Origin of the sequence: Flavobacterium sp. ZT3R18 (assembly GCF_007097385.1) — a bacterium.
Classification (GTDB): domain Bacteria; phylum Bacteroidota; class Bacteroidia; order Flavobacteriales; family Flavobacteriaceae; genus Flavobacterium.
The window spans coordinates 1-40,520 of the sequence record NZ_VJZS01000031.1 but is presented as its reverse complement, the minus strand read 5'-3'; the positions used below and the strand labels follow the sequence as shown (position 1 = coordinate 40,520).

Below are 40,520 nucleotides of genomic sequence, written 5' to 3'. Positions count from 1 at the left end.
ATATAATTATAGAAAGGAATTAGAAACATTAGGCTACAGCAAATCGATAGTCAACAATTACCCAAAATATGTGAAATCTTTTTTAGAATTTAATCCAGAATTACTGGAAAACATCAATGAAGAACACATAAAAAGCTACTCCAATTATCTGCAAAATAGACCTAATAAAAGGCGAGAAGGAAATCTAAGCGAGAGTTATATCCACAGCCAGCAACTGGCCATAAAAGGATTTTTTGATTATATGGAAAGAATAGACCAAATCAAACAAAATCCATTTACTTTAAAACTGAAAAGCCCCAAGCATCAGCAACGAATTGTACTCACACAATCGGAAATCCAAACACTCTACAAAACGGCTCAAACACTGGAAGAAACCATCATTTTGCACCTTTGTTATGGTTGTGGACTCAGAAGAGCTGAAGTAATAAATTTGGATACAAAAGACATTGATTTAGAGAAAAAATTACTCTACGTCAGGAAAGGGAAAAACAAAAAAAGGCGGGTAATGCCGCTCACTGAAACCATCATAAAAGATTTTAAGAAGTATCAAGATTTTAGTATTAAGAATCAAGACGAAGTAGCTTTTTTGACAAACAAATTAGGAAATCGAATGAGTGGATGTATTATTTACAGAACCTTTAAAACACTTTTAAAAAGAACCAAAAATATAGAACCAAACAACTATTGTTTACATAGTTTACGACATTCTATTGCAACGCATTTACTTGAAAATGATATGAGTGTAGAAATGGTCAGAGATTTTTTAGGACACTCACAATTAAGTACAACACAAATTTATACACGAATAAATCAATTAAATATGCGATGAAATTAGAAACTTATCTAGAGCAAAATCTACAGAAATCAACAGTAAAAAACTACTTATATGAAATCAATAAATTTACTTTATTAAACAGAAATACAGAACATTACAATTATAAAAACGTAATGGAATATGTGGAAACAATACGGAAAAACTATGAACCTGCTTCCATAATTAGAATGCTATCAGCCTTGAAAAAATACTATGATTATTTAGTAAACACAGGAATCAGAAAAGACAATCCAGCCAGAGCGATACAACTGCGGGACATCAAGAAAAAGCCTATCCAATTGCAAGATTTATTTACCGATAATGAACTGCAAAAACTGCTGGAGCCAAGAAAAGAAAGGTATAAATTACTGGAAAAAAGAAACCAAATTATAATGGGTTTATTGGTTCATCAAGCCTTGAAAATAGGCGAAATTATCCAAATCAAAACAACAGATATTTTCCTGGAGAAAGCACAAATAAGCATCACTGGAACAGCCCAAACCAACAACAGAATTTTGCCTTTAAAAGCGGAACAAATCCTTTTGTTTTATAACTATTTAGAGAATAGAAATCATACTTCAAATTACTTTTTATTGAATAAATTGAATAGTCCAATAACTGGAGAAGACATCAATTATTTAATCTCAACGTATCAAAATCAGTTTACTAAAAAACTCACTTCCATAACGATTAGACAAAGTGTAATCACGAATCTTTTAACCAAAGGAAACGACCTGAGAATGATTCAGGAATTCGCCGGACACAAATATCTGGACACAACAGAAAAATACAAACAAACCGGAATAAAGGCGTTACAAAATGCCATCGAAAAACATCATCCAATACAGTAAGCAAAAAAAAGAAATAGGAACATCCCGCAGAAAAAGCGGGATTGAGTTTTTTGTCCCGCCCAACCCAACGCACCCCAACGCGCATGCAGTTTGGGACTTTTGCCAACGCTCCTACAGCACATTGCAAGTTGTGGCAGAAAAAGCCACAATTGCAATAAGCTGTTGCCAACGCTCGAAAGCCCCAAACTGCCCCAAGCTATGTTACATAATAAGTCATTATAGTGCAGAAAAAGCACTATAAACTTATTATGTAAAATAGCCCCTCCCCAACGCACCACCCCCGAAGAAGCCACCGCTACTGCCGACGCACTAGGAAAGTCCAGTTTATTAATGGCTTTGCACAAAAAAATCTTCACAAAATTACACCCAGTCGCAAAAAAGCGCCTGGCCTTAAATCTTTGCTTGTTTTTTTGCACAAAGCCATTAAAAAAAAAGAAATCGGAAGTAATTATTTGTTCAATCGCCACAAGGCTATGCTCATTTTTTCAGAAGAAAACCCCCAAGAGATTTACGTTTAAAAACAGCTTTTCGGTTCGGGTTTTCTTCTAAAAAAATCGAGCGCAAGATTGAAGATAATCAGCCGAATTATGGCATAATCGGAATGTTCGGGCATTTTTGGAAATAGAATCGATAAGAAAACGGAATCTTTTTTTTTCAATTGAAAAATAAAAATCCGCAAATCCAATCGAACTTTTTTTTTCAATTGAAAAAGACTATTTTTGAAATGAAAATGTACGTTCTTTTGATAGATTGAGTAGGGGTTTTGAGCAAAACTAGGCTCTCGCGCGAGGCAAATATTGAGCAGGAATCTACTGGTACGGTTTTCAAGGTCAGGAAAAGGACAATGAGCTGAAAGGCGAAGGGAATTCGTTGAATTATACATTTAGGATGCATGACCCGAGAATTGGTAGGTTCTTTGCAACTGACCCTTTGACTGGGAAATATCCTTGGAATTCTCCATATGCTTTTAGTGAGAATAATGTTATTGCTTATGTTGAGCTTGAAGGTTTAGAAAAAGCGAAACCTAAATACATAACGGACAGCCCTATGGATGCTTTGAATAATTTAGTCAAAAAGGGATTAGGTATTGATGCGAATGATTATAGGCCTGAGGATGCAAGAAATGGCGACGAAGCTAATAAGCTCTTAGCTAAGAAAAAAGAAGCATTGAACAGAACTGTTACAGCTACGAATGTTATAAAAAAAGCAACGTATGTTACAGCTGGAATAGCAGCAAGCCCATTTGTAATAGGAGGGCTAGCAGAAGCTGGGGCAGGCACAGTAATTGGAGAAGGAGGAACATTTTTATGGTCACAAGCGGCTAGACTTTGGGCAAATGAAATAGCAGGTTATAGAGGTTTATACACTGCGGCTAGAACTAATCCATGGACAACCGCAGGTATAGCAGGATATGGGATTGTCAACAATTCTGTTTCTCAGTATTTTGCTAACGGTCAAGTCTGGGGAGATGTTAATATGGTAGAAGCAGCTACTTCTTCTATCCCAGGTTATCTGCCTACTATCATAGGAGAAACAGTAACTTTTACATCAAATAGTCCGCAATTTAAAGCACCTGCTAGCTTGAGTCAAGGAGCTGCTCAAATTGGAGGTGGAATATTTAGTAACTATTTTGGAAATAAAACTGATAATTATCTGGATGGTGGTAATGCAGGTGATTGGTTAGTAAGTGAATTTTTTAAATTTCAAGTAGAGACTGCCTCAAATGCGGCTCCATCTTTATTAGAGAAAAAAGAGTAGATATGAAGGTTTTTATAAAAATAATACAAAGAATATTTGCTATTTTACTTTTATCTTTTTTTTTGTATTTTATAACATCTGTAATTGTAGGACATATTGTTCGGGATGATATTGAATTTAATGGTAGAATTTCAGTTGGTAAATATATCTTACATCGCCACTGGGCAAAAGGGCAAACAAATTATTTGAGTTTCAACATAAACAATGTAAGGTATAAAGGAATTAATAGTGGAAAAGAACCTCCACAAAGATTTTCTAAAAATATTGGTAAGTTTTATAAGATTCGTTATTCTGAAAAATTCAAAGGTTCTATGGAAGCTTTTTTTGATGAGCAAGTTACAGATAGTACTGAAATATTGAAAGCTGGTTTTACAATGAAAGATATTTTAAGTAATGAAAATGATACGATAAATATTCGTGAAGGTTCTTTTAAAGAAGAAGTTTTGACTATATTAGGAATTAACTAGTTTCGAACTTTTTGATGGGCGGGCAATAATAGACTTATTTATAAAAAGAATTGTTTTAAAAATAAAAAAACCTAATACTGGATATGATTCTGGTATTAGGTTTTTTTTTTTTTCATACACTCCTAATAGAGCTTTCGGACACATAACAGGCATCTGGATTCTGCTTATCATGTATTTTCAGCCCCCGCTGGCGCGAGTATTAAGTAATACAGGCGCTAGCGCGATGCGTCCCGCTCGTGCACACAAGCCGAGTATTTACAACAATAATAAAAACAAAAAAGCAATCCGTAAAAAGGTTGCTTTTGTTGTTTTAAGAAAGTTGTTTTTGAATATCTTTTTGAAAGACAAAAGTTCTTAGCATGGCTTTAATGCTGTTAATGTCTTCTTGGCTTAAGAACTGTGTTTTATGAAAAAGCTGTAAAAGTTCCCCCGCTGGCGCAAGCGTCCCGCTTGTGCGCACAAACAAAATAAATAAAGGTTATAATAAAAAAACAGGCGTAATTGCCTGTTTTTTTATTGCTTAAAATTGCCTTAAACAGCAATTATGGTAAGTGAAATTAATTGTATAAATTGTCTTAAAAGACAAAAAATAAATTTAAAAGCTCACTTTACCATCTAATAAATCTTTCATTCTTTTTTTGGTAAGCATTGAATTAATGATTTTAATCAAGGCATTTTTTTCGTCTTCGTCGAGTTGGTTAATGAGCATTAGTTGTTCGTTAAACTCGTGGTTCTGTAACTCTACTACGCTATTTTCACTATCATTTAAAAGACTATCAGCCGAAACTGCAAATACTTTCATTAAACGCTGTATAATATCGATAGACGGTAAAAGATGTCCGTTTTCCATTTTAGATAAATGGGTAACGTGAATGTGTATTTTAGCTTCTAAAAAAATTGAGCCTGAAGACTTTAAAGAAATGAAATTGGATTATAGTGTTAAGATGGACAAGATGGAGGCTAAATTAGGAGGTCTTAATCATGATGATGTTAAGATAAAGCCTTTATAGATAAGGGTATTGATACTCTCTTAAAGCTTGATTATATTTACGAGAACGCGGAAATGGAGTTGAAACGGGAAGTCATCAGTCCGATGTTTCCTGAGAAACTGTATTTTGAAAATAATTCACTTCGAACTCGACTGGTCGATGAAATTGTCAAGCGTATTCATATGATAGAGAGGAGTTCAGGTTGTAATAAAAAAGGACAAAATAGAAATAAATCTACTTTGTCCTCTCAAGTCGGGGTGGCAGTCCCGATAGTTATCGGGAGAACCTGCGGCCTTCCCGCCAAAAAGCGGGACGCGATAACCGAGCTATCGAATATTGTTTCATTTTTAATTTTTTCACACAAAAAAAGCCGAACATTTCTGTTCGGCTTTTTGTCGCCCTGCCTGTACAAATTTCGAACTTATTCATTCAAGACTTAAAGACATTGGCGTCAATCATCATCTGATTGCGGGTGCAAATATAGGAATGTTTTTTAGATAAAAAAGCTTTAAAAACTATTTTTTTTCCTTCATGTGCCAGTATGATAAGTAGTCTACACATATTCAGCATCTTGAAGGTAAAAAAATATTTCTTAAAAGGATAATTTAATCATTGATATAAAAATTTCTCTCAATATATCCATAAAATAATACCATTTCACTTACTACTGGTACAACTTTGAAACCATTTTTTAGACGGTATAAAAAAATTAGTAATATATTCCTAGAATGAATATACTAATTACCTTGACAGTCCTCTCCTCTTTTTTTCCTTTCTTTTGTTTTTCAATTGATATGGTAAATAATCAGCTGCTTGTTCAGACTGCATTAAATTATCAATTATCTTATCTAATTTTGGCAACATTGTAAAGTATTGCTTCTCTCCCAGCATAAGCACATCCAATACTTTTACCAAATCAGGAATAGTTAGTGTACCTCTTTGTTTTTCCATTTTGTTAATCAACGATTCTTTAGAAGGAAGATTTTCATAAATCTGACTTCTTTTTTCTTCACCAGCAACCTTTAATCCGCAACGCTCCTGAATAGCTTTTGCACTATATTGTTTCCCCAAGCTACTGCCATTAAAAACGTTTTTTGTCGTACGGTCTATATAGGTTATGCCGTAAAGCAAACCTTCTGCGCTTTTTCTAAAAACAGTATGAATACCTTCTTTTTCCAATTGTCTTACCAGCTCGGTTATTGGCATTGCTTTCTCTCTTAACAGTGCCACATCAATAGCAAGTTTCACTCTTGATTTATCGGACATACTTCTAACTTCATTGCTCTTAAATTTTTCTCCTAAGAATTTCAAAGTCGGTTTAGTATAAAAACTACTCGCTTTAATTGGAACACCTATTGGTTTGCCTTGTTCGTTCAAAATATGATAAACCAATCCCTTTGCTAAAAATATTTTTGAATTCTCACTACCTCGGTCAGCCATGACATTGTATTGATTCAATACTGCATTAAGTTCTGCAAGGCCGTCATACTTGTAATGGTTCAGAACTACATTTAGAACATTGAATATGGCTTTCTTTGATTCAATCCTTCCATACTGAACTCTGCCCATTGAAATAGGCTCTAAACTAAATTGCTCTTTCTTTTTTCGTCCTTCTGCTTTTACTAGTCCAAAGAATTCTTCAATCTCTTTTCTTGCGGGTTCTGATTTTCTTATACCTAAATTGTGTAGCTCAATTCGCTTTCCATCCCTCTCGATATTTATGGAGACCATGTGCAAATGTGGATGTCCTGCATCATGATGTTGATATACTAAATAAGGTTGTTCTCCGAAGCCTATTTTCTCCATATAGGCATCAGCAATAGCTATCAGTTTTTCTTTGGAATGATTTTCAGATGGGTCAAAATTTAAAGAAATATGCAGCGTATTACATTTTACATTTTCGTTCAATTCAAGCCTTTTTAGGAAAAGGTTTAACTTCATCGTGTCACTCATTTTATCGACATCTACAGGATAGTTCCCTGCTGCGATACAGTCTGCTACACCAGCTTTTACTTTGTTCTCATTATAGTGAAAAACACTACGAATTGAATGGCTTGATTTTATGATTGCAACCATTTGTTCGTGATTTTAAAGATATGTTTTTCAATCTCATCTATCTTATTTTTAAAGATTTTTTTCTCCAGTTCGTAGCGTATAATCCAATCCCTGAATTCAGGAATTTGTTGCAGAGTATGTAGTTTTTTAACTGCCTGATTCAGATTATTTCCTATGGCGTTTAACTCTTTGCGAAGCACTATTGTTTCTTCCATAAAATCGTCCAATGACTGATTTCTGTAAGTCGTAGTAATGGGTTTGTCGAATAGATGCTTACGAACATAGTCGCTTAGCTTACGGCAAGTGCTGGCTTTACACTTTTTCTCAATTTTTGCATATTCCTCGGGCGTCAGTCGCAGTCCTATTATGCGTGTCTTGTTTGAATTTTCTCTTTTCATCATCTCTCATTTTCATTGTTTTCTAACTCTTTTTATCCTTTCAATGTCACTGCCCACGAGTTCCGAGTGTGGGGCAGCAAGATCTGGTTGTTTAACAACCATACATCTTGCTGAGTGCAGGAACGTTGCATTCTTTTAGCTTTTTTAACATCTTCAATACTTCCAATCTTTCAGAGACTACCAAAAAGGTAGCAGTCATCAAAAATCGTAAATAAGTTGTGGGTGATTTCTATAATTTGCGCCTTAAATGTTTTTTGGGAGCTTTTGAAGGATTCATAATCCAGTCGTTAAAATCGTTGTGGTTTTTGTAAAGGGTACTTTCGTCTTTGTATTGGGGACTCATTGAAAGTGCACGCTGAGTACAATTTATTCCTGTTGTATCCCTGTCAAGATAAAGCCGAATATGTTTGTGATTTTCCATAAATGGGCGTGCTCTTTCAAAGAATGAAACTGAATTTAAAACAACAAAATCCTGACCGTTTTCGGGAAGGTTTTTGGTTGTAGCTTTAAAGGATAGAAAGTCTATAAAACCTTCAAAAATTAGAGCTTCTTCACAACCATTATCTATGATGGTAATGTCTTTTGGCGAGCTGCTAGTTTTGAAATACGGATTACGAATTTCGTAGCCACCTGAATCATTTTTAAATCCAATCCCAAAATAGGTTTTGTTATTGAGTTCATAACGAACTTCCTTGCAAAATTTTTCGGCAATTTCAATGGGTATTTTTCTTTGTTCGAGGTATCTTAAAAGTGCTGGAGAAGTAAGCGGGAAATCCCCTAGTATTTTGATTTTATTTTCTGTAGCGATACTTTTATTTGAATGCAAAAAAGTTGGCTGTTGAAGAGAAAAATTAGTACTGAGCTTTTGTAACAATTCACTAACGGTACAGCCATGATACAATATGCCAAAATCAATTATGTTACCTCCTTTACCTAAACCGTGGTCAAACCATAAATTAAGCTTTCGGTTGACTTTAAAAGAGGGTTCGTGTTCATCCCTCAAAGGTGAACAATACCAATAATCTACATTTATAATTTTAACAGGATTGTATCCTAATTGAGACAGATAATTGGTCATGTCAATTTTTTTGGCTTCCTCAGTTGAGAGCCTTTCTTTTCTGAAATCCATATTCACACATTTTTCAAGTTCATTATTCAGTCAACTACGAAGTTAATCAAGAAAAAATGGTTTTGCTATCATGGACATATTATGTCCATGATAGTTTTATGGCCTGGAATCCACATCCACACATTTTCAAGTTCATTGTTCAGTCAGATGCTAAGTTAATCAAGAAAAAAATGTTTTCGCTATGATAGGTAAATTTTACCTATCATAGCATCTGCAATAGACTCTCCATCAGCTTTATTAAAAATATTAACAAGTTTGCCATAAGATTGAAATTCTAATTGAAAAGTTTCTTCATATAAAGGTTCTAATACATAATCATCGTTTTTCATTAATTCATCAAATTCTATTCGTTGCAATGTTTTTTCATTTTTATCGTAGAACAAGCAAGATTTAAATATATTTTCTCTTTCTCCAACAATAGATAGGTATTCATCGGAACTTTTATTTGAAAGAATTTTATGTATTTTTACATATTCAGCTACGACCTCTTTTCTAATGTCTTTTTTATCAGTGACCTTCTCTTTTTCAAGATTTACCGAGTTAAGCCAACTTGCAAAATTAAAAGGAACATCAGCTTCAAAAGTGGTGCGCCATTCGTAAACAGCTAACCCTTTTAGTTGCGAAGGTTTTTTAGAAACATAACTACCATCATAACCAACCTGACTTTGTTGATCCCATTTATCCATCCACTGCTCACTACTTTGACTAAGTTCAATTCCATTATTAGCATTAAGTTGGGTAGTGTAAAAATTTTCTTTAAAATTATTTTTTAAATAATAATATAATTTTATATTAAGAATACCTTTTGTATCAAAAATTTTTTTTCCATATTTTGGATACATCAAAACTTTTATTTCATGTGTTCCGCTAGTTAACAGAAGATGATTTAAATCTATATTTCCCGTATATCCTCCTCTTTTTGTCGTTCCATTTTCAATAAATTTAGTTAAAAAAACATCGTCAATGAATATTTCAAAACTACAATCCATACTTGTTAAGTAAAGTTGATATCTTCTTTGTTCTGTTATTGTTGTGTCTTTTTTTATAGGATATTCCAAATCTGTTTTACTATTATTTATTGCTTCGGATCTTGCTTTCCAAAAAGATTCTTTTTCCTTTATTTTTTCTTTTGTTTCCTGTGATAAATTAGATTGACAAGAAAACAAAGCAAATAAACATAATACTGCAACTGTTATTTTCATTCTTTAGATTACAGTTAATTTTTCTCCTTTTCCTTTTCTTTGAAAACGAAAATCTAAGTAAACGTTTTCATCAGGATTTTTTTTGTTTTTAAGTCTAATAATTCCTTCTCCATTTGCTTTATTTAAAAACATTACAAGTTTACCATAGCCTTGGTATTCTAGTTGAAAGGTTTCTTCAAAAAGAGGCTCTAATTCATAATCATTATCCTTTATTATTTTTACAAATTCGTTGCTTCTTAGCTCTTTTTCATTTTCTCTATAATGAAGTGTTGCCATAACAAGTTCTTCTCTTTCTCTTATTAAAGAAAGATATCCTGTAACATCTTTTTTTGATATTATTTCATGAATTTTTTGATATTCTTTTAGCAGTTCAGTCCTGATGTCTTTTTTCTCATCATCTTGTTCTTTTTTTAAATTAACAGAATTTCTCCATCCAATTTTATCAAAATTTACCTGAGCATCAAAAGTACTTCGCCATTCATAAATAGGTAAGCCTTTTAATGGAAGAGGTTTTTTAGGTTCATAATGAGCTTCAACATAATCTGCATTACCTAATTCTCCTTTATCATCAACCCATTGTTCAGTAGATTGATCTAAATCCATTCCACTTGCACCATTCATATTTAAATTATATTCTTTGGTCTGTAAATCTCTATTTTTAAAATAAGAGAAAGTTAATCCCACATAGCCTCCTTCACCAAAAACGGGTTCATTATATTTAGGATACATACGAATTTTTATTTCGTGAGTTCCACTTGTAAGTAACAATTGATTAATGTCGAAGTTAGTGCTAACTCCTCCTCCTTTTTTTGTAGATTCTCCCATTTTTTTATACAATAAAACATCGTCTACAAAAGCTTCAAACTGGCAGTTGTTGCTTCTTAAATAAATTCTATTTGTTCTTTGTTCTGTTAGTGAAGTATCTTTTTTTAGGGGATATTCCTTAGTATTTTTATTTTTGTAAATTGTTTGAGTTCTTTCTTTCCAAAAAGTTTCTTTTTCTTCTATTTTTTCTTTTGTTTCCTGTGATAAATTAGATTGACAAGAAAACAAAGCAAATAAACATAATACTACAACTATTATTTTCATTCTTTAGATTACAGTTAATTTTCCTCCTTTTCCTTTTCTTTGAAAACGAAAATCTAAGTAAACGTTTTCATTAGGATTTTTTTTGTTTTTAAGTCTAATAATTCCTTCTCCATCAGCTTTATTTAAAAACATTACAAGTTTACCATAGCCTTGGTATTCTAGTTGAAAGGTTTCTTCAAAAAGAGGCTCTACTTCATAATCATCATTTTTTAATAATTTTGTAAAATCATCATATCTTATTTCCTTTTCGTTTTCTCTATAATGTAAAGACGAAGTAACAAGTTCTTCACTTTCTTTAATTAATGCAAAATAGCTTGTAATATCTTTTTTAGCAATCATTTCATGAATTTTTTGATACTCTTTTAACAACTCAGTTCTAATGTCTTTTTTTTCATCATCTTGCTCTTTTTTAAGGTTTAAAGAATTTCTCCAGCCAACCTTATCAAAATTCACTTGCGAATCAAACGTACTTCGCCATTCATAAACTGGCAATCCTTTCAGAGGGAGTGGTGTTTTGGGTTCATAATGCGCTTCAATATAATCTGAGGTACCAACTTCTCCTTTATCACTAACCCATTGCTCATTAGATTGGTTCAGATCTATACCATCTGCTCCTCGCATCCCTAAATTGTACTCCATTGTACTTAAATCCCTGTTTTTAAAATAAGAAAATGTTAATCCCATACCGCCCCCTTCTCCAAAAACTGACTTACCATACTGCGGATACAAACGCACTTTTATTTCGTGGGTTCCGCTTGTTAGTAACAATTGATTGATATCTTGATCTCCATTAATCCCACCTCCATTTTTAGTAGATTCTCCCATCATTTTATACAATAAAACATCATCTACAAAAACTTCAAATTGACAATGATTACTTCTTAAATAAATTCTATTCGTTCTTTGTTCTGTTAGTGAGGCATCTTTTTTTATAGGATATTCCATAGTGTTTTTATTTTTGTAAATTGTTTGAGTTCTTACTTTCCAAAAAGTTTCTTTTTCTTTTATTTTTTCTTTGGTTTCCTGTGATAAATTAGAGTGGCAAGAAAACAGAGTAAATAAACAAAGTGATATAATTGATAATTTCATTTTTTTTCTGTATTAGATTATGTATATGGGATCAAATTTTACGATATCTGATTTTAAAAAAGGTTCTTTGTCATTACCTAGTTTTAGTGTTCTTTTATATCTATTAACCACTATCTCCGCTTCCAACTTAATTATTAAACCTGAAAAACCAAGTTCTGGTTTTGCAAACACACCTTTTGCATCAGAGTCAATTACTATTTTAGCCACAAAATAAGCATCGAGCATAGCATTAGCTATTAATTCAACTACTACCTCTGTACCCCATACTTGGGATTTAACTTCAAAATTTATTTTTAAATTTATTTTAATGCCTACTTTAGCCCCTAAATCAAGATTTCCACCTTTAACACCTGTAAGACTGTTGAATTCCAAAGCCTTAAAGTCAAAACTAAAATTACCAAAAAATGTAGCTTCAAAAGTCATTCCACCATGCAAAGCACTCAATCCTATCTTTATTCCAGTAACCATAGCAGCTACTGCTGGATGCATGCGGCTTCCTAAAGCTAATAAGTCCACAATAAAATTAGCTCCCATCAATGGATCTGCCTTAAAATTTAGAGTGCCTACGGTCGCAACTTGCGACTCATATATCCCTACTCCTTTCTCTAGATACCAACTAATATTTGCATTAAGTGATGGAGATTGTATCTCGAACATAAAGGGCGTTTTAGATAAAGCTTTTCCTTTTGCATCACCTCCTAAAGTATCTTTTACTTTATCTGCCATTTCTTTGTACTTTATAAATACGTCTAGAACTTTTCGCAGTTTTTTTGCAAACTCAATTCCAAATTCCGAATTCCCCTTTCCCTCGTCCCATTCGGCACTTAATTTTAGTCCAAATTTAGAGAGCATTTCTGGACTATTTTGTAATCGAGCATTTTCTTTTCCAACAGACACAGCTTTAGATTGCGCACCTCTCATCTCGCGGGTTATTTCCTTTACCTTTTGTAAATCTTGTTGTCTTTTAGCTCTGTCCGCTTCACTTAGTTTGGCTTGATATTTTGATTCCTCATCAGATATTTTTTTACCATATTCTGGTAAATTTCCATGTGTATAGGCTACAGGATTAGAGAAATTAAAAGAAAATTCTAATGTCCATTTTATATCAGGATACGCCTTTACAATTACAGTTGCATTCTTGTCATTCGAAAAATACCTACAAGAATGAACATGAATAGAGTAACTCGTTGCCGAATCAATGCTTTTTTCTACACCAGCAATTTTGGTTAAATTCCATTTTGGCCATATATATTGCATTGGAGCAGGATTCAATATTGACAAACTCGAATGCACAGGAAAGGCTAAAGAAACTACCTCCTTTTTTAATGGTTTATCATACTCAGGAGAACTTACCATTATCTTCTTTTTGTGCTTGTCTTTTTCTCTAAAACAGGCTTTATTTTGATATTCCGTTATATCTATGGTTACATTTTTATTATGGCTTGGCGCAATGGTTTCGTAAACTATGGTTTGTGCATCATGTCCATTAAAAACAAAAGAAATATCGACTCTTCGTGCATCTATATATTCTCTTTTGTCTTTGTATTTTATATTGTCGCGACCCATTTTATCATCGGTTGCATTGATCTCGCCATGTCCTTTTGAGATGATTCTCTGAGCCTCTAAACCTCCATTGATGAACATTTTTTTTACGGCATCACTTCGTTTTTGTGATAGTATATTGTTGTAATTTTCTTTCCCAATCACACAAGCATACCCATCAATAGTAATGGTAGAATGCTCATGCTCTAACAAAAACTGCAAAACATTACTGATACTAGTGTTACCTTCAGAATTTATAATTGAACTGTCAATATCAAAAAAAATAGTTTTGGTAATAGCTTCTTTCAGGTGTATTACTTTTTGTAATTTTTTCCCTTTATCAAAAACAATAGTTTTGTCTATCGCAATAGTTTCAAACTTGCAGGGTTCATATCTTTCGGCTTTTTCATCTGGTTTGCCAACTTTTAAGGGTGTTAAATTTGTAGGCGGCTTGACCACACGAGACACAATTTTTTTCTTTATTTTCAAAAATTGAGCAAGTTCTGTATTGTGCTTGCTATCTACAATATAACTACTTGTTGAGGGGTCTTTTATCTTTACATAAAATTCTTCATCCTCTTTGATCCCTTTTATTTTTCCATACCAAGAAAAAGTATTCAACATGGCAAGATTGATTTCGCCATCTATAACATCTACGCTGGTGTAGGTAAAAATTAACGGATCTGTTTTTAGATTCTCATGTCTAAAAACATCTACAATTAAATTTTTATGACCGTTTAATCCTTCGGAATTTACACTCAAATAAACAGCTTCTCCATATGAAAAGACATGACTTTTACTCACATCGTCTCCATCGTTGGTAGTACACCATTTACTAGTTGTTATCTTGGGTTCACAATAGCCGCTTACAATCAAGCCCGTATCTTTGGATGTATTTCTATTTCCAGAGAGACTTGCCTCTACGTAATATTCAAATGGACCACATAAGGCTTTAGGTATACTAATTTTTTTTGGTGTACTTGCAGGCAGTGTTTTTTGTGAAATAATGATTTTCTTTTTACGGTCTTGCAACATCCAAGTTAAACTCTCTTTTTTGTCTGTTTCAGTTGTTCCATCATGCCATAAATCTACCTCAAAAAAAACATCTTGATCTGGAGAAATAACTACTTTTTTGTTAGGAATAGATAAGTTTCCTATAACTTTTCCTTTCCCTGTCCATTTTATTCTTTTTACACCTTTTGCCATTTTAAATTTTTATTCAAATTAATTATCATTAAAATCTATGCCTTTATGTTTAGCTTCTTTTTTATACATATCCCTAACATCCACCATTGGGTTGATTAGGTTGTGAACCATCGGATTAGCTTTTTTGAAATTTTGTTTGCTAGGCTCTGTCACTTGTCCGTGTTTTGTAATTTCAATACAATCAGGTGCACCCATCGGGCAAGTTCCTTTGCTGTCTTCTAGCAATGGTTTTCCTTTATTGGATAGAGTCATTTCTTCGAAAAATCCACCCCATTTGGTAATCACAGCTTGGCAGGGCAAATAATCATTACCGGCAGGTTGCATCTTGCATTTGCCAAAGGTGTTTTTCTCTAGCGTTTGCCCTATGTCTTTATCACTCGCAATTAGTTTTTTTGACCCATCTTTGTCATTGGCATAATGCTTTGTTTGCGATTTTACCTTTAATTTATCCACTTTTGGCTCTACGCTAAATTTGCATTTGCAGGTTGCGCCTTGTACTACAATGTGTTTTTCGCTCATAAATTTATTTTTATTTACCTCTTAAAATATCTCCAAACATCTTAAAAAAACTATCTTCTTTTTTTATTTCATCCACAAAAAGAGAGTTTGTTACTAGTGATTGATTCTCTTTTTCATTTAGATTAGACACCATAACAGTATATTTTTGTGGTATATCAAGTGCAATGGCACATTCTATAAATAAAGTTTGTATAGTGTAGTTATTGGGATTCAGGAAGTATTTTGCTCTATAACTGCCGACAACTTTTTGATCTGACAAAGAATGAATAGGCAAATCTAATTCGTATTCCAAATCTGTTTTCATCGGGGCATCGTCCAGTACTCCTTTTAGGTCGATATTCAGCAAATCGTTCTCATCAAGATATTCATCAATTTTTTGTTCAATATTAAATATTAAATCATCACTTTTCGCAATAAAAGGAAAATACGTATAACCTTCAAAAGTCAATTTTTTGGTATATTCTGTATGGATTCCATTAAAAAAAGACCTTATAAACCAATCGTTGGAAAGCACCGCAGCCAAAGTCTGATTACTTTTTAAATTTTTCGCATAATGGGCTAAATACTTCTCGGTCTCTTCTCCTGGGTAGGCTTCAAGAATTTCAGATTCTTTCGTTTCCCAGCGCTGCTTTATCGCTTCAAGATTATGAATGTCTATCCATTCCCCTTCTTGGTCGACCACCACCTCTAATGGATACAAAACACTGGATGTTTTTTCAGCCAACTCATCGGCTATTGTATCGGCTTCGACATCATTAATATATACTTTGGATAGCCTGTCAATTTCAAAAAAAGAATATCCATTTTTATCGGTTGCGACCCAGTTTACACTTACCTCATATTTTAGGGTATGGACTTGCTCGCCGTTCTCAACAGTATATATTACCCCATATTTGTTTTTCCCTCTTACGTGATGAAAAGGTACTCTAAAACCGCTGCCAAGTACTGCCTTTTTAAGAGGAACCTCTTCGGGTTCCCCATTTGCTTGTAGTTTGATCGGTTTTAAAAGTAAAAACTTCAAGTGACTAGGGAAATCAGCATTTATTACATCAGCATCTGCAATGCAATGATTGTTGTGATAGATTCGTAAAACCTGCCATTCCTTACCAAGTTCTTCGGCAACACTTTTGATTGTATCTCCTTTTTTTATAAAATATTTATCGTGATCTTCTTCGTCCCTATCGGGTATATAAAAACTAATTCCTGCCATAATTTACTCTTCTATTTTTTTAAATGGGATGTTGTTCAAAAGTACTCATGACTTATAAGTATGCTTAACTCCAAATTGCAAACGCATCGATTACCAGCATTAAACAAAAAAAGATGCCCTGTGTAATTTTCTAATTGATTAACTTAAGCAAGTTTTATTTTCTATAATTTAAGCTATAAATATAATCGTACGAATTTAAGAGACTTTTTACATCTGTGCAATACCCACTTCTAGTGATATTTAGTAAAATTTAATTAAAATCATAAGACCCTTGCGGAATAGTACTACGGACCAACTCCGTCTCTCACATCTTCGCAATTCTGATTGTGGTAATAACGGGGGTCTTCAAAATCGAGGATTCTGTGATCATTGGCGATACTCTGTAAGGTGTCGCCTTTTTCCTTGAGGTAGGTAGTAGGTTGTCCTGTATTCATAATTATTATATTAGAATTTATGATCTAGTGTTGCGTGTATTGCGATTGTTTCTTTAAAATGAATAAGATCATCAACTGCTATTTTTACACAGGTTTCTGATTCGATAAAATCTAACCCTTCTGTTTTATACTGCACATTATGCTCGAAGGTTGACGTTAGTTTTATTTTATCTTTCTCTAATAGGGCAGTAATAGGGAGTTGATTGTTTAAGATTTTTTCATTTACAGCTTCCATTAATTTATCTATATCAATAGTATCCGAAATCGATTTTAAACTATTATTGGTCTTATCATATCGTGTTTGCACATCATCCCAGTAGGTATGTGCAATTAGAGCCATACCCCAATCGGATTTATGGTTTTCGCAATCTTCTTGTTTTTGCAATGAAATACTTAACGCTTTTATGATGTTTAAATAAGCTGTATATTCTTCAATTTTTTCGACTGTATCTGTTTCACTCCAAAAACGTTGCTCTATATAATCGAAGTCAATACCATGACAATCTACAACATTCCGATTTTCATCCAGCGCTTTTAAACTCCGGTTTCGCCCATTTCTAATTTGTAACGATTCTTCTTCTATTAAAAGTGCTATTGGCAACAAAGTATTGGTCGTTTGTTCATACAATTGTTCAAATTTACAATCGGCAGGAGCTCCAAAGACTTCTCTGTTTAATTTATTTATAAGGATGTCATAGGTCTTATTCTCATATTTTTCTATAAAAACTTCAAATTCATCTTTATAGTTAAATTCAACCCCACCTATGCACATCGCGATCTCGTTTTCGATCAAATAATAATTGGACGTCATTCCCATATCAAGTTATTGTTTGGCTATTATTGATAATGTTCTCACATAGTCAAATAGGGAATCGACAGTCATCTTTACATGAGTTTGGGAGGATTTAAAACGGAGTCCTTTGGTAATGTATTTTATTTCATAGAGTCGTATATTGCAATTCTGACCTGTAAAATTTTCTATAAAAATCTTATAGGTACAAGATGTCTTGTATTCTAATTCTTTAATGCGAAAATGAGCTGTATTGGCAACCTCAAAATAGTTAGTTGTTAAAATCGATTCTGACATTCTTCTTTTTTAAGTAAAACTAATCTATTTTATTTTAACGCAAGCGTAATTTCTTACTTTATTTTCTTGGTAATATCTTAAAATAATTAATGGTGTTGTATTTTTGATTAAGACGTGTAAAGATATCTAACTACTACAGTCGTAATAGTGATAAAATACGCTTCTTCTGTAGCTGTCCCAAATATATTTAAGGACAAGGCACAGTAAATACAAAAAGCCTCGCATTTGCGAGGCTTTTTGTATTTAATCAATATGAATTAATGATTATTGATCCTTCAATAACTTCTCCAAATACTCAACTTTATCTTTTTCTGCTTGAACTAAACGCTCGTAAAGTTCTATCACTTTATCTAGCGGATTGAAAGTACAATTATGATTTACGGTTGGTCCACCATGAATTACGGAACCTTCATAATTATTTTGAATATTATTTAGTACAGTTTCATCACTATAGTTTTTAATTGCTTCTGCAGAAACGCCTAATATTTCGGCAATTGCTTGCAATTTTTCTTCGTCAACAGTTTCACTTGCTTCAATATTAGAAACAGACTGTTGGCTTACTCCAATAGCAATGGCAAGTGCTTCTTGTTTCATACCTCTAAGCTCTCTTATTCGGCTAATATTTCTGCCAATATGTTTTGGTTTTGTTACTGTGCTCATAGTTCAAAGATATTTAAAATTCTTTCAAAAAAAATGTTTTGGTAAAAAACAAGTATGTTTTGGTAAGATACAATTCCCAATAGTTCGGTACGGTGCTCTATCTCACTTACTTGCTGTGTATTAAACAAAAATACAAATTTTTCAGGGATGTTTCACTTAAAAAATAAAATTATGAATACAATTGATTTTCCACAGCAAAAAGAATTGGAGGCTGCAATCTCAGACCTTCGTGTTTTTATGGACATTACCGCAGTTTCCTTACATGAGGCAAATACAGCGGGTAGGTCAGGTTATATACTGACAATAATCTTGGAAGAAGATAGCGACCAGATAGCATGTGAAATGTGTGATTGGGCAGATAAAATTTTCGAAAGATATTTAGAAATCACTTACCGCATTATTAATATAAGAGATTTGATTGACTATATAAAACATGGTAATCTCTATTATATTAAATGGTATCTGGCAGGAGTGCGCTTATTTAAAAATGAGGAATTCGAGGTCAAGATAAAAGATGAAATACCAAAAGCAAAAGATCTTTTAGAAAAAGCAATAAAAAAAATTAATGGACATATCAGCAAGACTGAGGCATTGCAAAGAGGTGCACAACATTATATAGGAACAAACAACCATCAGCTAGCACTGTATACGATTCATCAAACAATTAGCCTTCTGTTTGGGATTTCAAGGGAATTGGTGATGGGAAAACTGCAATTAAATTCCAATATATTTAACCAACAGGAAGGCATAAAGGAATTTGCGCCATTATTTGCCAACCTTTTTGATCGTAATAACAATCAGGATATTCAGATTGCGGAATTGCTGCATAAAGCATACAGGGACTTTCCGTACTATGGTAAAATGAAAATCAAAAAAGAGTCGGTGACTATTGCACATAAAAAAATGCAACGAATGTATAAGGAAGTCAAAAAAGTATATAAAGAACAGTTATCTTATTGTGAGGAAAAACTAAGCACGTTTGAAGAGCCGTTAGTCAATGAAACAGCTACAGAAGTTGTTACTATTGATAACGAAAATAAAATCAGCGGTATAATTACTTCCTATATAAAAACAAGTGCAATCTACTGCTTCGGCAAGAGCGAAAGTATGCCGTCCCAAAACAGTGCCTTTTTCCACAAGGAAGAAAATAAAAATATGTCCACTCATTTTTATCTTCTTGTATTGGAAGAAGAACATAAGGAAAATGCAGTACATGACCTTGCTGATATCATCAAAAGCAAAACCAAAGGAAGATGTACTGCCACGCTACTTATTCATAATGTCACTGAATTAAAAACAAAACAGTCTGACCAGCAGTATTTTTTCTGGAAAGTGTTGCAAGATGGACAACTTCTGTATCAAAATAAAGAAGCATCACCCGCTTTAAATTTCGAAGAGCAACCAAAGCGAAACTTAAAATCTGCAAAGAATTATCTACGGAATAGAAATGTAATTGTCAATACGATATCCGAATGGCAGTCCGATTATGACTGGTCTCCCTATTCTCCACTAAAAGGTGTAATACTGCATCATGCTGTTGAGCAGACCTGCCTTGCACTGATTCGTTTGTTTTTAGGGTACACTCCTAATCATTTCTCGCTGTCATATCTTCTAGATATCTGCAAGCATTTTAGTCCTCAAACGGGCGAGTATTTTCCACGTCGTACAGAACAGGACATGCAACTGTTTAAGATTCTCAGTCAATCTACATGGACTTTACGCTATAGTGGAGATGACAATGTTGACTATCAAGACATGGATTTACTTCAAACAAGATGTAACGAGTTTATTGACCATGCTGATGTAATTGTCAGAAAAGAATTGGAGCGCATCCAAAGTCAGGATATAGTTTAAGTATTTAAGATTCACACATTAAAAATATAAGATATGTATCATAATATTTTAATTCAGAAAAACCACCCATTACAATTGCAGGTTGAAAAAGTAGTTGAAATCCTAATCGGGTTTATTGAGACAGACTCCATCTATTTCTCAGAGCACCTTGAAGAGAAAGTCAACTTAGGCATAATTACCATTATTATTAGTAAAAACAGTCCGCATTATTGGGATGATATTTACGAGTACTCGTGGAAAATTTTTGAAGCTTATCCTGAATTTTCATTTCGTGTTTATAATGCTGAATGGGTAAAGGAGGAACTCAGTGAAGGAAATACTTTTTTTGTTATGCACTGTAGTGAACATGAACTGGTTTATAGTTACGATGATAACAATAGTGTTGTACTTCTTAAAAAAATAAACGGCAAACGTCTTATAAAGAAAACGAAAGAAACATTTTATCTCCATTTTAAAGAGAGCGGGATTATTGGAAGAGATTTAAAATTTCATCTAAGATGTGAAAATTCAACAATGGCAGTTTACACAATGTATCAACAACTACGTTCACTTTTCATAAGTGTTTCTTGGTTTCTCACTGGAGAGTGGATAGTCGAGCATAGCCTTGAGATGCAGCTAAAACATCTGAGAATGTTTTCCAGCTCAGTAGGTAATGCATTTGACCCCGAAAAAGAAGAAGAATGGTTTATTTTGGAACAACTGGAAAACGCTCGTGGGGCAATCCAATGTAATGCGGAAATAGAACCAATCAGTGAGGAAACTTTAAAAGCTGTATCAGCAAAAGTGGATTATGTCGAAAAAGAAATTGCAAGATTGTTTCAACAGAGTATAGCTCGTTGCAAAGAAAAATTAGGCATACCTGATGACAATCAGGAGATTAGAATTCCTGTCGCGGAAATCAATTCGATACTTGACTTTCCAGATAACATTAATAAGACATTGGCAGAAATAAGTCTGATAATAAATGAAAATTGCAAAACAGATGCTATCTATTGTTTTGGGTATCGCAATTCGTCAAAGCCCAATAGTACAGGAGTTTTTATTAAAAACGAAAGCCAAAATGAATACAATCACTTCTATCTTATTGTTCTGACTGAAAAGCAAAAAAAGAAAGCTGTTAGAAAACTTAGTGAACTGATAAGAGATAAAACGAACAGTAATACAACAGTTACGCTGCTACTTCATAAAACGGCTTCCTTAAAAGAAATAGAAGCAAACCAGCATTATTTTTTTTATCAGACTTTGATACCCGAACGATTGGTTTATCAAAAGCAAGAGATTCTATCCTATGTAAACCTTGAAATTCGTCCACAACGTAATTTAGTCAATAGCCGTATCTACTTGGGATACCGTCAAAAGTCTGCATTCTTATTTTTGGAAGCCCATGCAGCCATAGGAAAGAAAGGCGAAACGATGGTGAGTATAGTCTTATTAAACCAAGCTGTCGAACATATCTGTCTTGGGCTTATAAATTCCATTTTGGGCTATTGCCCAAATCACTATTCTGTAGAATACCTGATTAATCTTTGCGATAATTTCACGACACTGACCTTAGAAATATTTCCACGCAATACCGAACATGAGAAAGAACTTTTTCAAATACTATGTTATCGCCCAAACTTGGTAAGATATAATGAGATTGATGCAGTATATTATCCAGATGTGCAAATATTATCAAAGCGTTGCAAGGAATTTCAAGTAAGAGCAAACGAACTTGGACGTCAGGAATTAGAGCGTATTGAAAAAATGAATATTAATAATTGAAGGCTATGGAAACAAATGAAATTAAAAACTTAGAGGATATTAGAGAATCAAGCGTTCGGTATTTCAAAACACTAAAGCCTGTTACAAATAAAACTGATATGTACACTGCTGAAATCAGAGTCTCAGATTATTGCGAACTTGCTTATGTCATTTCAAACATGCTGAAATTATGTATTCTGGCACTAGACCAAGAAGCGCCTGAAATTTCAAATACTGTCAAAAATACATCTATTAATGTTGGGGTCGTATTAGAAATCGTTGCTCAGTTGCTTCCTCTCGATGAAATTGAGTTCTTGGATGAAATGCATCAAATGCTTATTATAGATCCGCAGGACGTAAATAAACTAACTACTGAAAAAGAATAGCTATGGAAACGACTGAAATAAAAAACACACAGGAATTGCAGGAACTGGCAAGTACGCTTTTTAGAACATTAAACCTGCTAAACATGAAAAGGGCGCTTATACCGCCTCGTTCACTGTCTATGACTACAAACACTTAATGTTTATAATATCTGATCTGATGAAACTTTGCGTGAGTGCCATTGAAGATGGCTTTGATAGTGATGCCGTTGTATTTTCAAAAATCCATATTACACATATATTGGAAATTGCAATTGAGTTATTACCTATTGATGAAGCAGCGTTTTTGGACAGGTCAAGGGAACTGTTTCTTGAAGGAAGATAAAAATGATATTCCTGAAAACAAAAATTCTTAATACAGATCTTCATAAACTAGCGTCTCCTATGATGGACATATTATGTCCATGACTATAATTAAAATACATCTTACCTTTGTAAAAAGCAGGAAGTTATAGTATTTTGATAAGTAAATTTTACCTGTCATTTTAAAAAAATTGCTTCCTATCTTTGTGAAGAAGAGTGATTTAATGTAGAATTAGCAAAAGACCGTTAAAGCGGTCTTTTGCTATTTAAAAGAGGGAGGTGCAAGATGGGAAATGAAAAGATTGAAAAAATAACACCACAAAAGGCTATGGAATTATTAAAAAAGGATGGTATTGATGTAGATATTGAAGATGCAAAAAACATCTTGGATATTCTATATGAAATGGCTGAAATAGTGGTAGATACGTATTTAAATGAACATAAAAATGTAAATTTACCAACACAGAAGTGACAGGTAAATAGCTTTAACCAAAATTTAAAATCATGAAAGTAGCCGATTTATATATACGGGTAAGTACCGATGAACAGGCCGAAAAAGGATACTCGCAGCGCAGTCAGGAAGAACTCCTGCGCAAGTATTGCGATATCAATGCTATCTCAATTCGAAAAGTAATCTTTGAAGACCATTCCGCCAAGACTTTTATCAGACCTGAATGGAAAGCCTACTTAGCAGAACTTCGGGTAAAGAAAGGAAAAAGCGATTTAGTTTTGTTTCTAAAGTGGGACAGGTTCAGTCGAAATGCGGGGGATGCCTATCAGATGATAAACACTTTAAGAAAATTAGGTGTAGAACCGCAGGCAATAGAACAGCCTTTGGATTTATCCATACCTGAAAATAAAATGATGTTAGCTTTCTATTTGGCTGCTCCTGAGGTTGAGAATGACCGCAGGGCTTTAAATGTTATCCACGGTATGCGCAGAGCAAAAAAGGAAGGTCGCTATATGGGTTTAGCTCCAATTGGCTATGCAAATAAGATTGATGATCTCGGAAGGAAACACATAGCCATACAGGAACCACAGGCAGGTATATTACGTTGGTCGTTTGAAGAAATAGCAAAAGGGGTATATAATACGCAGCAAATCTATATAATGGCAAAAGCAAAAGGGTTTAAATCCACCCGAAGCCTTTTTTGGTTTGCAATCCGCAATCCTGTTTACTGCGGGAAGATATTTATTCCAAAATACAAAGATGATGAAAGTCGTTTTGTAAAGGGACAACATGAGCCATTAATACAAGAGGAACTTTATTATGAGGTGCAAGATGTATTGGACGGTAGAAAAAGAGGTCAATATGGGCTAAAGGTAGCTTCCAATGCTATGCTACCCTTAAGAGGGTTCCTTATATGTCCTAAATGTGCTAAAACATTAACAGGTAGTATATCAAAAGGGCATACAAAACATTATTCCTATTACCATTGCTTTTTAGGTTGTAATTTCAGACTTAGAGCCGATGCCATAAACGAACAGTTCGTTAACGAGCTTAAAAAATATATTCCACGTCCTGAAATGGTGGATATGTATAAAACCGCCATACAACAAGCTTGGAATAGTAAGACTGCTTATTTATACGATGACAGAAAGCAATTGGTAAAACAAATTAAGGAACTTGAAGAAAAATTGTCCTACATAAGAGAACTGTTGGCATCAAGAAAAATTGAGCCAGAGGATTTTAGGGATATGAAATCAGATTATAGCGAGAAGATGGAAAAAATGGAATCTAAATTAAGAGGGCTTAATCACGATGATTTAGACATTACGCAGATACTGAATGCAGGAATTGAAACACTTCTAGAACTGGATTTTATTTATGAGAACGCGGATATAGAGAGGAAACGGAGGATTATAAGTTCGATATTCCCCGAAAAATTTCATTTTGAAAATAGTTCACTTCGAACTGGTAGACTAAATGAAGCTGCCAGACACATCTACCTGATAGATAACGAGTTAATGGCAAATAAAAAAGGACAAAATAGAAATAAATCCATTTTGTCCTCTCAAGTCGGGGTGGCAGGATTCGAACCTGCGGCCTCCTGCTCCCAAAGCAGGCGCGATAACCGAGCTACGCTACACCCCGTAATTCGAGTGCAAAGATAAGGTTTAATTCTGTTTATCAAAATATTTTTCGAGAAATAAATAAAATTTATTTCGGCATCAGTTTTTTGGATTTATAAGGGTGTGAATTTTTTATAATAAAGGTTACATTTGCAATTCAAAAAACAAAAAATATGTCGAATACAATAGAAAAAATAAAATGCCTTATTATAGGTTCTGGTCCAGCGGGTTATACTGCGGCCATATATGCTGCTAGAGCGAATATGAATCCTGTTTTATACCAAGGAATGCAACCAGGAGGTCAATTGACTACCACCAATGAAGTAGAAAATTTTCCAGGGTATGTTGATGGAGTTACTGGTCCCGAAATGATGGAGCAATTACAAAATCAAGCGAAACGTTTTGGTGCAGACATCCGTGATGGTTGGGCTACAAAGGTTGATTTCTCTGGGGATGTTCATAAAGTTTGGATTAATGATACCATAGAATTGCATTGTGAAACCGTGATTATCTCTACAGGGGCTTCGGCTAAATATTTGAATATTCCATCAGAGCAACATTATCTAAAAATGGGAGGTGGAGTTTCCGCTTGTGCTGTTTGTGACGGATTCTTTTATAGAAATCAAGAAGTTGTTATTGTAGGAGCAGGGGATTCAGCTTGTGAAGAGGCTCATTATTTGTCTAAATTATGTGCCAAAGTAACGATGCTGGTGCGTAGCGAAAAATTTAGAGCTTCCAAAATCATGGAAGATCGTGTTCGCAAAACCGAAAACATTACCATCTTGATGAATCACGATACTGTTGATGTATTGGGAGATGAGCAAGTGGTAACTGGTGTAAAAGCAAAAAACAAAACTACTGGAGAAATTTTTGATATTCCAGCTACTGGTTTCTTTGTTGCGATTGGTCACCAACCCAACACTGAAATTTTTAAAGAGTATATAACACTTGATGAAACAGGTTATATCGTAAACACTCCAGGAACATCCAAAACGAATGTAAATGGAGTCTTTGTAGCAGGAGATGCTGCAGATCATGTGTACCGTCAGGCGATTACGGCTGCGGGAACTGGTTGTATGGCGGCATTGGACGCTGAAAGATATTTGGCTTCAATAGAGCACATTCAATTAGAAAAATGCGCCAATTAATCTTTTGAAAACAGATAAAGTCAAAAAAGTCCCAATTTTTTAAGTTGGGACTTTTTTTATGGAAAAGTAGAAACTATTTTAGTTTCTAGAGCCGTCGTAAACATTGCAATCTATTTTGTGCAGAAAACTGAAAACTGTGACTGAAAACTGAAAACTAACTTTGGGATTACTTCAATTTCTTAATGAATTGCGCTTCTCCTAAAAATTTACGGACCTCAATTTTTGGGATTCCAAGTAAGAAAATTTTAGAGGTGTCACTAGCATCTATTACGAGTTTTGTTTCGGCTAGTATAGTACAAACGGAATACCCTTCGGTAGTAACATCAGCATTTTTTAGATTGAATTTATTTCCTGTAAAAGTAGTGTTGTTGTCTAAGCGAATAATCGCATTAGTGGCATCTCCTTCTATAATCGCAGTCGATTTTTGATACAGGTCAAAAGCTAAATCAACTGTGGAGATTAACGCTTTAACTTGTGCATTTTTGCTCAATTCAATTTTTGCTTTTTCGGCTTTTAGATTGAGCTCAATTTTGGTTTTGTCATCCGATTTTAAAGTGAAATTTTTCGAATTCACATTCAGATATAGTTTAGCAAAATCAAATGTCGAAAACGTAATGTCATCCAGTTGTATGGCTTCTATTGCATTTACGGTACTGGTGTTTTTGGCGAGTACCAATTTTAAATCATCCGTATATTTAATCCATACCGTCAGTTTTTTGAAACCGCTTACTTCTTTTGAGGTGTAAATACGAAGTGTTTTTTCTTTTAGGTCAAATGAAATTATTTCATGTAGATTTTCATCGGCTTCAATTTTTATTTCGTTTTTCGGCCCTTTTTCCAAGAAAACAGTTAGGTTGTCTTCAATTTCTAAGGCGCTGAATTCACCAATTTCTTTTGGCTTTTCGGTAACGGTTTTAGAGCCTTTTATTTTTTCTTTATTTTGACCAATGGCAATGGTAGTTGCTAGTAGGAAAAGCAATGTTGCATAGTGTAATTTCATTTTTATTCAATTTGGGTTTTTACAAATATAAAAAAAACATTCGTTTTCTAAGAGGAAGAGGTTGGTGTTTTAAGGATTGTTGATGTAAGTATTGGCTTTATATTTAAAATTAAGACGCTATTGGTTTTAACTGTTTTTATAATTTAAATTACCTTTTTTTAATGTTAATAAATCATAAAGAGGAGTGTTTTTTATGTTTTTTCGTCAAAAATAAAATAATGTTTTTGTATTTATTAATGGCTATTTCTTACTTAAGTCTATTTGTTGATTGTTTGTTTTTTTGGCTTTGATAAACTTTTGTAGCTTTAGTGGTATGCTTTTATCTTTGTCAAATATGCTTTTTTTTAGTTTGTAACGGTTTTATTTTTATGAATAATTTAAAAAATTAGCTATTTTTTTATTAAATGTAAAATTTACTTTTTTCATTGTTGCCGAAAGTGCTTTTTTTGCCGTTTGTTATGTTTTTCTTTATAAATGACTGTTAATTGATACATATTGATAATTTCGTTACTATAAAAATTGTTTTCATTGAATAATTAACAAAACTTTGTGCCTTGTAAATTTAAAAGTGAAATATGAAAAAAATGATTTTTTGTTTTGCCTTATTGATGGTTTTGTTAAATAGTACAAAAGTATCATCTCAGGTAAAAATTACAGGTGTGGTAAAAGAGAATAAAGAAAAGTTGAATCTTCCAGGAGCGCTTGTAACTGTGGAAGGATCTTCTCGTGAAATTGTAAAAAAAGACTATACTGATTTTGATGGTAGTTTTGTTTTGAATGCAGATGTTAAATCGGGAACTATTGTCGTGAATTTTTTTGGTTATGTAATTAAAAGAATTCCGTTTACGGTTAAGGACGGTTCTGCGATCGATTTGGGTATGATCTATTTAATTGAAAGCGGATCAATTGTTAAGGATTTGAAAGCAAAATCATCTAGTATTGATATTGCAAAAGATAGAAAAACACCTATTGCTTCCTCTACAATTAGAGGGTTTGAATTGAAAGAACGTATTGGAAATAAGGATTTTGCTGAGGTTACAACAAATATTCCTGGAGTATATACTTCTAAGAGTAATGGTAGTTTTTCAGAATCGAATATGTTTATTCGTGGGTATAAGCAAGACAACATGGCTTTGATGGTTGATGGTATTCCGCTTTCGGATGTAGAAACAGGTAATGTTGACTGGTCAGGATTAATGTCAATCAATGATGCAGTAAGTTCAGTTCAGTTGCAACGCGGATTGGGAGCTTCTAAATTGGGTAACTCTTCTGTTGCGGGAACCATGAACTTAATTTTGAGAGATTCGGATGCTAAAAAAGGAGGTTATGTGTTTAATACTGTCGGAAATGATGGTTTCTCAAAATTAGCAGCATCTCTTTCTACAGGAAGATTAAAGAATGGATTTTCGGCTAACGTATTGTTGTCTAGTACAAAGGGAGATGGTTATATCAATTCTACAAATTTCGAAGCTTTCTCTTATTTCGTTGCTTTAGGTTTTGCCAAAGGAAAGCATGATTTTCAAGTAAAAGTATTTGGTGCTCCACAATGGCACAATCAGAGAAATTCTCGAATCGCTATTTCTAATTATCCAGGGTATAATACGAACGATATTGACCAAAAATACAATCCTAATTGGGGCTATTTGAATGAAAAAAAATCAAGTACGAGCACTAATTATGGTCACACTCCTCTAGGGATATTAGAGTGGAATTGGGATCTTACTAAGGATACTCAGTTGTCTACCAAGTTATACGGATCAACAGGTACTAAGGGACAAACTCTACTTGCTGGAGGAATAGAAGGAGGAAGTTTTTATTTGGATAATAATGGTCAAATGGATCTTGATTTTATCTCAAAATACAATAGTGGTACTCCTGCAAGTTACTATGGAGTACAATATACCAGAAATGCTCAGCCTAGTGGTGGGTTTATTAACTCACTTAATGAAGGGGTAGGTTCTAAGGGTATAGACAATACTACAGGTGTTACATTGGTATCAGAAATAAATAATAGTACTTTTTACGGAGGTATCATGAATTTAAAGTCGGATTTAACCAAGAACTTAACTATTAATGTAGGAGTCGATGGAAGAAGTTCTGTAATGAATAAAACAAAATACGTAAATAACCTTTACGGTGCTGACGGGTATGCTTTTAAAAGAAATAATATGGCTAATTATACCAGTCAAACTTTTGAAGCAAAACCATCTTACAATATTTTTGATTTAAAAAACGAAGGTGTTTCTGTAGATTACAACTATGATGCAATCGTTAAGTATTTAGATGCCTACGGTCAACTAGAATACAGCGTAGGGAAAATAAATGTTTTTGGTCAAGCTGGTTTCAATCGTGAGTTTATTGAGCGTATAGATTATAAACCTCTTGGAGCTCCTATAGCTGAATCTACTGGAGTTAAAGAAGTTGACGGGTACAGTGCTAAGGTGGGAGTTAATTATAATATTACCAATAAACAAAATATTTGGGCGAATATGGGAACTGTTTCTAGACCCCCTGTTTTTGTAACCGCTTATAGTGGATTGAATAATTTTATTAATCCAGAGATTGTAAACGAAAAATTTGAATCGTATGAGATAGGATATGGTTTTCGTTCAAGGTATTTTACTTTCAATACCAATGTATATTTGTCGAAACATAAAAATGCAGAGATTCCTTATTATACGCCAACTCTTGGAAATTTTGGAACCACTTCTGGGATAAACAGAGAACACAGGGGAGTTGAATTTGATTTTACAGCACCTTTGTTTTCAAAGTTTGTGCTAAAAGGATTCTTCTCTTACGGAGATTGTGTATATGATACTAATACAGAATACAAATCTTTTAATACTACAACTCAAACCTTTGATAGATCTGTATTGTTAACAGATGGTATTAAAGTTGGTGGTGCACCACAATTAATGACTGGTATTGGAGCTGCTTATGAATTGTTTGCCAATTTTACTTTTGGAGCAAACGTAAAATACTCTGATGATTTCTATTCTACTGCCGATCTAGAAAAATTTGATCCTGTTTTCTATGGTGTAGATGCTTATAAAGAAACTACTAAACTTCCTAGTTTTGCGGTTATGGATGCTTTTGCTTCGTATCGTTTATTTTTGAACAAAGGAAGACAAGCGTTAGATCTTCGTTTTAATATGGACAACATCTTGAATAGATTGTACATTGCAGAATCTAATTCTAGTATTAAAAAATCGGATTATGTTAATAGTTCTAATTTAAACGACGGTACTTACGAAAGTAATAACAAAATTTATAAAGGAATAGCTGATGGTAATAATGCCTATTTTGGGTTTGGAAGAACTTGGAATTTCACAGTTCGTTATGAATTCTAATCAATCTTAATTAAAAACTAAAAAGGTTGTCTCGGTTGAGACAGCCTTTTTTAGATACTGAATGGTTGCTAATCGAGCGCATACAAATCATAACTGATAAAAAGTGTTGTGTTACCAGTAGATTAGTAATGGTATAAAGTAAATATGTCTGTTTATTAAATTTTGAATAATGAATAAATCTAAAATTGTTTTTTTTGCAGTGTTTTTCCTTTCTTCGCTTTCCGTTGCTTTTGCGCAGAAGGTGGATTTTGGTTCTAATTATATTTCGATTAACCAAGTAGAATGGTTGAAATTTGAATCGGATAATTCTTATGATGATGCTTTGAGTTTGTTGAATGATGAGGGACAGCCTATCATTTTAATTCGTTTTATGACAAGTGTTAATGTTGATTTGCAATCTGAAACAAATCCAGACGGAATGATATACTATGCAAATGTTAAGTTTTTGTCTTTGAATAAAGAATTTGAAATCCAGGAGAGTAAAAATAATGTTGTAGCATTGTTGTTTAAGTCTAATGTTGTAACGGTTGATAAATCTCTGGACGCTAATAATGTAAATGCATTGAAGAGTAAGTACACTCAATTGTTTTCTAAGTAAATATTTTTTTGCTGTGGAAGGGCTGTATAATTCGATTAGAATTTTGGTTTTTAGGAGTAAAAAAAAATATCCGTTTCTAAAGTGTAGAAACGGATGTTTTAAAAATTAGTCTTCTGTTTTCTTCAAATTGTCGTCTGGAATTCGATCGATCAAATAATTGTAAGGATCGATACCGGCTTCAAAAGGTTTCTCTTTGGTTTTGAAAACATAAACATTGTCTTTTCTTGTTATTTTCAGTCTTTTGTAAACCAAAACTTTACCCAAGTCGGCATCTTTTTTTGGTTCTGCAAAAACGGCAATATCTATAAAATCTGCCACTGGTATTTGGGTTTCTTTTCCGAGTGCATCAGATCTGAATTTTTCCGAAGTTGTTTTTAAAGTGACTTCATATTCAGAACCCACTTTTTTGTATTTGGCTTCGAGCATTCGGTTCGAAAATAACGTAATGTTTTCGAACATATCAGGAATCAAATACTGTAAACTATCCGGAGTTACTTTTCGCAATTCATTCACTGCATCTATCGAAGTAGGGAAAGGCGGATTTTTATAACCATAAGTATCAACCAAGTTTTTCAAGGCTTGGTTTACTTTTTTCTCCCCAATCATTTCTTTTAAATAATACATGACCACACTTGCCTTTTGATAGTGGATGTATTGTTGGTGTTCGGTTTTCATCAAAGGCTGTTCTTTCTCAAGCTCAGAGCTTCGTCCTCTTAAATAACGATCCATTTCATATTTCAAGAACTTTTTCATTTTGTCTTTTCCATATTCTTTTTCCATTACCATCAAAGCAGAATATTGTGCAAAACCTTCGCTGAACATTTCGCTTCCCTGCATATTGGCACCCGTAACTTGATGTGCCCAATATTGATGTGCCATTTCGTGTGCTGTGACATAATAAACTTGGTCAATGTCCTCTTTTTTTACATCTCGTAAATCAATAATAAAACCCATGCCTTCGCTATAAGGCATAGTGCCTGGGAACGCTTGTGCAAAACTTTGGTATCTTGGAAACTCAATGATTCTGCATTGTTTATGGTAGTAAGGCCCGAAGTTTTTTGTATAATATTCTAATGATTTCTGCATGCTTTTTAGCATATTCGGAACATTATAGGCATGTTGTTTGTCATAATAAACTTCTAGATCGATGCCATTCCATTTTTTACGGGCCACTTCATATTTAGCAGAAATAAAGGAATAAAAGTTCAATGATTTTTGATCCAATTTGTAATTAAAATACTTTCTTCCATTGGCTTCCCAAGTTTTTAATAATGAACCTGGAGCAATAGCAGTTTGGTCTGGTGAGGTACTTATTGTAGTATTCACTTCAACCCAATCCGAATCATTTCCGAGGTACGTATTGGCCCTAGCCGAAAGATTGTTCTCGTCCAGTTTCGGCATTCTGTCTCTCTTGGGTAATTTCAGTTTGATCCGTTTGTTTTTATCTGAAATCTCCATATTATTATTGTATCCTAAAGTAGGTAATATGTCGGAATTGTTAAAGAAAGTCCCGTTTTGTGTCAGTTGTGTAAAGCTAACTTCGTTTTCAAATCCTTGGGTCAATTTCCATAAATCGATATTGATCTTGATGGAATCATTTGGCAATAAAGGGTTGTCTAACGTATAAATCTGATACTTTAAACGGGAATCTTTTAGTTTTAATTTTGCTCCAGCAATACTGATTTTTAAACTATCCGACAGTTGTGGCATCGTAAAATGGAGTTCTTGTATAGGCACATTCGATTTGTTTTTTGCCCAAGCTTCTATTTTTGCGGTCATGCTTCGTTCTTCGGGCATGAGGTCAATAGTGTAATTGAATTTATAAAAACGAGGTTGTGTTACATGTTCGAATTTCTTATATTTTTTCTCATAATCCACTTGCTTGTTCTCTTGCTCTTTTGAGGAATCGTAGGTGTTTAGCACTTTGGTATTATAATAAACAAAACTACTGCAAAGGGCAAATGCCAGTAAGCTGATGGCTAAAGCAATTTTGTTTTTTCCAAAATTCACTTTTGCATTTACCCATCGGTATTTGAATTGTTGTTCTTTGCCACGGATATAAAATGCGGTAATGACAAAACATAAGATTAAGCAAAACAATGCCCAGTAAATATTGAACCAAATGGGCGAGGCTATAAAAGGACCAAATCCATTCATGTCCGAGTAGGTGATACTTGGTGTGTTACCAAAATTCAACATATTGCTATTGATTTCGAGCAATCCCCAAACGAAACTATTGACGATAACAAAAGTGACGAAAGCAAAATAAGCGATATATCGGTTGTTGATTAGATAATGGAATAATAAGGAAATAACCGCCATAAAAGAATAGCTCAACAAAGACACTATCAGTATTGATTTTAGATAGACATCTAATTTGTAATTGTAATAGCCGTAAGCTGTTTGCGCCATAATTCCAACGATTATCGTCGAGGCCAAAACAATGGCTAAAGCAATAATTAGGGCAACCAATTTAGAGGAGAATAAAACCGCCGTTTTTATGGGTGTGGCATCTTGGATTTCATTGATCTTGGCATCACGTGCTGCCCAAACCAAAACGCCGGTGTAAAAAGTAATAAATCCGATCATAAAAATACCAAAAGCCCCTTTTATAGTATCGATTACATCGTAAGTAACAGGATATTGAGCGGTGCCGTAACTTCCGGTAAAACTCGTAAGGCTTGCAATTAAATTAATCATTCCGATGGCAACAATGATAATAAATGTTGGGTTTTTGATGATGGCTTTGGTTTCAAATTTAACCAAATTGCAAAACGTATTTATCGAAAAAACATTGACCTTTGTTGGTTCGAATACCTTATTTGAAACAACTATAGGAGTTTCAATTGCTTTTTCTTTTTTAGTATTTTTGGCTTTTTCTTTTTTAGTATTGAAAGAAAACTTGAAATACACAGCAACTAGAATGACCAAACTGATTGCTATCCATATCAGACGATTGGTCAATAAATCGCCGTGTAATGTAACCGCATTTAGATTTTTTTCGGCAACAGTGGCGTATTTGGTCATAATCTTAAAGGGACGAATCCCAAAAGGATCCAACAAATTAGCCAACCATTCTTTTTGGATGTCTTTGGTGAATCCCGCCGAAACTATATAGAATACCAAAATAAGCATAGCTCCAATAAAAGAGACAATGTTGCTTCTAAAAACAATGGCTAAGGCAAAAAGTAAAACGCCTGAGATAATCACATTTGGAATCCCAAAAACCAATAGGCCTTGTAAATGCCCTGACCAAATGATTTCGCCAAATCTTTCTGCTGGACACATATCAAACAGTGGTGCTAATACCGGAGCAATCAAGGCACCAAGAGAAATTCCCAACAACGGAATGACCGAAACGATGGACGCACCAATGAATTTCCCGAAGTAATAATCTCTTTTTTTGATAGGAGAGGAGAATATAAATTGATGCATCCCGCTTTGAAAATCGCGGTTGGCCGTGGCGTTCATAAAAGCGGTAGTCATCAACAAGCAAATCATCGAAAGTATGCCGTAGAATTGCTCAATAATAAAAGGTGCGTTTTTGTGTATGTTGCCAATGCTCCCGCCAATGGTAACATTTTCTGATCCAACCGCAAAAAAAACGATTAGGGTATTAATGAATAAAAAGATCCATATCATTGGTGTTCGCAACCAATATTTTAATTCGTATCGAATAAATTTCCACATAGTTTTAAAATAAAGGTTAGACTAATTCATTTAATTGAGCAAAAAACACATCTTCCAGATTTTCCTCTGCTGGACTGAATCCATCATTCAAATGGGTGTCCGAAAAAACGTGGATCAACGGCTGGCCTCCAACCAATTTATTCGAAATCACTTTGTAGCCTTTTTGGTATTCAGGTAATTCTAGTTTAGTTACTTTTTTCTCCCAAACTTTACCTTTTACTTCCAGTAGAGCATCATCAGTATTGCCGCTAAATAATACTTTTCCGTGGTTCATTACGGCCATTTGTGTACAAAGTTCACGAACGTCTTGCACGATATGAGTTGAAAGAATTACAATGGTGTTTTCGCCAATTTCACTCAAAATATTATAAAAACGATTTCTTTCGCCAGGATCCAATCCCGCAGTTGGTTCATCTACGATAACCAATTGAGGGTTCCCGATTAAGCATTGTGCAATTCCAAAACGCTGACGCATCCCGCCACTGTAACTGCTTACCGCATTTTTTCGGTGTTCCCAAAGATTGACTTTGGTCAGTAATTGCTCCACAATTTGTTTGCGGTCTGATTTTTTATCAAATCCTTTTAATAGCGCTAAATGATCCAAAAGTTCCACGGCTGAGGTTCTTGGATACACGCCAAATTCCTGAGGCAAATACCCCAAAACTTTGCGAACTGCTTCCTTGTTATTCAAAATATCAATGTCTCCAAGGGTTACCGAACCACTGTCAACATCTTGTAAAGTAGCCAGTGTTCTCATTAATGAAGATTTTCCGGCACCGTTTGGCCCCAGTAATCCAAACATTCCTTTTTTAATATGAAGCGAAACATCGTTCAAAGCATGCACGCCATTGCTGTATTTCTTGTCTAGGTTTTTAATGATTAATTCCATTTGTATCTTTTGGTTTTTGATTGATAGTGGATGGTAAGACGTTGGGTATGTCTGTTCGTTACAGTTTAAGTGTAAGATTTAGTGTTTATTTTTATTGATAATTTAAAATTAGTCGTTTAGAAGAATTTGGTTCTATGCTGAGGGATGCAGTAAATAGAGCGCAAAAAAAAACATCCGCCAATGACGAATGTTTCTTAAAATACTTTTTAATTTTTAACTCTTACTCTTTATCAACACTACCTCCAGAATTCTCTTCTTTTTGAATTGATTTTGGAGTACCGTTATAGACAATCTCTCCACTGCTGGAAGCTTCTGCTTTTAGACTTACAATAGGATGAACCTGTATAGATGCTGCACTAGTGGAATTGGCTACCACTTCATTGGCTAGTAAGTCAGTTGCGTTTATTACACTTGCGCTAGAAGCAGCTGTTTCCAGATGCAGTGCTTTTCCTTTGATGGTTTGATCGCTTGCACTACTGCTTGTCAATTGAATCGTTTCGTATTCTACTTCGGCATGAATAGTGGCTGCACTTGATGAAACTAAGCTTAAATTACTGCCTCTTAGTATTGATTTACTGTTAATAGTAGCGGTAGTGGTAGCTTCCAGTTCTTCGATAACAGGCATTTTCACCGTTACCTTTTTGGAGGCAACATTGACAAAGTTGCTATAGTTGCAAGTAATTACAAGTACTCCATTGGCTACAGTTGTCGTGATTTCTTTTTGTAGATTATCATCGGCTTCCACAATGATTTCCGTTTTGTCTGATTGTTCAATAACAAGGTCTATGGCATTGTTTACCGATACACTTTTAAAATCACCTTGTACGGTTCTGTTTTCGGTGGTAACATTTCTGCTTCCAACTATAGATTTCAAACCTACCATACGATTACAAGATCCTAAAAACAAAGCTATTAAAGTAACAACAATAAATTTCGTGATTAATGTGATGATTTTTAGCATGACTATTCAGTTTTAATAATGATACCGTCTTTGTTGATTTTCAATTCCTTGAAATTCTTTTTGGTTTTAATAACCGTGTCATTTTCTATAGAAACACCATCTTCGTTAATGGTAACGTTGGTTTCATTATCATCATCATCGTTGTCATCACTATCATCATTGTAATCTTTAGGACAATTTAAACATTTTATTTTGTCCTCCTCTACTCTAAAGACATCATTACTAGAGTCAGGATGCCATAAAAAGAAATCACTGTCAGTATAATCATAACGCTTCATAGAATCGTCTGGTTTTAATAATGTTCCTTTAGGTAAAAACAAAGTGATTTCTATTTCTTGATCACGAAATTTATTCTTTAAATCTGTAATCAAATAGTTATCAAAGATCAATTGGTTGCCTACAATTTTATAACTGTATTTTATGGCATCGGCTCTTTTTTTGGCGTCTGGTAATGATTTTCCTTTGGCTTCTTTTTCAATTTGAATGTAAGGCAACTTCTCGTCTGTTTTTTTTATTCTAATTCTTACTTGATTAGAGTAAATGATATCATTATTCAAGGAGTCTTGCGTAATCATAAAATCATTTCTGTCATTCACATCTTTTGCAAAATAATCATTGTGCTTGAATTTAATCAAAAGTGTATCCGTTGGTTTTATAGTGAAGGTCTCTTTTTGAACTATTCTTCCATCTATAGAAAATTCCGTTGCTTGTTTGATGCCAATAGAAATCAAAATGGCAACAACAATTATCCAAAGTGCCAATAAAGTATATTTTAGAACGTTACCGATAGAATTTAGGGTTGGAGATACCAATTTGAATCCTAAAAGAATAATAAAGAAGCTCGGAATTCCCACGCCCAAGAACACTAAAAGTCCAAAAAACCAAATAGGGTAATCTGTAAAATTCCCAGATTCAATGAATTGATGAAAGGGCATATCTGTAAAGGTAGTAGAGCCTAATGTTAAGGCAGCAATTGTAAAAACGGCTAGTGTACCTAATCCCGACATGATTAATAACACACCCAAAAACTTAGCGAAAACTTTAAAAACAGTCGATATAAAATCTCCAAAACTATTTCCTAATTTTTCAGCTCCTGTTTTTACTTGATTACCAAATTTGTCATAATCAGCATTTTTTATTTTTTCAGAAACATTTTCAAACTCCTCACGAACCTTTTTTTCAATGTTAGAAATTGTAACCGGTTCTCCAGTCATTTCTAGTTTTTCGGAGGTAGTTATCGCTTCGGGAGTTACAATCCAAAGAATAATGTAAGCTAGAATCCCAGTACCAAATCCAGCAAAAACAAATATCAAGAACATAATTTTTAACCAAACAGCATCAATTCCAAAATAATGTCCCAATCCGGTTGCTACTCCACCAATCAAACCATTTTCCTTGTCACGGTATAATTTTTTTGTGGTTCTAGGAGCGCTAAAGTCGTTGTTTGTGTTAAAATTATTACTGTCCTCCTCAATGATATAATCTTCGGGTTGTCCCATCACAGTAATAACTTCGTCTACTTCTCTAATGGTAACTATGTGTTTTTCAGTTTTTTGTTTTTCAGTCAATAATTCCGAAACACGCATCTCGATATCTTTGATGATTTCTTCTTGTCCTGATGATTTAGATAACGAGCGTTTTATAGCGTCAAAATAACGGATTAATTTTTGGTATGCATCTTCGTCAATATGGAAGAACATTCCGCCTAAGTTTATATTTACAGTTTTGTTCATGACTATTGTTTTTGGTTGGTTATTAAGTTTACAGCATCAGACAATTCCGTCCAAGTGCCATTAAGTTCGTTTAAAAAAGTTTGTCCTATTTCGGTCAGTCCGTAGTATTTTCTTGGCGGCCCCGATGTAGACTCTTCCCAACGGTAGTTGAGTAATCCGTCATTTTTCAATCGGGTCAATAGCGGATAAATAGTTCCCTCTACGACCAATAATTTAGCGTTTTTCAAAGTGTCTAGTATCTCTGAAGTGTAAGCATCTTTCTCTTTTAAGACAGATAAGATACAAAACTCAAGAACACCTTTACGCATCTGGGCTTTTGTGTTTTCAATGTTCATAATTCCTTGATTTGATTTGATTTGATTTGTTGATGAAACAGTTCATTTTTTGTCCCGATAATTATCGGGAGATGATTGATTTTTTGATGATTGAAACTACATATTGATTATATTATTTATTTCAGAAACGGTATTGTCAAAGGATAACTGTATTCTTCTCCGTTAGCGGCTTTGATAGAAGCATAAATGACCAAAAAGAATTCGGTTACTTTCATGCAAGCAAATCCGAAAAGTGCTATGGCACCTACTGTCAAAATTCCGATGCTGTTTCCGAAATCAAAATTTTCAAAAATCATGTCATTATTGTTTATAAGATCATTGATAGAGATGTTTCTCAAAACAGTAACTAAAAATGCTGGAATGGCAATCATGGCGAATACCAAAGAATACATTAAAATACTCAATTGAAAATTCAAAGCTTGTTTACCATTGCGATCTACAAATTCTGATTGGTCCTTTTTCGATGTCCAAATGATAATTGGAAAAATATAATTCCCAAACGGAATGATATATTGACTAAAAGTACTCAAATGAGTAAAAGCAGCTGTGTTTCTTTCGGTTGTAGTTTCCATTTTTTTTGATTTTTTTGATTTCGTTTGATTGATAGTAGTCCCGATCGCTATCGGGATTGATTAGATGACTTACCTAGTAATTTCTTATACAAATATATGTCTAAAGGAGAGTATCTTGTATCGCATAGTAGTGTATGTTAACAAAAAATTAACAATTAGCGGTGTGTATGTAAGAAAAAGAATGTTTTTTTACTAAAAAACACTTTTTCAGATTACTCTATTGCTTCTGTTGCTGTAGTGAGCATGGAGGGTTACTTCACTATATCTTTATTTCCAAGGGAGTTCCATGAATTTTATTTGAAAGAAGCAGCCAGAGTAGCGTATACTACAGAATTGCTATCCATATGAAAGTAAGGCGATAAAATTTTATTAAGATAATTAAGGTAAAATTTTTCTTTGTCAAAAAAAACTTTAAATATCACTAAAAGAGGGTATTGCAAATTTGAATTAAACAAGTTACGTTTGTAAAAAAATAATTACACTATTAATTATTTAAATCAATCCTTAATTTACAAACACTATGAGTAGCTTTGTAGAACAAGTCCATTTAGATATTAGCGGTTTCGCTCATAATGTCGTTTATTATGATTTGAAGTTAGAACAAAAGATGGCAGACCACCATCATTTTTCGTTTGTGTGGCAATATACCGCCTCACCTATTATAGAACCTAGCGCACAAGCCCAAGCGATACGGGATTATCTGGGGAGAGAAGTAATTTTTACCTTCAAAGGTCTTAATGGAGTCAAACTAATGGCCAAAGGCGTTATCAACTCATTAGAATCGATTGATTTACATGGTTGCCCCGCGGGATTGCACGTAACAGGAATAAGTCACACGATTTTTCTCGATGATATGAAAAGATCTCGAACTTTTATGGAACAAGATCTCGAAACCATTGTTAAGAAAGTACTTGCCGAAGGCCCAACAGATTTTTTCAACCGTGAAGCCATCATTCCTACCTACGACCCCAACCTGGACTATATGCCACAATACAATGAAACCAATTTTGATTTCTTGAAAAGGCTTGCCCAACGTTACGGACAATGGTTTTACTCGGATGGTATGCGCATGCAATTTGGACAGCTAAAAGCCAGTAAAACAAAACTAATAAATGGTGGATCATTGCATCATTTTAAGATACAAACCCTATTATTTTCACACAAAGAATCATTGGGTGGTTATGATTACAATAGCGCAGCCAACATCAAGAATTCATCAGGAAAAACCAGTACAGGCAGTGGCGATGGCTTTGCAACTGCTGTTGGATACAGACAAGGAGCCGTTAGACAACCCGATCTAGAAGTGGGTGCTTATACCGCACAAGCACCCGATTCTAGCACTCTTGCCGAAATGGTCAAACTGCAAACCAATGGTAAAGATGCCAACAG

The 40,520-nt window shown here is 33.9% G+C and carries 34 protein-coding genes, 1 tRNA gene and 1 pseudogene; 15 read left to right on the top strand and 21 right to left on the bottom strand.

Annotation, left to right across the window (positions count from 1 at the left end):
• The 4 genes from FNW52_RS19555 to FNW52_RS19540 all read left to right on the top strand — a co-directional run.
• The coding region (locus tag FNW52_RS19555; RefSeq protein WP_143379155.1) for a tyrosine-type recombinase/integrase at window positions 1–829 on the top strand (829 nt) is incomplete at its 5' end.
• On the top strand, window positions 826–1,665 hold the full coding sequence (locus FNW52_RS19550; protein ID WP_143379154.1) for a tyrosine-type recombinase/integrase: 840 nt from the start codon (window positions 826–828) through the stop codon (window positions 1,663–1,665). The genes FNW52_RS19555 and FNW52_RS19550, both read left to right, overlap by 4 nt.
• A gap of 807 nt (window positions 1,666–2,472) precedes the next feature.
• On the top strand, window positions 2,473–3,423 hold the full coding sequence (locus FNW52_RS19545) for an RHS repeat-associated core domain-containing protein (protein ID WP_143379153.1): 951 nt from the start codon (window positions 2,473–2,475) through the stop codon (window positions 3,421–3,423).
• A 2-nt stretch (window positions 3,424–3,425) separates the two neighbouring features.
• Window positions 3,426–3,890 (top strand): hypothetical protein, encoded by a 465-nt coding sequence (locus tag FNW52_RS19540; RefSeq protein WP_143379152.1) that lies wholly within the window; start codon window positions 3,426–3,428, stop codon window positions 3,888–3,890.
• 595 nt (window positions 3,891–4,485) lie between these two features.
• On the opposite strand, the gene FNW52_RS21225 is transcribed toward FNW52_RS19540, so the two are convergent.
• From FNW52_RS21225 to FNW52_RS19475, 13 genes are all read right to left on the bottom strand, one after another.
• A complete protein-coding gene (locus tag FNW52_RS21225; RefSeq protein WP_255515663.1) occupies window positions 4,486–4,770 on the bottom strand; it encodes a helix-turn-helix domain-containing protein in 285 nt (94 codons plus the stop codon).
• Window positions 4,771–5,620: 850 nt separating this feature from the next.
• Window positions 5,621–6,955, bottom strand: coding sequence for a relaxase/mobilization nuclease domain-containing protein (locus FNW52_RS19530; RefSeq protein ID WP_143379151.1), 1,335 nt, complete (start codon window positions 6,953–6,955; stop codon window positions 5,621–5,623).
• Window positions 6,940–7,335, bottom strand: a complete 396-nt coding sequence (locus tag FNW52_RS19525; protein ID WP_143379150.1) for a plasmid mobilization relaxosome protein MobC — start codon at window positions 7,333–7,335, stop codon at window positions 6,940–6,942. The genes FNW52_RS19530 and FNW52_RS19525 overlap by 16 nt, the downstream gene beginning before the upstream one ends.
• Before the next feature lie 226 nt (window positions 7,336–7,561).
• Window positions 7,562–8,461, bottom strand: coding sequence for a toprim domain-containing protein (locus FNW52_RS19520; RefSeq protein WP_143379149.1), 900 nt, complete (start codon window positions 8,459–8,461; stop codon window positions 7,562–7,564).
• 179 nt (window positions 8,462–8,640) lie between these two features.
• Complete coding sequence (locus FNW52_RS19515; RefSeq protein ID WP_143379148.1) at window positions 8,641–9,663, bottom strand: hypothetical protein; 1,023 nt, start codon at window positions 9,661–9,663, stop codon at window positions 8,641–8,643.
• Window positions 9,664–9,666: 3 nt separating this feature from the next.
• A complete protein-coding gene (locus FNW52_RS19510; protein WP_143379147.1) occupies window positions 9,667–10,752 on the bottom strand; it encodes a hypothetical protein in 1,086 nt (361 codons plus the stop codon).
• A 3-nt stretch (window positions 10,753–10,755) separates the two neighbouring features.
• Entirely contained in the window at window positions 10,756–11,841 is a 1,086-nt protein-coding gene (locus tag FNW52_RS19505; RefSeq protein WP_143379146.1) for a hypothetical protein, read from the bottom strand.
• Between the two features lie 12 nt (window positions 11,842–11,853).
• Window positions 11,854–14,589 (bottom strand): OmpA family protein, encoded by a 2,736-nt coding sequence (locus FNW52_RS19500; RefSeq protein WP_143379145.1) that lies wholly within the window; start codon window positions 14,587–14,589, stop codon window positions 11,854–11,856.
• Between the two features lie 18 nt (window positions 14,590–14,607).
• Window positions 14,608–15,108: a DUF4280 domain-containing protein gene (locus tag FNW52_RS19495; RefSeq protein ID WP_143379144.1), complete on the bottom strand. Its 501-nt coding sequence runs from the start codon at window positions 15,106–15,108 to the stop codon at window positions 14,608–14,610.
• A 10-nt stretch (window positions 15,109–15,118) separates the two neighbouring features.
• Window positions 15,119–16,318: a hypothetical protein gene (locus FNW52_RS19490; RefSeq protein WP_143379143.1), complete on the bottom strand. Its 1,200-nt coding sequence runs from the start codon at window positions 16,316–16,318 to the stop codon at window positions 15,119–15,121.
• A 444-nt stretch (window positions 16,319–16,762) separates the two neighbouring features.
• Window positions 16,763–17,569 (bottom strand): hypothetical protein, encoded by an 807-nt coding sequence (locus tag FNW52_RS19485; protein ID WP_143379142.1) that lies wholly within the window; start codon window positions 17,567–17,569, stop codon window positions 16,763–16,765.
• Between the two features lie 6 nt (window positions 17,570–17,575).
• Window positions 17,576–17,839 carry a hypothetical protein gene (locus FNW52_RS19480; protein ID WP_143379141.1) on the bottom strand — a complete coding sequence of 88 codons (264 nt, stop codon included), beginning with the start codon at window positions 17,837–17,839 and terminating at the stop codon, window positions 17,576–17,578.
• Window positions 17,840–18,103: 264 nt separating this feature from the next.
• Complete coding sequence (locus tag FNW52_RS19475; protein WP_143379140.1) at window positions 18,104–18,499, bottom strand: helix-turn-helix domain-containing protein; 396 nt, start codon at window positions 18,497–18,499, stop codon at window positions 18,104–18,106.
• A 171-nt stretch (window positions 18,500–18,670) separates the two neighbouring features.
• Here FNW52_RS19475 and FNW52_RS19470 point away from each other — a divergent pair, with 171 nt between their 5' ends.
• From FNW52_RS19470 to FNW52_RS21215, 7 genes and pseudogenes are all read left to right on the top strand, one after another.
• Entirely contained in the window at window positions 18,671–20,353 is a 1,683-nt protein-coding gene (locus FNW52_RS19470; protein WP_143379139.1) for a hypothetical protein, read from the top strand.
• 33 nt (window positions 20,354–20,386) lie between these two features.
• A complete protein-coding gene (locus FNW52_RS19465) occupies window positions 20,387–22,117 on the top strand; it encodes a hypothetical protein (protein WP_143379138.1) in 1,731 nt (576 codons plus the stop codon).
• Between the two features lie 5 nt (window positions 22,118–22,122).
• Window positions 22,123–22,482 carry a hypothetical protein gene (locus FNW52_RS19460; RefSeq protein WP_143379137.1) on the top strand — a complete coding sequence of 120 codons (360 nt, stop codon included), beginning with the start codon at window positions 22,123–22,125 and terminating at the stop codon, window positions 22,480–22,482.
• A 2-nt stretch (window positions 22,483–22,484) separates the two neighbouring features.
• Window positions 22,485–22,619: a hypothetical protein gene (locus FNW52_RS21220; protein ID WP_255515660.1), complete on the top strand. Its 135-nt coding sequence runs from the start codon at window positions 22,485–22,487 to the stop codon at window positions 22,617–22,619.
• Window positions 22,619–22,804: a hypothetical protein gene (locus tag FNW52_RS20920; protein ID WP_221933417.1), complete on the top strand. Its 186-nt coding sequence runs from the start codon at window positions 22,619–22,621 to the stop codon at window positions 22,802–22,804. The genes FNW52_RS21220 and FNW52_RS20920 overlap by 1 nt, the downstream gene beginning before the upstream one ends.
• Window positions 22,805–23,068: 264 nt before the next feature.
• The gene (locus tag FNW52_RS19455; protein ID WP_143379136.1) at window positions 23,069–23,254 is read left to right on the top strand and encodes a DUF2624 family protein; all 186 of its coding nucleotides are present in this window, start codon (window positions 23,069–23,071) and stop codon (window positions 23,252–23,254) included.
• A gap of 32 nt (window positions 23,255–23,286) precedes the next feature.
• Window positions 23,287–24,069 (top strand): annotated as a pseudogene (locus tag FNW52_RS21215) (recombinase family protein); the annotation flags it as partial.
• 733 nt (window positions 24,070–24,802) lie between these two features.
• On the opposite strand, the gene FNW52_RS19445 reads toward FNW52_RS21215, so the two are convergent.
• Window positions 24,803–24,877, bottom strand: a tRNA-Pro gene (locus tag FNW52_RS19445).
• Window positions 24,878–25,028: 151 nt separating this feature from the next.
• On the opposite strand from FNW52_RS19445, the gene trxB reads away from it, so the two are divergent.
• Window positions 25,029–26,003, top strand: a complete 975-nt coding sequence (trxB, locus tag FNW52_RS19440; protein ID WP_143379135.1) for a thioredoxin-disulfide reductase — start codon at window positions 25,029–25,031, stop codon at window positions 26,001–26,003.
• Window positions 26,004–26,169: 166 nt separating this feature from the next.
• Here the strand turns inward: trxB and FNW52_RS19435 are convergent, their stop codons facing one another.
• Window positions 26,170–27,003 carry a GIN domain-containing protein gene (locus tag FNW52_RS19435; protein ID WP_143379134.1) on the bottom strand — a complete coding sequence of 278 codons (834 nt, stop codon included), beginning with the start codon at window positions 27,001–27,003 and terminating at the stop codon, window positions 26,170–26,172.
• Between the two features lie 575 nt (window positions 27,004–27,578).
• On the opposite strand from FNW52_RS19435, the gene FNW52_RS19430 reads away from it, so the two are divergent.
• A complete protein-coding gene (locus tag FNW52_RS19430; protein ID WP_143379133.1) occupies window positions 27,579–30,353 on the top strand; it encodes a TonB-dependent receptor domain-containing protein in 2,775 nt (924 codons plus the stop codon).
• 169 nt (window positions 30,354–30,522) lie between these two features.
• Window positions 30,523–30,951 carry a hypothetical protein gene (locus FNW52_RS19425; protein ID WP_143379132.1) on the top strand — a complete coding sequence of 143 codons (429 nt, stop codon included), beginning with the start codon at window positions 30,523–30,525 and terminating at the stop codon, window positions 30,949–30,951.
• A 105-nt stretch (window positions 30,952–31,056) separates the two neighbouring features.
• Here the strand turns inward: FNW52_RS19425 and FNW52_RS19420 are convergent, their stop codons facing one another.
• The 6 genes from FNW52_RS19420 to FNW52_RS19395 all read right to left on the bottom strand — a co-directional run bounded on the left by FNW52_RS19420 (window position 31,057) and on the right by FNW52_RS19395 (window position 39,131).
• Window positions 31,057–34,641: a M1 family aminopeptidase gene (locus FNW52_RS19420; protein ID WP_143379131.1), complete on the bottom strand. Its 3,585-nt coding sequence runs from the start codon at window positions 34,639–34,641 to the stop codon at window positions 31,057–31,059.
• 16 nt (window positions 34,642–34,657) lie between these two features.
• A complete protein-coding gene (locus tag FNW52_RS19415; RefSeq protein WP_143379130.1) occupies window positions 34,658–35,530 on the bottom strand; it encodes an ABC transporter ATP-binding protein in 873 nt (290 codons plus the stop codon).
• Window positions 35,531–35,750: 220 nt separating this feature from the next.
• On the bottom strand, window positions 35,751–36,491 hold the full coding sequence (locus tag FNW52_RS19410; protein WP_143379129.1) for a head GIN domain-containing protein: 741 nt from the start codon (window positions 36,489–36,491) through the stop codon (window positions 35,751–35,753).
• Between the two features lie 2 nt (window positions 36,492–36,493).
• Complete coding sequence (locus FNW52_RS19405; RefSeq protein ID WP_143379128.1) at window positions 36,494–38,224, bottom strand: PspC domain-containing protein; 1,731 nt, start codon at window positions 38,222–38,224, stop codon at window positions 36,494–36,496.
• Window positions 38,225–38,226: 2 nt separating this feature from the next.
• Window positions 38,227–38,559, bottom strand: coding sequence for a PadR family transcriptional regulator (locus tag FNW52_RS19400; RefSeq protein ID WP_091205948.1), 333 nt, complete (start codon window positions 38,557–38,559; stop codon window positions 38,227–38,229).
• A 116-nt stretch (window positions 38,560–38,675) separates the two neighbouring features.
• Entirely contained in the window at window positions 38,676–39,131 is a 456-nt protein-coding gene (locus tag FNW52_RS19395) for a DUF4870 domain-containing protein (RefSeq protein ID WP_143379127.1), read from the bottom strand.
• Window positions 39,132–39,651: 520 nt separating this feature from the next.
• Between FNW52_RS19395 and FNW52_RS19390 the strand changes: the two genes are divergently transcribed.
• On the top strand, window positions 39,652–40,520 hold an 869-nt coding region (locus FNW52_RS19390), incomplete at its 3' end, for a contractile injection system protein, VgrG/Pvc8 family (protein ID WP_185966043.1).

Bases quoted from the DNA above. Each gene is read 5' to 3' on its own strand.
- FNW52_RS19550 (WP_143379154.1), top strand. From the start codon at position 826: ATGAAATTAGAAACTTATCTAGAGCAAAATCTACAGAAATCAACAGTA.
- FNW52_RS19540 (WP_143379152.1), top strand. From the start codon at position 3,426: ATGAAGGTTTTTATAAAAATAATACAAAGAATATTTGCTATTTTACTT.
- FNW52_RS19530 (WP_143379151.1), bottom strand. From the start codon at position 6,955: ATGGTTGCAATCATAAAATCAAGCCATTCAATTCGTAGTGTTTTTCAC.
- FNW52_RS19525 (WP_143379150.1), bottom strand. From the start codon at position 7,335: ATGATGAAAAGAGAAAATTCAAACAAGACACGCATAATAGGACTGCGA.
- FNW52_RS19520 (WP_143379149.1), bottom strand. From the start codon at position 8,461: ATGGATTTCAGAAAAGAAAGGCTCTCAACTGAGGAAGCCAAAAAAATT.
- FNW52_RS19515 (WP_143379148.1), bottom strand. From the start codon at position 9,663: ATGAAAATAACAGTTGCAGTATTATGTTTATTTGCTTTGTTTTCTTGT.
- FNW52_RS19510 (WP_143379147.1), bottom strand. From the start codon at position 10,752: ATGAAAATAATAGTTGTAGTATTATGTTTATTTGCTTTGTTTTCTTGT.
- FNW52_RS19505 (WP_143379146.1), bottom strand. From the start codon at position 11,841: ATGAAATTATCAATTATATCACTTTGTTTATTTACTCTGTTTTCTTGC.
- FNW52_RS19500 (WP_143379145.1), bottom strand. From the start codon at position 14,589: ATGGCAAAAGGTGTAAAAAGAATAAAATGGACAGGGAAAGGAAAAGTT.
- FNW52_RS19495 (WP_143379144.1), bottom strand. From the start codon at position 15,108: ATGAGCGAAAAACACATTGTAGTACAAGGCGCAACCTGCAAATGCAAA.
- FNW52_RS19490 (WP_143379143.1), bottom strand. From the start codon at position 16,318: ATGGCAGGAATTAGTTTTTATATACCCGATAGGGACGAAGAAGATCAC.
- FNW52_RS19485 (WP_143379142.1), bottom strand. From the start codon at position 17,569: ATGGGAATGACGTCCAATTATTATTTGATCGAAAACGAGATCGCGATG.
- FNW52_RS19480 (WP_143379141.1), bottom strand. From the start codon at position 17,839: ATGTCAGAATCGATTTTAACAACTAACTATTTTGAGGTTGCCAATACA.
- FNW52_RS19475 (WP_143379140.1), bottom strand. From the start codon at position 18,499: ATGAGCACAGTAACAAAACCAAAACATATTGGCAGAAATATTAGCCGA.
- FNW52_RS19470 (WP_143379139.1), top strand. From the start codon at position 18,671: ATGAATACAATTGATTTTCCACAGCAAAAAGAATTGGAGGCTGCAATC.
- FNW52_RS19465 (WP_143379138.1), top strand. From the start codon at position 20,387: ATGTATCATAATATTTTAATTCAGAAAAACCACCCATTACAATTGCAG.
- FNW52_RS19460 (WP_143379137.1), top strand. From the start codon at position 22,123: ATGGAAACAAATGAAATTAAAAACTTAGAGGATATTAGAGAATCAAGC.
- FNW52_RS21220 (WP_255515660.1), top strand. From the start codon at position 22,485: ATGGAAACGACTGAAATAAAAAACACACAGGAATTGCAGGAACTGGCA.
- FNW52_RS20920 (WP_221933417.1), top strand. From the start codon at position 22,619: ATGTTTATAATATCTGATCTGATGAAACTTTGCGTGAGTGCCATTGAA.
- FNW52_RS19455 (WP_143379136.1), top strand. From the start codon at position 23,069: ATGGGAAATGAAAAGATTGAAAAAATAACACCACAAAAGGCTATGGAA.
- trxB (WP_143379135.1), top strand. From the start codon at position 25,029: ATGTCGAATACAATAGAAAAAATAAAATGCCTTATTATAGGTTCTGGT.
- FNW52_RS19435 (WP_143379134.1), bottom strand. From the start codon at position 27,003: ATGAAATTACACTATGCAACATTGCTTTTCCTACTAGCAACTACCATT.
- FNW52_RS19430 (WP_143379133.1), top strand. From the start codon at position 27,579: ATGAAAAAAATGATTTTTTGTTTTGCCTTATTGATGGTTTTGTTAAAT.
- FNW52_RS19425 (WP_143379132.1), top strand. From the start codon at position 30,523: ATGAATAAATCTAAAATTGTTTTTTTTGCAGTGTTTTTCCTTTCTTCG.
- FNW52_RS19420 (WP_143379131.1), bottom strand. From the start codon at position 34,641: ATGTGGAAATTTATTCGATACGAATTAAAATATTGGTTGCGAACACCA.
- FNW52_RS19415 (WP_143379130.1), bottom strand. From the start codon at position 35,530: ATGGAATTAATCATTAAAAACCTAGACAAGAAATACAGCAATGGCGTG.
- FNW52_RS19410 (WP_143379129.1), bottom strand. From the start codon at position 36,491: ATGCTAAAAATCATCACATTAATCACGAAATTTATTGTTGTTACTTTA.
- FNW52_RS19405 (WP_143379128.1), bottom strand. From the start codon at position 38,224: ATGAACAAAACTGTAAATATAAACTTAGGCGGAATGTTCTTCCATATT.
- FNW52_RS19400 (WP_091205948.1), bottom strand. From the start codon at position 38,559: ATGAACATTGAAAACACAAAAGCCCAGATGCGTAAAGGTGTTCTTGAG.
- FNW52_RS19395 (WP_143379127.1), bottom strand. From the start codon at position 39,131: ATGGAAACTACAACCGAAAGAAACACAGCTGCTTTTACTCATTTGAGT.